General features: G+C 45.4%; 50 protein-coding genes, 1 pseudogene and 1 riboswitch (1 of these 52 only partly in view). Of the genes and pseudogenes, 20 read left to right on the top strand and 31 right to left on the bottom strand.

Features of this window, described 5'->3' with window-relative positions; genetic code table 11:
* The 7 genes from FLM48_RS16580 to FLM48_RS16550 all read right to left on the bottom strand — a co-directional run.
* A protein-coding gene (locus tag FLM48_RS16580) for a PepSY domain-containing protein (protein WP_179025396.1) crosses the window boundary here: on the bottom strand, positions 1–965 show its 5' portion. 115 nt of this gene lie to the left of the window's left edge; the window shows 965 of its 1,080 coding nt (coding positions 1–965); the start codon lies at positions 963–965; the stop codon falls past the left edge of the window.
* Positions 966–1,287: 322 nt separating this feature from the next.
* On the bottom strand, positions 1,288–2,652 hold the full coding sequence (locus tag FLM48_RS16575) for a hypothetical protein (protein ID WP_179025395.1): 1,365 nt from the start codon (positions 2,650–2,652) through the stop codon (positions 1,288–1,290).
* A gap of 360 nt (positions 2,653–3,012) precedes the next feature.
* The gene (locus tag FLM48_RS16570) at positions 3,013–4,500 is read right to left on the bottom strand and encodes a Ppx/GppA phosphatase family protein (RefSeq protein WP_256870957.1); all 1,488 of its coding nucleotides are present in this window, start codon (positions 4,498–4,500) and stop codon (positions 3,013–3,015) included.
* A 6-nt stretch (positions 4,501–4,506) separates the two neighbouring features.
* Entirely contained in the window at positions 4,507–6,642 is a 2,136-nt protein-coding gene (gene ppk1 / locus FLM48_RS16565) for a polyphosphate kinase 1 (RefSeq protein WP_256870956.1), read from the bottom strand.
* Between the two features lie 279 nt (positions 6,643–6,921).
* Entirely contained in the window at positions 6,922–7,161 is a 240-nt protein-coding gene (locus FLM48_RS16560; RefSeq protein ID WP_179025394.1) for a YdcH family protein, read from the bottom strand.
* 132 nt (positions 7,162–7,293) lie between these two features.
* Positions 7,294–8,109: an SDR family NAD(P)-dependent oxidoreductase gene (locus FLM48_RS16555; protein ID WP_179025393.1), complete on the bottom strand. Its 816-nt coding sequence runs from the start codon at positions 8,107–8,109 to the stop codon at positions 7,294–7,296.
* A gap of 193 nt (positions 8,110–8,302) precedes the next feature.
* Positions 8,303–9,241, bottom strand: coding sequence for a LysR family transcriptional regulator (locus FLM48_RS16550; RefSeq protein ID WP_179025392.1), 939 nt, complete (start codon positions 9,239–9,241; stop codon positions 8,303–8,305).
* Positions 9,242–9,412: 171 nt separating this feature from the next.
* On the opposite strand from FLM48_RS16550, the gene FLM48_RS16545 reads away from it, so the two are divergent.
* Positions 9,413–9,703, top strand: coding sequence for a putative quinol monooxygenase (locus tag FLM48_RS16545; RefSeq protein WP_179025391.1), 291 nt, complete (start codon positions 9,413–9,415; stop codon positions 9,701–9,703).
* Positions 9,704–9,765: 62 nt separating this feature from the next.
* On the opposite strand, the gene FLM48_RS16540 is transcribed toward FLM48_RS16545, so the two are convergent.
* The gene (locus FLM48_RS16540; protein WP_179025390.1) at positions 9,766–10,278 is read right to left on the bottom strand and encodes a MerR family transcriptional regulator; all 513 of its coding nucleotides are present in this window, start codon (positions 10,276–10,278) and stop codon (positions 9,766–9,768) included.
* A 255-nt stretch (positions 10,279–10,533) separates the two neighbouring features.
* Between FLM48_RS16540 and FLM48_RS16535 the strand changes: the two genes are divergently transcribed.
* Positions 10,534–11,211 carry an energy-coupling factor ABC transporter permease gene (locus FLM48_RS16535; RefSeq protein WP_372847067.1) on the top strand — a complete coding sequence of 226 codons (678 nt, stop codon included), beginning with the start codon at positions 10,534–10,536 and terminating at the stop codon, positions 11,209–11,211.
* Positions 11,212–11,218: 7 nt separating this feature from the next.
* Here FLM48_RS16535 and FLM48_RS16530 read toward each other — a convergent pair whose 3' ends face one another.
* A complete protein-coding gene (locus tag FLM48_RS16530; RefSeq protein ID WP_179025389.1) occupies positions 11,219–11,434 on the bottom strand; it encodes a TIGR02450 family Trp-rich protein in 216 nt (71 codons plus the stop codon).
* A gap of 419 nt (positions 11,435–11,853) precedes the next feature.
* Here FLM48_RS16530 and FLM48_RS16525 point away from each other — a divergent pair, with 419 nt between their 5' ends.
* A complete protein-coding gene (locus FLM48_RS16525; protein ID WP_028771383.1) occupies positions 11,854–13,323 on the top strand; it encodes a carbon starvation protein A in 1,470 nt (489 codons plus the stop codon).
* Between the two features lie 114 nt (positions 13,324–13,437).
* Here the strand turns inward: FLM48_RS16525 and FLM48_RS16520 are convergent, their stop codons facing one another.
* Both FLM48_RS16520 and pepA read right to left on the bottom strand, forming a co-directional pair.
* The gene (locus FLM48_RS16520; RefSeq protein WP_179025388.1) at positions 13,438–13,656 is read right to left on the bottom strand and encodes a hypothetical protein; all 219 of its coding nucleotides are present in this window, start codon (positions 13,654–13,656) and stop codon (positions 13,438–13,440) included.
* 285 nt (positions 13,657–13,941) lie between these two features.
* Positions 13,942–15,450, bottom strand: coding sequence for a leucyl aminopeptidase (gene pepA / locus FLM48_RS16515; RefSeq protein ID WP_179025387.1), 1,509 nt, complete (start codon positions 15,448–15,450; stop codon positions 13,942–13,944).
* A gap of 224 nt (positions 15,451–15,674) precedes the next feature.
* Here pepA and lptF point away from each other — a divergent pair, with 224 nt between their 5' ends.
* Complete coding sequence (gene lptF / locus FLM48_RS16510) at positions 15,675–16,787, top strand: LPS export ABC transporter permease LptF (RefSeq protein ID WP_028771380.1); 1,113 nt, start codon at positions 15,675–15,677, stop codon at positions 16,785–16,787.
* Positions 16,784–17,842 (top strand): LPS export ABC transporter permease LptG, encoded by a 1,059-nt coding sequence (gene lptG, locus FLM48_RS16505; protein WP_028771379.1) that lies wholly within the window; start codon positions 16,784–16,786, stop codon positions 17,840–17,842. Before lptF ends, lptG begins: the two co-directional genes overlap by 4 nt.
* A 60-nt stretch (positions 17,843–17,902) precedes the next feature.
* On the opposite strand, the gene azu is transcribed toward lptG, so the two are convergent.
* From azu to FLM48_RS16490, 3 genes are all read right to left on the bottom strand, one after another.
* The gene (azu, locus tag FLM48_RS16500) at positions 17,903–18,388 is read right to left on the bottom strand and encodes an azurin (RefSeq protein WP_028771378.1); all 486 of its coding nucleotides are present in this window, start codon (positions 18,386–18,388) and stop codon (positions 17,903–17,905) included.
* Positions 18,389–18,771: 383 nt separating this feature from the next.
* On the bottom strand, positions 18,772–19,983 hold the full coding sequence (locus FLM48_RS16495; protein ID WP_179025386.1) for a TonB family protein: 1,212 nt from the start codon (positions 19,981–19,983) through the stop codon (positions 18,772–18,774).
* Positions 19,983–20,354 carry a BlaI/MecI/CopY family transcriptional regulator gene (locus FLM48_RS16490; RefSeq protein WP_179025385.1) on the bottom strand — a complete coding sequence of 124 codons (372 nt, stop codon included), beginning with the start codon at positions 20,352–20,354 and terminating at the stop codon, positions 19,983–19,985. The genes FLM48_RS16495 and FLM48_RS16490 overlap by 1 nt, the downstream gene beginning before the upstream one ends.
* A 253-nt stretch (positions 20,355–20,607) precedes the next feature.
* Here FLM48_RS16490 and FLM48_RS16485 point away from each other — a divergent pair, with 253 nt between their 5' ends.
* The 4 genes from FLM48_RS16485 to FLM48_RS16470 all read left to right on the top strand — a co-directional run bounded on the left by FLM48_RS16485 (position 20,608) and on the right by FLM48_RS16470 (position 25,311).
* The gene (locus tag FLM48_RS16485) at positions 20,608–21,243 is read left to right on the top strand and encodes a hypothetical protein (RefSeq protein WP_179025384.1); all 636 of its coding nucleotides are present in this window, start codon (positions 20,608–20,610) and stop codon (positions 21,241–21,243) included.
* A gap of 127 nt (positions 21,244–21,370) precedes the next feature.
* Positions 21,371–21,536: riboswitch (cobalamin riboswitch) on the top strand.
* Between the two features lie 113 nt (positions 21,537–21,649).
* Positions 21,650–23,617, top strand: coding sequence for a TonB-dependent receptor (locus FLM48_RS16480; RefSeq protein WP_179025383.1), 1,968 nt, complete (start codon positions 21,650–21,652; stop codon positions 23,615–23,617).
* Between the two features lie 96 nt (positions 23,618–23,713).
* A complete protein-coding gene (locus FLM48_RS16475) occupies positions 23,714–24,334 on the top strand; it encodes a GDSL-type esterase/lipase family protein (protein ID WP_179025382.1) in 621 nt (206 codons plus the stop codon).
* A gap of 245 nt (positions 24,335–24,579) precedes the next feature.
* A complete protein-coding gene (locus FLM48_RS16470; protein ID WP_179025381.1) occupies positions 24,580–25,311 on the top strand; it encodes an HDOD domain-containing protein in 732 nt (243 codons plus the stop codon).
* A gap of 136 nt (positions 25,312–25,447) precedes the next feature.
* Here FLM48_RS16470 and FLM48_RS16465 read toward each other — a convergent pair whose 3' ends face one another.
* From FLM48_RS16465 to FLM48_RS16455, 3 genes are all read right to left on the bottom strand, one after another.
* Entirely contained in the window at positions 25,448–25,627 is a 180-nt protein-coding gene (locus FLM48_RS16465; protein ID WP_179025380.1) for a hypothetical protein, read from the bottom strand.
* A 300-nt stretch (positions 25,628–25,927) separates the two neighbouring features.
* Positions 25,928–26,182, bottom strand: coding sequence for a hypothetical protein (locus FLM48_RS16460; protein ID WP_179025379.1), 255 nt, complete (start codon positions 26,180–26,182; stop codon positions 25,928–25,930).
* A 213-nt stretch (positions 26,183–26,395) separates the two neighbouring features.
* The gene (locus FLM48_RS16455; protein WP_028771372.1) at positions 26,396–27,301 is read right to left on the bottom strand and encodes a LysR substrate-binding domain-containing protein; all 906 of its coding nucleotides are present in this window, start codon (positions 27,299–27,301) and stop codon (positions 26,396–26,398) included.
* 483 nt (positions 27,302–27,784) lie between these two features.
* Here FLM48_RS16455 and FLM48_RS16450 point away from each other — a divergent pair, with 483 nt between their 5' ends.
* The 4 genes from FLM48_RS16450 to FLM48_RS16435 all read left to right on the top strand — a co-directional run bounded on the left by FLM48_RS16450 (position 27,785) and on the right by FLM48_RS16435 (position 31,873).
* Complete coding sequence (locus FLM48_RS16450; protein WP_179025378.1) at positions 27,785–28,192, top strand: hypothetical protein; 408 nt, start codon at positions 27,785–27,787, stop codon at positions 28,190–28,192.
* 102 nt (positions 28,193–28,294) lie between these two features.
* Positions 28,295–30,364, top strand: coding sequence for a protein-disulfide reductase DsbD (locus FLM48_RS16445; RefSeq protein WP_179025377.1), 2,070 nt, complete (start codon positions 28,295–28,297; stop codon positions 30,362–30,364).
* A gap of 142 nt (positions 30,365–30,506) precedes the next feature.
* The gene (locus tag FLM48_RS16440; RefSeq protein WP_179025376.1) at positions 30,507–31,343 is read left to right on the top strand and encodes a DsbA family protein; all 837 of its coding nucleotides are present in this window, start codon (positions 30,507–30,509) and stop codon (positions 31,341–31,343) included.
* Complete coding sequence (locus tag FLM48_RS16435) at positions 31,343–31,873, top strand: protein disulfide oxidoreductase (protein WP_179025375.1); 531 nt, start codon at positions 31,343–31,345, stop codon at positions 31,871–31,873. Before FLM48_RS16440 ends, FLM48_RS16435 begins: the two co-directional genes overlap by 1 nt.
* A gap of 94 nt (positions 31,874–31,967) precedes the next feature.
* On the opposite strand, the gene FLM48_RS16430 is transcribed toward FLM48_RS16435, so the two are convergent.
* The 6 genes from FLM48_RS16430 to FLM48_RS16405 all read right to left on the bottom strand — a co-directional run bounded on the left by FLM48_RS16430 (position 31,968) and on the right by FLM48_RS16405 (position 38,834).
* Entirely contained in the window at positions 31,968–32,345 is a 378-nt protein-coding gene (locus tag FLM48_RS16430) for a hypothetical protein (RefSeq protein ID WP_179025374.1), read from the bottom strand.
* Positions 32,346–32,394: 49 nt separating this feature from the next.
* On the bottom strand, positions 32,395–33,675 hold the full coding sequence (locus FLM48_RS16425) for a HAMP domain-containing sensor histidine kinase (protein ID WP_179025373.1): 1,281 nt from the start codon (positions 33,673–33,675) through the stop codon (positions 32,395–32,397).
* Complete coding sequence (locus FLM48_RS16420) at positions 33,668–34,366, bottom strand: response regulator transcription factor (protein WP_179025372.1); 699 nt, start codon at positions 34,364–34,366, stop codon at positions 33,668–33,670. Before FLM48_RS16420 ends, FLM48_RS16425 begins: the two co-directional genes overlap by 8 nt.
* Before the next feature lie 106 nt (positions 34,367–34,472).
* The gene (locus tag FLM48_RS16415) at positions 34,473–35,591 is read right to left on the bottom strand and encodes a type 1 glutamine amidotransferase domain-containing protein (protein ID WP_179025371.1); all 1,119 of its coding nucleotides are present in this window, start codon (positions 35,589–35,591) and stop codon (positions 34,473–34,475) included.
* Positions 35,592–35,670: 79 nt separating this feature from the next.
* Positions 35,671–38,157, bottom strand: coding sequence for an ABC transporter permease (locus tag FLM48_RS16410; RefSeq protein ID WP_179025370.1), 2,487 nt, complete (start codon positions 38,155–38,157; stop codon positions 35,671–35,673).
* Positions 38,158–38,168: 11 nt separating this feature from the next.
* Positions 38,169–38,834 (bottom strand): ABC transporter ATP-binding protein, encoded by a 666-nt coding sequence (locus FLM48_RS16405; RefSeq protein WP_179025369.1) that lies wholly within the window; start codon positions 38,832–38,834, stop codon positions 38,169–38,171.
* Between the two features lie 264 nt (positions 38,835–39,098).
* Between FLM48_RS16405 and FLM48_RS16400 the strand changes: the two genes are divergently transcribed.
* On the top strand, positions 39,099–39,626 hold the full coding sequence (locus FLM48_RS16400) for a DUF4231 domain-containing protein (RefSeq protein WP_179025368.1): 528 nt from the start codon (positions 39,099–39,101) through the stop codon (positions 39,624–39,626).
* 86 nt (positions 39,627–39,712) lie between these two features.
* Here the strand turns inward: FLM48_RS16400 and FLM48_RS16395 are convergent, their stop codons facing one another.
* The 3 genes from FLM48_RS16395 to FLM48_RS16385 form a co-directional block, all read right to left on the bottom strand.
* Entirely contained in the window at positions 39,713–41,680 is a 1,968-nt protein-coding gene (locus FLM48_RS16395) for an alkyl/aryl-sulfatase (RefSeq protein WP_179025367.1), read from the bottom strand.
* Between the two features lie 241 nt (positions 41,681–41,921).
* Positions 41,922–42,581 (bottom strand): 3-oxoacid CoA-transferase subunit B, encoded by a 660-nt coding sequence (locus FLM48_RS16390; protein WP_179025366.1) that lies wholly within the window; start codon positions 42,579–42,581, stop codon positions 41,922–41,924.
* Positions 42,582–42,583: 2 nt separating this feature from the next.
* The gene (locus FLM48_RS16385; protein WP_179025365.1) at positions 42,584–43,303 is read right to left on the bottom strand and encodes a CoA transferase subunit A; all 720 of its coding nucleotides are present in this window, start codon (positions 43,301–43,303) and stop codon (positions 42,584–42,586) included.
* A gap of 255 nt (positions 43,304–43,558) precedes the next feature.
* On the opposite strand from FLM48_RS16385, the gene FLM48_RS16380 reads away from it, so the two are divergent.
* From FLM48_RS16380 to FLM48_RS16370, 3 genes are read left to right on the top strand one after another with little or no spacing between them, the layout of a single operon-like run.
* Positions 43,559–44,341, top strand: a complete 783-nt coding sequence (locus tag FLM48_RS16380; protein ID WP_028771357.1) for a 3-hydroxybutyrate dehydrogenase — start codon at positions 43,559–43,561, stop codon at positions 44,339–44,341.
* A gap of 38 nt (positions 44,342–44,379) precedes the next feature.
* The gene (locus FLM48_RS16375) at positions 44,380–45,555 is read left to right on the top strand and encodes a thiolase family protein (RefSeq protein WP_179025364.1); all 1,176 of its coding nucleotides are present in this window, start codon (positions 44,380–44,382) and stop codon (positions 45,553–45,555) included.
* A 28-nt stretch (positions 45,556–45,583) separates the two neighbouring features.
* The gene (locus tag FLM48_RS16370) at positions 45,584–45,952 is read left to right on the top strand and encodes a carboxymuconolactone decarboxylase family protein (protein WP_179025363.1); all 369 of its coding nucleotides are present in this window, start codon (positions 45,584–45,586) and stop codon (positions 45,950–45,952) included.
* 50 nt (positions 45,953–46,002) lie between these two features.
* On the opposite strand, the gene FLM48_RS16365 is transcribed toward FLM48_RS16370, so the two are convergent.
* A complete protein-coding gene (locus tag FLM48_RS16365) occupies positions 46,003–47,550 on the bottom strand; it encodes a leucyl aminopeptidase (RefSeq protein WP_179025362.1) in 1,548 nt (515 codons plus the stop codon).
* Positions 47,551–47,853: 303 nt separating this feature from the next.
* Between FLM48_RS16365 and FLM48_RS16360 the strand changes: the two genes are divergently transcribed.
* Positions 47,854–50,034 carry a PHB depolymerase family esterase gene (locus FLM48_RS16360; RefSeq protein ID WP_179025361.1) on the top strand — a complete coding sequence of 727 codons (2,181 nt, stop codon included), beginning with the start codon at positions 47,854–47,856 and terminating at the stop codon, positions 50,032–50,034.
* Between the two features lie 394 nt (positions 50,035–50,428).
* Here the strand turns inward: FLM48_RS16360 and FLM48_RS16355 are convergent, their stop codons facing one another.
* Genes FLM48_RS16355 through FLM48_RS16340 form a run of 4 tightly spaced genes read right to left on the bottom strand, consistent with a single transcriptional unit; the run spans position 50,429 to position 54,953 of the window.
* Positions 50,429–51,328: a hypothetical protein gene (locus FLM48_RS16355; RefSeq protein ID WP_179025360.1), complete on the bottom strand. Its 900-nt coding sequence runs from the start codon at positions 51,326–51,328 to the stop codon at positions 50,429–50,431.
* Position 51,329: 1 nt separating this feature from the next.
* Positions 51,330–52,766 (bottom strand): hypothetical protein, encoded by a 1,437-nt coding sequence (locus tag FLM48_RS16350; protein ID WP_179025359.1) that lies wholly within the window; start codon positions 52,764–52,766, stop codon positions 51,330–51,332.
* 7 nt (positions 52,767–52,773) lie between these two features.
* Positions 52,774–53,577 carry a hypothetical protein gene (locus FLM48_RS16345; RefSeq protein ID WP_179025358.1) on the bottom strand — a complete coding sequence of 268 codons (804 nt, stop codon included), beginning with the start codon at positions 53,575–53,577 and terminating at the stop codon, positions 52,774–52,776.
* Positions 53,574–54,953 (bottom strand): hypothetical protein, encoded by a 1,380-nt coding sequence (locus FLM48_RS16340; protein ID WP_179025357.1) that lies wholly within the window; start codon positions 54,951–54,953, stop codon positions 53,574–53,576. The genes FLM48_RS16345 and FLM48_RS16340 overlap by 4 nt, the downstream gene beginning before the upstream one ends.
* A gap of 558 nt (positions 54,954–55,511) precedes the next feature.
* Between FLM48_RS16340 and FLM48_RS22780 the strand changes: the two are divergent.
* Both FLM48_RS22780 and FLM48_RS16330 read left to right on the top strand, forming a co-directional pair.
* Positions 55,512–55,730, top strand: a pseudogene (locus FLM48_RS22780) (transposase); the annotation flags it as partial.
* 263 nt (positions 55,731–55,993) lie between these two features.
* Positions 55,994–56,878, top strand: coding sequence for a hypothetical protein (locus tag FLM48_RS16330; protein WP_179025355.1), 885 nt, complete (start codon positions 55,994–55,996; stop codon positions 56,876–56,878).
* Positions 56,879–57,671 lie beyond the last annotated feature (793 nt).

Below are 57,671 nucleotides of genomic sequence, written 5' to 3'. Positions count from 1 at the left end.
AGCACGTAGCTAAAAGGCATATTCAATGCATCATGCAACGGCCTAACAAAGCTTGCTATCTTACCCGATAAAGGTCTGTCGCTATGCTTAAGTGCTGAGAGCATGGTTCCGGTTTCATAACGAATGGTAATGCTGTCAGCTTGACGTAACCACACACCACTATGTTCATCAAATCGAACACTATAGTCTAACGTTTCAGCTGGTTTAGCACCGCGACGTTGTCTAGGTTTATTCACTGCGACTATTTCTGAGTCGGGCCACAGTGCTTGTGCGCTGGCGAGTTGAGCATGCCAGTTATTCGGCTGACTTTGTGGCAGTTGAACTTGCGGGTCCGGTGTATGTTGTAAGGCACCTGTCCATAAGCCTTTGTAGGTGATTAAAAAGCCTGAAAGGCACAAGATAAACAAAGGCACCGAGATAAAAAGCCCAAGTTGAATATGGCTTTTTAGTAGGCTACTCGATTTAGTGTTGCTGGGAATACTCTGTTTTAATCTAAAGCCCTTGCGTACTCGCCACCACAAATAAATACCGACCAAGGTCACCGCTGCGCCGAGCAGTGAGGCCCATGCATTAAGGTATTTGCCAAAATCGGCCATTAGGAAGTTACGATGTAGCCAGAAAATCGTGCTGTACATCGGTATTTCAGAAACTAGTCGGGTGTCGATCTCATTGAGTTGATGATCGAAAGCGATGGTTTTGCCACGAGCGCTTGCATGAATATAGGGAGTATACTCCGTTGGAAAACGCACAGAACTCATGTCTGGATATTGCTCAAAGATAGCTGCGGTGATCTCTGCCTTGCGCTCAGTTGACAATGCTACATATTGCTGGCCTTTGTTGTCTGCTCGTTTAAGCATATCCATAGCGCCCAAATAGACACCGGTACTTAGTACGATAAGCATGGTTATGCTGATGACAAACCCAATCCAATTATGGAACCACTTTAAGCTTGGAACTAGTTTCATACTACCATTCTCACTGTTGCTAACTTTCAACTACAAGCACAGTGCTGTATTGATTATTTAGCTTGTTGTTTTAGTGTGCTGGCTCGGTAACAATTGATCAATTGTCTATTGCGAGTTGCAGCGATTGCGAATGGTAATTAATCTCAGTTCTACCTTCAATTGCAGCAAAGGGAAAAACCTATAATTTATATGGTTTTGCTATCAAGGTCACAATAGTCAGGCCGAAAAGCCCTCGGGAAAGGGGGGATTTGGTATGAGTTTGCTGGGTTACATTGAGGCTGCCAAACTCAAAGGCAAGCCTCGAAGAGGGAGTCTATTTTTGTTACTCCATGAACTTAAATTGTGCTTGATATAACATCGCTTGGTCATCACTAGAATCAAACTTAGCAGTGAGTTGATAAATCCCCGTGTTGATTTCTACTGTATCGAAATAATCTTCCGCATCTTGATTGCTGTTTATTAAACTGTCTTTTTGAGCCGCTAAGCCCATTTTTGCCAAGAAACTGTGTACATCGTCAATAGTACTGTGTGTGGCGAGATCAGATGAAAATGTAATTGCGGTTAAGTCTTGGCCCTTAAAGTGAAGCTCGGTGAAATGACCGGTAATATAGATACGTCGGTCATTAGACTGGTAAATCGTTGCATTTTCAGGAAATTTAGCTCTAGCTTCAGCATAAGTTAAAGGGCCAGCTGATTCGATGATGTTGAGTAGTTCATTAATGTTCTGTGTAGACAAGGTAGTAATTTTCGCGGCCGATATACCGTTATTGGCAGCGGCTAAAGAGAAATGTTTTAGCTTGTAAACATCTTGCTCTTTGCTGACTGGATGGAAGGCGTCAAAACTTAAGGTTAAGTTACTGGTATTGGCACTTAATTCAATTTGATTGTTGTTCACCCTTTTAGCGTTGGGTAGTGCTTGCAGTGCCGCTGCAAGTTCAGTATCGCTAGTTACACGATTGTTGACCGTCCAAACTAGGTCATCAAAATGTGCTCTGTACTCAATCAAGTTTGTTGTATAAACAGAAAAATAAGGGGCTTTCGAGGTGACCTCAATCACGCTGCCTTGTTTGAAAGCTATCCATAAATTTCGCCCATAGCTCCACCAAACAGTTGGGCTATCAGCTGGGGTTGATAGATTCGGCGTGCCTAAAATGGTATTAACCTGTTGTTGACTCATGCCTAGCTCGATACCGAACGCCTGTTGATTAGAAACAATCGGAACCACCTCTTTTTCTGGCTCGGAGGTCGGGGTTGGCAGGGTATAAGCGAAGGTTTGCTCGACCATTCGGTAACCGTCGGAGGCAAATCTTAGCCTAGCATCTGAGAAAGATTTATCATCTTCACACAGCTTAACTGGTTGACTTACAAGCTTAATGTTTAATTTTGTGGTTTGTTTTTTAACGCGGTTAATATGGGTAATATTTTTCTCTACATCTTCAAGTATCAGATACTCTGCCTGTTTCGGTACGGGGAGTTGCTTAAGTAACTCAAGAGTCTGGCTAAACTCGCTTGTCTCTAATACGGGGTCAGCAAAGCCGAAAGGCATGATGAACTCTTTGCTGACTTCAACCGCTGCATACTTTTGTGCAATACAGTTGGGTTTATAATCTAGTATTTCCAGTGCAAGGCTGGGAGATGAAACCGATAGGAGGGCTAATATCACAAAGCTGCGTTGTTTGATGTGCATTGACTTGTCCTTGTCCAGTTGCTTTTTAAGGTGACGATTCAGATATCGCTCTAAAACACCCTTTACAGCAACTTGCCATGAACATAATCCTAAGTCAATGTTGTATAGGCTTTTTTAGTCAAGGTAACAATGCTTACCTGAACTGATTCAGCAATAAGCTACCCATGTAAGAATTATAGCTGGCTATAACCCACTATGACGATAAGCAGTAGAGAAAATGCAAAAACCAACAGGGTATTAATCATCATGGCAGCCATAAATTCACCTCAACATCATCAATTAAATTCAGCTTACTCTTGGGACGATTTAACTGTAACAAATCTGTCTTAATACTGGCTGAATCCTAATCAATTTTTGTGGCTAGAACTGCAAAATTATGCCGATTTTCTCGAGTTTTTTTTGTTCGCTACTCAGATCTTTATGAAGTAACTGATTTGGGTCGTCAAACCCTGAGGGTAAGGCCAAAATTAGCTTATTATCCACCACTTTTAAGGTGATAGCTTTAGTCGCGGTTTGAATACGCCCTAGGTTCAACACCACGGCTAAACGAAAGATAACCAGTAATCGAGTTAGTCGCAGCTGCTCATCACTGTCTAGCTGCTGCAGTTGATTGAGGTTAACCCGTTTACGGTGGTTCGCAACCAACATAGCCAATGCCGTTTGTTGTTGCTGACTAAATCCTGGCAGGTCGCTATTGTCGATGATGTAACCACCATGTTTATGATGGGAGCGCGAGTTAATATGGATGCCAATTTCATGCAGTTGTGCGGCGGCTTGTAATAACCAGCGACAATCAGTGAGCTGCCAATCTTTGGCAACTTGGACAAATAGTTGCTCTGCCGATAGCTGTACACTATCGGCCTGTTGAGGATCGGCATGGTATAGCTGTGCCAAGCTCATTACAGTGCGTTGCTTTAAGCCTTTGGCTGGGTCGATGTCCGACAGCTCATACAATACACCTTCTCGTAAAGCACCTTGGGCGACTTGCATCTCTTCAATCGCTAAGCGTTTAAAAAAGCTAATTAATATGGCTAATCCAGCGGCAAGGAGAGGAATACGTTTGGGGTCTAAGTTTGGGAGGTCAATGTGGTCGACATGACCAAGTTCGATCAGGTACTGGCGCAGTTTTTTTAAGCCTGACATGGTGATGGGTTGTGGTGTGTCACTATCACCATTAAGTGCTTCATTGACGGCTTTAGCACTCCCCGAGCTGCCCAGTACCAAGGGCCAGCTGCCTTTAAAATAGGCGTTTGGCAGCAACGAAAACTGTTTATCAGCCGCGGCTTGCGCAGCTTTGAATGCAGCTTTATCTAGCACTCCATCGGCAAAGTAGCGTTGATTGTAACTCACGCAACCGCACTTTAAACTGGCTAAGTTGGTGGCTTTGGTGCGCTTGCCAATCACCACTTCAGTAGAGCCGCCACCAATATCTATGACTAAGTTACGCTCAGTTAGAGTTTGGCTGTTGACGATGCCGCTATAAATCAGTCGAGCTTCTTCGTGACCTGAGACTATTTCGATGGGGTAACCGATCACCTTGCGCGCGGCATGCAAGAATTGCTGGGCATTCTTTGCGACACGCAGGGTGTGTGTGGCGACAATTCGTACCCGAGTTTGTTCTAGTTGGCTAAAGCGTTGGCTAAATTCTGTTAAGCAATTGATGCCACGGGTGATGGCCGCTTCATCCAATATGCCATCAGCATTCAGCCCCTTAGCCAATTGGACTTGGCGTTTCTCTTTGTGTAGCACTTGAATGCTACCATCTTGTTCTCGGGCAATGACTAAATGAAAGCTATTGGACCCCATATCTATCGCGACAAAATGTACCGAATTGTCTTGCTGTGACACTATGACTTAAGCCTTTTGTTGTAATGATTCAATATGCCAACCTTCGCTGTGGGTGACGTTATTGGCAAATCGTTGTGCTTGCTTAATTTCATATTGTGTCAAATATTGATGAATAGCAATTTGACTGCGTACTTTTTTCTTATTACCACGAGACTTATACGGGTTAGATTGTGCTTGATTGACGATACGAGACTTAGTGTTATCACTAAATTGGATTTGCATGAGATTCATAATCATCTTTTTCAGTGCCGCACTATAGATAGGGGTACAAACTTCAACTCGTTCGTCCAAATTGCGTGTCATCCAGTCTGAAGAGCCCATAAACAACTTGTTTTGTCCGGCAGCGCTGAACAGCATGATGCGTGAATGCTCTAAGAAGCGATCAACAATACTGTAGACTTCAATGTTGTCGCTGATACCGGCAATTTGCGGCACTAAGGTACACATTCCCCGGATCATCAGCTTTATCTTTACGCCCGCTTGTGAGGCCTGATAAAGCTTGTTGACCATAATGTCATCAACTAAGTTGTTTAGTTTTAAGGTGATGCCAGACTTCTCGCCACGGCTGGCTGCGTCGATTTCATCATCTATGAGTTGCAACCATTGCTGCCTTGAGTTGAAAGGCGACACAATAAGGTGGTTAAACTGATCACGTTGGTAGGGGCGTTTTAATAACTCAAATACATGTTGCACTTCTGCAGCGATGGCTTGATCGGCAGTAAACAGCGATAAGTCAGTATAAAAACGGGCGGTGCCCTCATTGAAGTTGCCGGTACCAATGTGGGCATATAGCTGAGTTGAACCTTGTTCTTCACGAGCGATCAGGCACAGTTTAGAGTGAACTTTAAGGCTTGGGATACCATGATGCACTTTAACCCCAGCTTCGGCTAAACGCTTGGTCCAATCGATATTAGATTGTTCATCGAAACGAGCGCGCAGTTCAATTACCGCGGTCACTCGCTTGCCATTTTTCACCGCGTCAATCAGTGACTGCATAATGTGACTGTTTTTGGCCACTCGATACAGGTTGATCTTAATGCTGGTGACGGCTGGATCGTAGGCGGCCTGACGCACAAGCTCTGTAAAGTGAGAGAACTTATGATAGGGGTAGTTTAATACAATATCGCCGTGCTTTATGGCATCAAAGCTATTGTTAAAAGCGCTGAATTGTTCGCTGTTAAGTGCAGGCAGTTTTTCATTAACCAGTTTTTTTCGGCCAGCCGTTGGAAAATCCATGAAGTCGCGGAAGCTGTGGTAGCGCCCACCTGGTATTAAACACTCTGTTGAGCTGATATGCAGGTTTTTCTTAAGCATTTTCAGCATATGATTAGGCATGTTTCGATCAAAAACCAACCTAACAGGCTGTGCTTGTAAACGCTTGCGGATAGCATTGGTCATTTGTTCTAGCTGCGTTTTTTCAAGCTCATCGGTAATGTCGAAGTCTGCATCTCGGGTCATTTTCATCGAGTAGACTTCACTGCGATCATAGTCGAAGAAGGGTTCAAACAGTTCATCGAGACAATGCCGAATGATATTGTCCACCAGAATAAAGTGCCTCACTTTACTGGCTTTTTCATGGGGGAGCTCAATGAACCTTGGGATGCCTGCATCGGGGATTTTGACAAACGCGTAGCGAATTTTTTCACCAGAGTACAAAGCTGCACAAAGGTAAGTTGAGTCATCATTAATATGATTCACTAGCTCGCTTTGTTTAGTCAAAATCAGTGGTGCGATATGACGAACAAGACGGTCTTTAAAATACTTCTTAAGCCAAGCGTGATGGAACTCGCTCAATTGGGTTTCATTAATGAGATAAATATTGGCGCGAACCAGATCTTTCATTAACGCATGGTAGGTTGCATCGAATCGCTCTTGTAGTGCCAGCACTTTGTCTTGGATACTATGCATTAAAGCCTGACTGCGACTTGGTGTATCGGCATAAGCGGTTAGTAGTATCTCCCGTCTGACAGCGGCTACGCGCACCTTGAAAAACTCATCCATATTACTGGAGAAAATCCCAAGAAACCTGACACGCTCAATCAGTGGCACATTGGTATCGCAAGCTTCTTGCAATACGCGTTCGTTAAATGAAAGCCATGACAACTCTTTATCGATGAGCAGATCGGAATTAATCGCAGACACAGGAAATCCTAGTTCTAATTACAAATATTGTTAGGTAGTCGGGGGTCAGCCTCATTGCGAGAAAACTGCTGACGATGCCGAGGTCTACAACTAGTTTATTGAATTTATATGACAGTTTTATTTAACTTGAGCGGAGAGACTAAATTATGAGAGCAATGTCAGATAAGCCAAATGGAAGAGAGTCACTGATTTCCCTGCTGCTAGAAAGGGGTTCTTGGCTCTACTAGGCAGAGCGTAGTTAATCAGATGACCCTCAAGGCATAGCCGACGGGATTTTGGTTAGCTCATTTGTAGACGCTGGTACAGTGAGTCTTTCAACACGGCTCGATCGTGTTTGAGTTTATGCATGGCTTCATCATCAATTGGATTACTATTTAGCTCCAATTCGCGGATCTCTTTATCCAATGCGTTGTATTGTTTGGTATCAGAGGCAAAGCCGCTGTCTGTGTTGATCTTTGTGGCAATCTTATCTGAAAACTCAGGAAATTCATGAAGCAATGAATGATCTTCTCCAAGCATAGTGACTCCTTTTACTCAATTAGGGTAGTGGTTAACGTAGCTGTGTAGTATTTAAGCTAGATCATAGCCGTTATGGCGTCAAATTGCCCCTAATACTGGAAATCAATCTGTGGCAATTATAGCCACAGCGAGTTAATTAATTGCTGCAAGATTTTGCAGTGCATTTTCGATGGTTTCGACCACATGTTTGGTTTTGTGAGTATCATTCACATCAGCGTGTGGTTGGCGAAACTGCCCAGCATCATTGTCAAAGTATTTACCACTGGCATCGGCGAACTCTGCTGATAAGGCTGCTCTGACTAAAATATCTGCCCCAATACTGAGATCGCCACCGCTTACGCCATAAGCCTGTTTGACCATTTTACTGCCAAGCATAGAAGCTGGATTTACAGCGATGATAGCAGGCGCATTAGTGCCTAATGTCTGTGCTAATTGCCGTGACCACATGGTGATAGCCAGTTTGCTGTGAGCGTAGGCGGCGCTGTCTGATAGCGGACTTGGCGAGGTTAAGCTGTCGATGTCAAAACTGGCTTGGGCCGCGGAAGATAAGTTAACCACTCGGCCATCGCTTGGCATGATAGGGAGTAGTAACTTGGTGAGTAAATAGGGAGCAAGTGTATTGACCGCAAAGCGAATATCGAAGCCGTCTATTGATACCGTGTTTTGCGTGACGTAAATACCAGCGTTATTGATCACCACATCTATATGTTCATGGGCTGAGCAAACCGATTCTGCCAAGGCTTTCACATCTGCCATCTGCGATAGATCAGCAACATATGTTTCTAACTGCAAGTCGCTATTAATGCTCGCGAGCTGGGCGGCCACCTTGGCTAGTTTGTCACTACTACGCCCATGTAAAAGTACGTTATGGCCCAGAGCTAATAAAGCTTTTGCCGTTTCTAAGCCAATGCCGTCGGTGGCGCCGGTAAGCAATATAGTTTTGTGCATAAAGCAGATTTCCTTGTTCACTGAGTGGGGTTATCAATAAGGCTAAACTGAGTTTTAGTTCATGTATTGAGTTTAGCACTGCAATCGCAACGGTATAACAAATCAATCACTACAATCAGTTTATTGATTATGTTGATAATCTTAAGATTCGTATTGGCATTATTAAGATCTCAGACTGCAATTGCCGACCGCACTAGTCAGTTATGTTTTGTTTGGCAATCGCCCCCGCCTGAGCGATGGCGGTTAATTGCTCATGGGTTTTAGCGCGCAGTAAGTCGCGCAATAGGCGCATAGCCGGTGTGATAGATTGTTTACTAGGGCAAACTAGCCACAGTTCGGTAGGGGTTGCGGGGTAATCATTCATCAAGGTCACCACCTTGCCGCTAAGAATATCGTCCGCCATATCTAAACTGGATTTCAACGCTATGCCTTTACTGGCAAGACACCAGCGCCTGACCAGATCGCCATCATTTGAGGCCCGATCGGCAGGCATTTTTATCAAAAACTTCTGCTCGCCCTGGGTAAACTGCCACTCGTTATAGAGCACATCATACAATTGATAAAGTAGCCCATTGTGGTTAAGTAATTCATCTGGGTGATGGGGCGTGCCGTAATCTGTTAAATACTGCGGCGTCGCGCATAAAACCCGCGGCACATTAGCTATCTTAAAACCATACAAGCTTGCATCGTTTGGCGAGCCATAGCGCAGCGCCATATCAACAGCATCACGGTAAAAATCAATATTACTGTCGCTTATGCTGCAGCGCAGATTCAAATCTGGGTATTGTGTCATAAACTCATCAAGCCAGAGCCTCGCGCTGTTTCGGCCCAAGTCTGAAGGCATGGCGATGCGTAGGTCACCATCAATCACTGCCATATCGGCTTTCATATTTTGTTTGGCCTGGTCGAGCATGATGATGGCTTGTTGGCACTGAGGGAGATAGCGCTCACCTGCAGCTGAGAGCTTGAGTTGTCTGGTGGTGCGGATGAACAGCTCGGCACCAAGGCTTTTTTCTACGCGCTTGACAGCGGCACTGGCTGTGGCTGTGCGCATATCCAAATGGGTCGCTGCAGCGGTAATACTGCGAAACTCAGCAACTTTGACGATAATATACAGATCTTGCAGTAACATAATGAGCTCGGTGCAAAGTGATTAACTTGTGTTTATAGCCGTCACGAACAAGATTATCAATTAACATTGTCAAAAATTATTTGATAATGTTTCATAATTTATGCTGTTTATCACCAACTTCTGCTTGTCTACTATTAAGGGGTCACTCACCGATATGTTTAAGGAAACCTCATGAGCCAACTGACTATTGTGGCCAATATTATTGCTAAAGAAGCGCACATCGAACTGGTTAAAGCTGAACTGCTCAAATTGATTGATACCACGCGCAAAGAGCCCGGCTGCATTAATTATGACTTACACCAAGATAACCAGAGTCCAGCACATTTTGTGTTTTACGAGAACTGGCAAAGTCGTGAGTTGTGGCAAACTCATATGGGCAACACGCACCTACAACAATATATGGCCGCGACCGAAGGCGCAGTAGCCAGTTTTGTATTGAATGAAATGACCGTTATCGGATAAAGCATTGCTAACTTTGCTGATAAAATTGCGCCTATTCACATAGGCGCTGTCGTTACTTTGACTTAAAGACCTCTAATTAGCGCTATCTCTTCCGCTTCAATGCCGAGTGTTTCGAGAAATCTTTGGTGTTCTGTTGGCTCCATTAGTTCAAACTTTTGGTGCCAACGTGTCATCGCGGCTTCATCAAACCCTGCTTCAATCATAATTTCTACCCAACGTTGTTTCGATATCATATCGCTGTCCAATAATTCAGGGGCTTTAAGCAATACAATGATTGCTCTTTGCTGTTGTTTTAATTTGTCAATTTCAGCTTCAAGTTGATTAAAGTGTTGCTTCAATAATTGAGGTTGAGACTGACCATTGCTATCGTCAAGCAACTGGGCGATATGGGTCACTGGTAAGCCATAAGCACGATAAGAGACTATCATTTGCAGTCGTTGTCGTTCAGGTTCGCCGTACCAGCGATAGCCATTATCACCGCGCATAGCGGGCTTTAATAACCTTTGGCGTTCATAATAGAGCACCGACGTTCTTGATATATTGCACTGCTTGGCGAGCTGGCTAACGGTATACATAACACCCTCTGTTGCGGTAACGAGCCACTGAGTATCAAGCCTATGCTTGTAGACGGGTCAACATAAAAGTGAAATCGCCTTATTGATAGGGGGAGACTGAATGACGGGTTCAAAACTTTGCCCGGTTAGTTTCAGTTTAGGATCGCAGGCCTAAGTTGTATACATGTGGGTTAGCAATAACTTAAGCCACAGCATCGCCCGGCGGCGGGATTATTCGATAGCGGCAACACAGATTGGTGAAAGGAGAGTGCGACTGTGATGATTTTTCTACAGCAGCGCTGGCAAAGTATTGATTGGAGCCAGAGTGCGAGTCAGTGGCTTGGACTACTGCTGTTGGCTATCTGGCTTTGGCTGGCATGGCCAAAAGAAGAGTTGTTACAGCTCAAGCGTGATAAAGCCCTGCAAAGCCGCCTGTTTCTCAGCACCTTGGCAATTAACGGTTTATGGTTACTTAATGCCAGTATCACAGCCGGTATTCATGTGCATTTTCTTGGCATTGTCACCTTTATGCTGATGTTCGGTTGGCGGTTGGCTACACTCGCGATTTTGCTGCCGGTGCTGTTCTTTTGCCTGTTCGTCATGCAAACCCCGTTTACTTTGGGTTGGTATGGGTTGCTGGGTTATGCACTACCGATTTTTGTCGCTTATCTTATCTACTGCAAAGTTTACCAGGCACTGCCGCATCATGTTTTTGTCTATATTTTTGGTGCGTTCATTAATGCGGGCTTATCGATCGTGATACATATCTTGATGTGGTCTAGTTGGTTGTGGCTTAGCGGAGCTTATAGTTGGCAATACCTTATCGATAACTATCTGCTATTAATGCCCTTGCTGGGCTTTCCCGAAGCATTGCTTAGCGGCATGGCGATTACCTTTATGGTGGTCTATCGACCCCATTGGCTGTTCGATTATTCAGACAAACAGTATTTCTAATACCAAGCTATTGCCAACCGACACGCCAAACTTGCGGATCAGTTAAGTCACGCCAGTGAATGTCATATTGGTTTTGATTGTATACCGCTTCAATGAGGCACTGGATCACATTGCCTTGCTCGTCAAATTCAACCTCTACAATGCAGAAGTGCTTTTCTTTATTCACCGGCTTCACAGCGGTCCACTTACTGTGTAGCAGTTTTTTAGGAGATATTTTGTTCATGGTAATGTTACGTATTGAAATGAATTTGCGATCAATGTGATCTGTAATGGATATTTTTACTGCCAAGGTGTGCGCAATGCCCATTTTACAGGATTTGAATGTGGCCGAGTTCAAGTTTTAGTGATAGCTTGAGGCGTCGGTAACGATTGTTGCCGAAACAAAACAATAGTGTTGTTACTCTATATTTAACGACCAATGATTGCAGCGGTGAACTGAAGCTAGCGTGGTCTGCCAGCGAACGGTTATTGCAAATGGTTGGTGGTTTATCTGGGAAGCTGGCAAAGTATTAGTCATTTATAGCGGTTTAGGCGAAATAATTCGCGCCAAGTGATATAACATTTTGTTACTTGACCTGCATAGGTAACTCAAAGACACTCAATCGTTACCTCGTTCGCTAAAACGTATGGATGATCATAAAAATGCTTATTTTCTTTATCTGTCTTGGATTATTGATCCTAGCTTATAAGTTCTACAGCCCATTTGTAGAGCGTCAAGCTGGTATTGATCCCAACGCGAAAACCCCACAAAAACGATTTGATGATGGCGTCGATTATGTCGAAGTTCATCCTGTCAAAGCTTATCTAATTCAATTTCTTAACGTCGCTGGTGTTGGCCCTATCTTTGGCCCAATCCTCGGGGCGCTGTATGGTCCAATTGCGCTAGTTTGGATTGTACTGGGTAATATCATTGGTGGTGCAGTGCACGACTACTTCTCAGGTGTATTAAGCATCAAAGAAGACGGTAAGAGCCTGCCAGAAATTGCCGGTCACTACTTTAATATTTACTTTAAAGGTGTGATGCTGATTTTTACTGCCATGCTATTGTTCTTCGTTGGTGTGGTGTTCATTATGAGCCCGGCTGGACTGCTAAGTAACCTAGATTATTTTGAGAACACCATCTTTGCCAATAATGTTTTCTGGGTGCTGGTCATTTTAGGCTATTACTTCTTAGCGACTTTATTGCCAATTGATAAAATCATTACCAAGTTATACCCACTATTTGGCCTGTTGATGATTGTGATGACAACATCAATTGCAGTGGCATTATTGATTAGCGCGCCACAACTGCCGGAAATGGGCGACATTTTTGCCTATTTTGACCACAGTCATTATAACAGTGATCTATTAGCGCCTAACCCGGATGGATTACCTGTGTGGCCGCTGCTATTTATTACCATTACCTGTGGTGCGATTAGTGGTTTCCATTCAACGCAAGCGCCCATCATGGCGCGCTGTTTAACCAACGAGAAATATGTTCGTCCGGTTTACTATGGCGCGATGATGTCTGAAGGTATTGTGGCATGTGTATGGGCTACAGCGGGTATTGCTGCATTCCCTGGCGGTTACGCAGAGCTCAAGAGTATTCTTGATGCAGGTGGTCCGGGTCTGGTTGTTAATCAGGTTGCGACTACTTACCTTGGGGTTGCTGGTGGTATTATGGCGATTATTGCCGTGGCTATTTTCCCTATTACCTCAGGTGATACGGCTTTCCGTTCGCTGCGTCTAACCATTATTGATGCGTTCAAAATCCCACAAAGCGTTCGCAACCGTTTGTTAGTGGCTGCGCCAATTCTAGTGATTGCGTACTTCATGACTAAGATTGATTTCTCATTAATCTGGCGCTATTTCGCTTTCTCAAACATGTTGTTATCGACAAGCGTACTTTGGTTAGCGACTAAGTATTTATTTGACAGAGGCACCTTCCACTGGATTGTGAGCTTACCTGCGATAGTTGGTACCTGTGTGACGGTCTCTTACATTATGACCGCGGGCATTGGTTTAGGCTTACCGCAATCTATGAGTCAGCCTGTCGGCATTGCAACCGGTGTTGTGTGTCTAGTCGGACTGATTATCGCCCATAACAAGCGTAAGGTTGCTCAACAAGCATAGGTTTGTTGTATTTGATAAAAAGGACATCCATTGATGTCCTTTTTTTATGCCTCATCGCGGTGATTTTTAACCGCTTTTGACGGCATTTAAACTCCACGCTGGCAAAGGCTAAAGCTAACGGCTGATATAGCGTAGAAAGCTATACAATAGGGCTGCAGCCATTGCTGCTAATGCCAAATGGGCAATAACGGTTTGATAGGCCAGTGTGTACCAGCTGTTATTGAGCGGGCTGAAAAACCGGTAGATGAAACTGGTAAAATGGTGCAATAGCGAAAACACCAGAAGATTACTGGCAAAAAAAGCCGCTACGGCAATCAGTTTAAATGAATTCATATCCGCGCCCTCATGTTGAAATTGAGGCTATTATGCGGATAAATACCGAATACACTTAGTTAGTATCTATTCGATATTAATATGGTTAATTTAAGGTTTAGCAGTCGATATCGTGATTGAGCACAACCTCGCGCCGCTCGCCTTAGCCGGTAAAGTTGTAGGCTTCTCCAGGTTTTCATCTTCTTTGTCGCTAAGGGCTGCGCTGGGCTGATGGTTATGGCGATAGAAATCGTAGCCAAAAAAATGAAGCCATAGGGCTTCATTTTTTCATCACATGGCAGAGGGTTACTCGCCTTGTTCTACACCTGCTCGATTAATCAAGAACTGTGTCAGTAGCGGCACAGGACGGCCTGTTGACCCTTTCTTCGCGCCGCTGTTCCAAGCCGTACCAGCCACATCGAGATGTGCCCAGTTGTACTTTTTAGCGAATCGTGAAAGGAAACATGCAGCAGTAATTGATCCCGCTGGACGACCACCTAAGTTAGTCATGTCAGCAAATGGGCTTTCAAGATGCTCTTGATACTCATCCCACAAAGGCATACGCCATGCGCGGTCACCACTTTGCTCACCAGCGTTTAATAACTCGTGTGCTAATGGGTTGTGAGAAGAGAACAAGCCTGAAGCATGTTTACCTAGTGCAATCACACAAGCACCGGTCAGTGTTGCAGTATCAACTACAAGTTCAGGATCAAATCGCTCAACATAAGTTAGCGCATCACATAGTACTAAACGGCCTTCAGCATCAGTATTCAGTACTTCAACAGTTTGACCTGACATTGTGGTAAGAATATCACCTGGACGGTAAGCATTGCTTGAAGGCATGTTCTCACAGCCAGCTAGCACGCCCACAACATTGATAGGCAGCTTCATTTCGCACAAGGCTTTCATGGTACCAATTACACCAGCAGCACCACCCATGTCATACTTCATCTCATCCATGCCTTCGCCGGGTTTCAATGAAATACCACCTGAATCAAACGTCAGACCTTTACCAACTAAAACAATGGGTTTCTCAGTACTGTCAACTGCGCCTTTATATTCCATAATAGTCATAATAGATTCATTATCACTACCACGGCCTACGGCAAGGTATGAGTTCATACCAAGTTTAGCCATCTGCTCTTCACCCACCGTTGAAACGGTCAGTTCATCACTGGTTTCTGCAATTTGACGCGCTTGAGAAGCAAGATAAGCTGGATTACAGATATTGGGTGGCATGTTGGCAACATCGCGGCATAAATGCATGCCCGCTGAAACAGCGTTACCATGCTCAATCGCGCGTTCGCCAACAGTAAGTTCGCGGCGTGTTGGCACGTTAAAGACCAACTTGCGTAGTGGTCGACGTGTTTCGCCTTTATGGGTTTTTAAGGCATCAAAGCTATACAAACTGCTTTGAGTTGTTTCTACTGCTTCACGTACTTTCCAGTATGTGTCACGACCTTTAACATGTAACTCAGTTAAGAAGCACACCGCTTCCATAGAACCGGTTTCATTTAAGGTGTTAATGGTCTTGGTAATAATCTGCTTGTATTGACGTTCGTCGAGCTCGCGCTCTTTACCACAGCCAACAAGAAGAACGCGCTCACTGAGGACGTTAGGTACATGATGCAACAATAGCATCTGTCCAGGTTTACCCTCTAAATCCCCGCGGCGTAGTAAGTTGCTGATATAGCCTTCACTGATCTTATCCAGCTGCTCAGCAATACCAGAGAGGCGTCTAGGTTCATAGACACCAACGACAATACAGGCCGAACGTTGCTTTTCCGGGCTGCCGCTCTTTACGCTAAACTCCATGAGCTCTCCTAGATTCTTAAAGACAAATTTTATTATTTATTAGATAATGTCTGCTTGTGCCCAAAAAGGGGCCTAAATTTGGTACACCATAGTGTAATTTTTTCAGGTGTTTTTTTGCCATTTTTAGTTATAGGCTGGTTACAAAACTACCAAAAGTAGACAGTCTACATGAAAGTTGGGCTGATACCAGCATAAATGTAAGTTTTAGATACCGGATCCAACCTGTGATTGTATTTAGATACCTGATTCGAGAAGTTTTTAAGGCACAAATAGCCGTGCTTTTAGTCTTGTTAGCTATTTTTATTAGCCAACATTTTGTGCGAGTACTCGCAGACGCCTCTGACGGCGAGTTTCCAGCTTCATTGGTGATGACCCTTCTGGGGTTAAATTTGCCTTACCTTGCGGTACTCGTCGTACCTTTAAGCCTATTTCTAGGCATTTTGATGGCCCATGGTCGCATGTATGCCGAAAGTGAAATGGTGGTATTTCATGGTGTCGGGGTGAGCGAGTGGTACATCACCCGAGTGACATTACTGTTGGCCATCGTCAATATGCTGTTTACCGGCTACTTATCGCTGTTTGTGGCACCTTGGGCGGAAGAAAAGCAGAACCAAGTACTCGAACATGCCCAATCGGAAGCCGGTCTTGCAGCGCTGACTCAAGGGCGATTCCAAACCAGTCCTAATGGCCGAGCCGTATTATTTGTTGAACGTATTGGCCGTGATAATCACCTTGATAAAGTGTTTGTCGCGCAACTGCCAGATCCTGAAGATGAATCTGGCGAAGTGAATATTGTCATGTCAAAGGGCGGCAGTGTCGTCGAAGATGACACTGGCGGTCAGCGCTTAAAGTTGACCGACGGCACCCAGTATCAAGGCAAGCCACAGCAATTAGATTTTCAAATCGTCGAGTTTGGTGGCTACCAAATGCAGATTAAAGATCAGCAGGTCGACGAGCGCAGCCGTAAAATGTCAGCACTGCCCTTAAGCCAGCTGATGGCAACAGAAGGGCCTGAAGCGACGGCTGAGTTTCATTGGCGCCTGGCGATTCCGCTGGCGATTCCGTTTATGACCTTAATAGCCGTGCCAATGGCGCGGGTCAACGTGCGTCAGGGCAAGTTTGCCAAAATGTTCCCGGCTATACTGCTTTATCTTGGCTATTTTGGTTTAATGGTTGCAGGGCGTAAGGCACTAGAAGATGAAGTGATTCCGGCCTATTTAGGTATGTGGTGGATCCATGCTTCGGCACTATTTCTTGGTGTTTTGTTGTTGGGTAAAGAACGCCCAACCGGGGCTAAGTTAACCGGGCTGTTTAAGCGTAAGAAGGCCTGCGCATGAGAATATTAGACTTCTATATTGCCCGAACCCTGATTAGCACCTCTGCGCTGTGTTTGCTGATCCTCACCGGCCTATCGGGCATTATTAAATGGGTTGATCAATTGCGGGTAGTGGGCCGTGGTACCTATTCATTGATGGATGCCGGCATTTACGTACTTTTCCTTATTCCGCGTGATATTGAAATGTTCTTTCCCATGGCGGTGCTATTAGGCGCATTGATTGGCATGGGGATGTTGGCATCGAATTCAGAGTTGGTGGTAATGCAATCGGCTGGATTGTCTCGACTACAAATTACTATGTCGGCGATGAAAACGGCTATTCCGTTAATGTTGATGGTGATGTTGCTGGGTGAGTATGGTGCCCCAGTGGCTGAAAGACACGCAAATGAACTGCGGGCGGTAAAAACTTCCGGTGGTAGCTTGTTTAAGTCTAACCGTGGTATTTGGGCACGCGATGGCGATCTGTTTGTGCATATTACCGAAGTGGAGAATATTAATACCCTGCACCAAGTTACCCTGTATGAATTTGATGACAACCTAAGCTTAGTCAGCACTGTCCATGCAGAGCGCGGGGTGTATGCCAACGATCACTGGCGTCTGCTGAATGTACGCCATACCCAGCTGGTCAACGACCGTATCTCGCTTACTGAGCAGACCATTTATCGTTGGGAGTCAACTTTAACACCGGATAAACTCAGTGTTGTGTCAGTGAAGCCCGAAGCTTTATCGATACAAGGTTTGTTAGGTTATTTGGACTATTTGGCCTTGAACAACCAAGATGCAGGGCGCTACGAATTGGCGCTTTGGCGCAAGATTATGCAGCCTGTGACAGTCGCTGTGATGATGTTAGTGGCATTGTCATTTGTATTCGGTCCACTGCGAACGGTGACCATGGGGGCTAGGGTGCTACTGGGCGTGGTGGCAGGCTTTAGCTTTTATATCTGTAATGAAATCTTTGGGCCGATGACCTTAGTTTATGGTTTGCCACCAATGGTGGGGGCGATGATGCCGCCGATGATTTTCAGTGCTGCAGCCATCTATTATATTCGGCGCTGATGTCGCCATGATTAAGGTACAATTGATAAAGTGATGGCGGGCATAAGCCCGCCATTTTTATTATTCCGTTATGCTAAAGTCACCTTGCATAATGGCCCAATGGCCAGGGAAGGAGCAGAAAAACTTATAGCTGCTACCAGCTGTCATACCTTGGGTACTAAAGCTGATGCTAGTGCTGCCACCACCACCGATAATTTCTGTATGTGCAATCACTCGGCTATCGTCAGGTTTGACGTAATGGTTAGCGGCGCCGGCAGCCATCCCATCGTTTGCCACTGCTTGCATATCAGCCGCTTGAGTCAGCACCCAATTATGGCCCATCGCGGTTTTGGGTAACTTACCGTCATGGATCAATGTTAGTGTGACATCGGTACAGCTGGCCGGCACACTGAGGGTTTTGGCGCTAAATTGCATAGCATCATTTGCTGTTAAGCTAATGTCGCATTCATTGGCGTAGGCGTGGCCACTGTAAAGTAGACTCACTAGGCTTAAGTTGATGATGCGTTTAATCCACTGCGATAGTTTGTTGTTGAGTTTTGATGACATTTTCTGCCCCTTATTGTTGTTGCTGGCGTGTAAGCCAAGATCACAGGCAGCATAGGGGAAACCTTATTAAATGAAAATCATTCTCAATTGTAAATGTTGGGAATTTACAATTGCAGAGGGAGCGTTAACGATGAATTCTGTCGTCGTTCCAGCTGATAATATTAGGGGGTAGGCCGTATAAGCTGGCTTAGTTGCGGCTATAGTGGCAGCCGTCGTGCCTTTCACTGTTTCTAGCATGTTCTAGCATGGCCTCTATTATTAATTTAATGGCTCCTAGTGGCGGCTTTATCAAGCCGATGACTGGCCAAGCATTGCGCTAGGTTTATCAGGTTTAGGTGATCAAGCTAAACCCAATGAGTGAATCAATGCTCAGTGAACGGCGACTAATGACTAGTGACTTTGATTCGCTCCACATTGGCGGCAGGCTCATGCATAACAAAGTCGAGCTGTACTTTACTCGCTTTGGCACCATTAGCTGACTTTTCATAGACCCACTGCTCAAGTGCATCGATGGCTGATTGGTCAAACACGCCTTGAGGAGACGATTTAATCACGGCGACATTATCGACTTTACCTTGGGCACTAATATCGAACTGAAGTTGCACATAACCGTTGAGGTTGCTATTGACCGCTTCAACCGGGTACTTAGGCTCGATACGCACGACAGGGTAAATGACATCTTGTTTAGTGGCCTGCTTGTCGCCTAGATTGCCCGCTAAAGCTTGTTGATTAATAGCAATACTGCTAAGCCCCATCAGTACGGTTAGGCTAAGTATCGCAAGTGGGTTTTTCCCATGTACTTTTTTCATCTGTAATATCCTCTCTTTTAAGATGTTTTTATCTCCATAGTGGGTGTGTAACATGCTAGATGGCGCATGTTGCGAGTAGGCCAATAACGCGCGGCTATAGGCAATCTTTTGGCTATGATCCATATCATCGGTTATGTAGGCATCACAGGCTAATTCTTGATCATGGCGAAAACGTTGGTGAGCTAACCACATCAAAGGATTGAACCAAAATATGGCACTAATGATAAAGGCAATCGGGTTAGCAATGTGGTCGCCACGACGATAGTGATAAATCTCGTGTGCCAGTATCGCTTGTTGCTGTTCATGGCTCAGGGTTAGGAAGTCGACTGGGACAAGAATACGTGGCTTGAAAATACCCACTAACATCGGCGAGTGAATACCGCTAACTTGTGCCACATCGATAGGCGAGCTGGGAATATCCAATCGTTGGGCATAAAGCGATAGTGATAGGGCTTGGTGGTGCTGGTAAACCATTTTCGCCAATAAATAGCCGACTCCCAATAGGTACAGGTAGGGCAAGTAAAGGTGAGACCATAAACTGCTTGATAGCGCGAGGGTTTCACTGGCAAATACTCGGTAGTACTGCATGGTAAGTGGTTGCTCAGCTAGGCCTATATTGGGTAGGTAGCTTTGCAGCCCTGAACATAACAGCAGCATGGGAATGATAGCCCATAAAAAATAGGTGTAGTGCGCGCCCAATCGAGCGAGTAATGGTTTGTGACACAGTAAAAGTATCAGCGCCGCCAAGGTGGTAATAACAGTCTGTTCCATCAGCCAGTTAGCCATTACTTTTGCTCCTTTTCCCATTGCTCGATAACCGATTTTAGCTCGGCGATATCTCTTTCATTGAGCTCATTATGTTTGGCAAAACCAGCAATTAGCGGCGATAAATTGCCGCCAAACACGCGCTCAATAAAAGTTTTACTCTGCTTAATTTGGTATTCATTTTGATTAATGAGTGGCTGGTATAAGTAGGCACGCCCCTGCTTTTCGAAACCTATAGCCTGCTTTTTGACTAAACGATTGAGTAGCGTTTTAACCGTTTTTTCATGCATTTGTTGCGCAGCAAGTGCGCTGACAATTTCACTGGCATTGAGCGGCGAGTGGTGCCAAAGCACATTTAGCACAGCCAATTCACTATTACTTATTTCTTGCATTTTCAGCCTTAGATTACAGTTGTAATTTGAATATAAGATTACATTTGTAATTTTTAAATGCAACTGGTTTGTTGAAAATTATTTAACAACTTGTGCGCACGGCTTGGCGGATATGTAGTAAACTAGCCAGCAACCCCCTCGTAGTAACCGATTAATGGATCTAAACAACAGGGCGCTCGTTTTTAGTACAAATGGCGGAGCTATTTGTTAGTGAGTAAGTTTAAAAACTTGTGTACAAACAAGGAAGAAAGATATGAACTTGGGTGTTAAGTCCTTAGTTAACCTAGCCGTTTTATTTGCCCTTTCAAACGCGGCAGCAATCTCAATTGCGCAAGCGGAACCCGCCACAACAGCACAAGATAGTCCCCGTGTACATGAGCTTGCGGTCTTTGAGCATCCGCTGAGTTTTCATTTTCCACACAATTGGCGATTAGCTTATAGTGAGCATCGCGGTGACATGTTTTCCGCTGAATTTGTGCCTAACGATGAATTCTTAAATAAGTGGTCGTCGCTATATTGTGTGCAGAGCTTTAAAAATAAAGCCAATTCAATCAATGCTGAAGCTTTTCTAGATACCTTTGCCGACAATTATCGACACAGCTGCCAAGGAGAAGTGAACTACAACAAAATAGGCAGCCAAGTTATTAACGGCCAGCCCGCATTTAGCGCCTTACTTTCCTGTAGCAAAATGCCGTTAAATCACAGTACAGATGGTAGCTTTGGTCAGCAGAGCCTCAGTGAAATAGGCCACTTTACTGTCGTTCAAGGGCAACAACATCTCTATTTGATGCACCATAGTGCCAGAGGGGTCGGTAGCGTGTCGGTCGATATTGCTAAGGCGATTCAAGCGCCCGATAAAGCGATTACTGGCGGCACTGTGTTTAAGTAATTGTTATATGTAAGTTGAATGAGCAATAGACTTTTATACGTATAGACATCTATAATTGCGCCCGCAATTAGTGCCTAGCAACAAGCATGCAATCATTAGGCAGACTAATTGAGCAACAAGTTAATGATTTAAGTCAATCTTTTGTGGTGCTTTCGCTTCAGACATTTGCAGCAAAGATAATCGGGAAGCCAGTGAGAATCTGGCACTGCCCCCGCAACGGTAAAGTAACCCTTAGTTGTTTTTACTAAGGTGTCACCTAAGTCCGGAGACCGGCCCTAAAGATGATTTTGAGATTTCGGCGGGCAGATCTCAGAATGCGATGTTAAGTAGCAAGAGTAAGGCGATCTGTTAGCACTTGATTCGTGACAATTTTTGCCCCGTTTTCCTTTCAGGAGTTAAAGGTAAAATGGGTACTAAACCAACTAAAATAGCCGTGTTGTTAACCGGCATCTTGGCATCTTCTGCCAGTATTTCAATGTCTACGTTTGCGGCTGAGGCCGAGTCTGCCACTATTGATGAGACGATTACCGTCATTGGTCGTAGTGAAAATAGCCCGATGAATATCGCCGCCAACGTGAATGTTATTGACGCTGCAGCCATTGAAATGAGCGGTGCGACCTCCTTGACTGAAGTATTACGTGGTCAAAGTGGCATTCAAATCTCAGATTCAAATTCAGGTGCAGTATTTTCTATGCGTGGCTTCAGTGCTAGCCAAGCTGCGAACAACACCTTGATTTTGGTTGATGGTCGTCGCTTGAATAATATTGATATTGCAGCGCCAAGCATTAATGCCATTCCGTTGCACCAGATAGAGCGCGTTGAACTGCTATCAGGCAGTGCGGGCGTACTTTACGGTGACCAAGCTGTTGGTGGTGTGATTAACATTATCACCAAAACCCCAAATGCGACCGGGGGCACACTGCAACTGTCTGGCGGTAGTTTTAATACTTATGAAGCCAAAGCTGACGTTGCAGGTGCGATTAATGACACTTGGCGATACTACGCCGCTGCCAGTTACAACCAAGGTGACAATTACCGCGAACATAATGCCAATGAGACTTCATCGATTTTAGGCCGTTTGCAGTATCAAGGCGATAACGATGATTTCTTTGTTGAAACCAGTTACTACGATAACGATCGTGAATTAGCGGGTTCATTGACATTAGATCAAATTGAAGATGATCCTCGTCAGGCTAATCCATTTAACAAAGACGATTATCAACATGAAATGACCACCGCCATTCGCTCTGGTTATCATTACCAGATCAGCGATGCGTGGAAGCTTGGCTTGGACGCCAATTACACAGACACCAAAGTGACGTCAGTTAGCTGGGGTAGCCCAGGTAAAAACAATCGCTCTATGTTAGAAGTATTGCCCAAAGCCGTGGCGACTTACGAAACGGCAAAAGGCGATCTGAATATTGTGACTGGTATTGATCTAAGCCGTGGTGAATCAGAGTTCAGCTGGGGACGCAGTAATGTGCAGAAAGTTGCCAGCGCCTATGCGCAAGCGACTGTGCCATTAACCACCAGTGTTAGTTATGTTGTCGGTGGTCGTTACGCGGAAGTGAGCGATGAGCTTGTTGATGGTGCGGTCTACCCTCAGGGAGTCGATTTAGACCAAGACGCCCATGCATTTGAGCTTGGCTTGAACTATCGTCCGAATAGCAATCACCGTCTGTATATTCGTGCCGATGACAACTTCCGTTTTGCCAAAGTGGATGAGCAGGCTTACACACCTAAAGATGTAGTTGGATTGAAGCCGCAAACGGGTCGCTCGTACGAAGCGGGTTGGGACTGGGCTCCTGAGCAACATAGCGTGCGTATCAGCGCTTATCAGCTCGACTTAGAAGATGAAATTGTGTTTGACCCAAATGCGGAAACCCCTCCTGGTGGCAGCTTTCCTGGAGCTAACGTTAATGCTGATGCTTCATCTCGTTTAGGTGCTAGCATCGATTGGGATTGGCAGCTTGCTAGCCAGATTTTGTTAGGCATTGAATACAACTATATTGATGCTGAATTTACCGAAGGTGTGAATAAAGGCAATAAATTGTCTTGGGTTGCTGAGCATTCTGGTCGTGGTTTCTTTAGCATAGATGCAAATGAAAACTGGCAGGTATTTACTGAACTTGTTTACACCGGCGAGCGTTTTATTGAAGGGGATAACGGCAATGTTGCTCCTAAGCTAGATGCTTATTACTTGACCAATATTGCCATTAACTACACCAACAATGATTGGTTAGCGAGCTTACGTGTAGATAATCTGTTTGATGAGCAATATGTCAGTGCAGGTTACTACAGCAGTTGGGGCGCGCACGGTTATTACCCCGGCACAGGCCGCGCGTTGCGTCTATCGGCGAGCTACCGTTTCTAAGTTAAGCAAAAGCGAGTCAAACATATGAAGCCAGGCCTTGTGCCTGGCTTTTTTTGCGTCATGGTGAGCGCAAGCGTAAATAAATGAGATCGCATCATGGGATTAGCTCTGCACCATTGGGTTAAATTGGCTGTAGCCAGTTTATTGATATTGCTGTTGTCTGGCTGCTCTGGGCCCAAGTTGACCCCATTAGCACCAAATAGCGTGATATTAGCTTTTGGTGACAGCCTAACCTTTGGCAAAGGCGCTGCAGATGGGCAGGACTACCCAAGTCAGTTGGCCTTATTGACTGGCCGTAAGGTAATCAATGCCGGCATTTCAGGGGAAACAACCGCTGAGGGCTTAGCCCGTTTTGAGTCAGTGTTAAATCAAAGTGCGCCTGAATTGATTATTTTGCTAGAAGGGGGCAACGATATCTTGCGTAATCATGATTTGGCGGCCACGGAAAATAATCTACAATCTATGATTACCATAGCGCAAAATCGCGCAATTGATGTGGTGTTGGTGGCAGTGCCCAGTAAGCAATTATTTTTAAGCCCTGCTTCATTTTACCGCCAACTTGCCGATATTAATAACTTAGTACTGCTAGAAGATACCTTGTCTGATTTGCTAAAGAATCCAGCAATGAAGTCTGACACTGTCCATCTAAATGCCGCAGGTTATCGAGTGTTAGCTGAGCAAGTTTATCAGCAGCTACAGCTAGCGGGAGCGTTGTAGTATATATGGTGAAGAACTGGACGCTATTTTAAAGCAAATCAACGGCTAAGAATAATTGAAACATCGTTGGCTAAAAGCGGTAAAGTGTGACCTAAATACATCACGCTTGTGTATTGAGGTAGATAATTCGTATTAATCTACCTATTTGACAGAATTCAGCTTGACCCTGATAGGGTTTTTGTGGGTAAATTCGCTGATAACAAATGGTTTCAACCATATAGAATAAAGCAGGTTTAGAACTTCTCATGACAGATCTTGAGCATCAGGTTTTCACTCAAGTACGTGCAATTATCAGTAATGAAGAGCAAGTTATTGGTCGTCGCGGCATTTTAGTGCCATTGAAAAAAGCCATTATTGCCGATGGCGATATTCGTAACGTAATTGATATTGTTTCGTCTGACCCCGCCTTAGCAGCGCATATGCTGTGGCGTAGTAACTCTGCGGCAAACGCCTCGAGTGTAAACAGAACCAAAAATCGATCTTTAAAAGATGCCTTGGTGCGTTTGGGCCAAGTGAACATCTATCGCTATGCATTCACTTTCTACCTTAAAGAGCGCCTGGATGAGCTACCACAGCCATACAAGAAGCTGATTCAAGGTTATTGGGCACTTACCGAAGCGATCGCTGTCGACGCTGTAGATAGCTTACACTCGATGGATGGAGTCGATATCAACCCAGATGAAGTGCAAACTTTGGCGTTGTTTAGTGTCTTTGGTGAAATCATTGCACTGACGGCTTTTGCTTACCTTAACGCTGAAGCGGAAGAGTCATTCCCATTGAGCATCATCAAGTCGATTATCGATAACCAAAAGCAAACGCTAACATTAGAAGCGTTTGAATCGCTAGGCTTAGATGATGAGCTGCGTGATGAGTTTATGGTGGCCCATAATCTTCGTCAGACACGCAACCCTAATTCACCGGGTTTAGTGTTGCGTCGTGTCTTATCGATGCGCAAGCAGCTGCTTAATCCGCTATAAAGTGTAAAACTCAAGCCCAGCAAAAAGCCTGCAGCAATGCAGGCTTTTTTGTGACTCGCTGGTTTCATTTTCTCAGCCCAGTGTGATGCGCTTGAGTTAAGCGCTCATGTACAGGGCTAAGCTCCACCTTGTTGGTCTAATCAAATTCGCATTGAATCTGAATCGTTTTAATGTCAGTGGATTGCAACTTGGTGGATAGGGCTTGGCCTTGCTGTTCACATTCGGCCATAGAAGCAAACTGCTTATTAACTTCTGTTTCTGCGATAGTTTGGCTGCCGCCAAGCATTAGCCCTAAAATGATGGTGAGTTCGTACATCGTGCTTCCTCATAATGATTTAGTGTTGCGCCTTTGCAAGCGGTCTTATTGACTAACTTGTCGGCCACATAGTGGGTGTTAGTGGTCGCTATTGTAGGCAGGAATAGCGGTGAGATTTACCATATTGCGCCAAGTTGCATTGCAGGGCCGCAGTGCTAAAACCTTCGCCACGTCTGCGCTACTTTTGTTTCAATGCTTGGTGTTTCGATATTAGAGGTTTTGATACTAGATGTTTCGATACTAGATGTTTCGATATTAGGAGTTTGATACCGGGTGTAATGATTGATAGCAGGCGCGCTTCTAGGCTTCGTTATCGACGTGATTAGCGTTAAATATCCAGCGTAGAAAGTAGCCTAAGCCTATTTCTGTGCGAATGTATTCGGCCCAAAACCCACCAAAGCCGAGACCGATGACTGCGCCAATGGTGGTGGCAAATAATGAGAACTGACTAATTTCAATACTAAGGAAGGCACCTGTGAGGGCGCAAACTATGGTGGGGGATAGGATCAGCAGTAACCAAAATGCGCTTTGGATACACCCTGTGATAAACGACATTTAGCCATCCTTGAGAAGCAAGCTGTTCGAAATTTATTCTATATTTAGCTTTGGTTTAAGTAAATAAAACAAAGTGATAACCACGGATATATCGTTTACCTACCAACTTGTAGTGTAGTCAGCTAAATTGGCTTTCAATTAGAGTGAATTGGTCGGGCATAGTCATCAGCAAAAAGTAGATTGCCTGCTAATGACCTAAGCCTGACCTAGGTATCAATTGAGTTTATGCTGCTTAGCGATGCCCTCTTTGGCGACTAAGCTGAGCCATTGCATAGCAAGCTTTGCGTGATGGCTATTACTGCGATAGGCACCAAATAGCGGACGCTTGAGCCCATCAGGGCCTAACTTAACCGCCTTAAGTGATAAGCCGTGCGCTTCGTTGCTGGACCAGCTTGGCAGAGCAGCTATGCCATCGTTGCAGGCAATACGCTGCAATAGCATTAAGGTTAACTCGCAGGTGATCTGCTTACCGAGCTGTTGACCGGCTGGCTCCATAAAGTGGCGCTGAATATCAAGTCGAGATAGAGGCATGGGGTAGCTTAATATTGTTTCACCTTGCAGTTGCTGCGGCGTGACATATTCCAAGCTAGCAAAGGGGTGATCGGCTGCGACAATTAACTTAACTTCAAAATCGAATAAGTGCTGATAGGCCAGTTCGCTGCCTGGTACCGGATCAGATGTCAGCACCACATCAAGGGTGCCTTGCTCTAGTGCATTGAGCGAGTCGAACAAATGTCGGCTAGACAAATCTAAATTGACATGGGGGTTCAGCTGCCTGAAAGACTCCATTACCGGCATCAACCAACGAAAACAGCTATGGCATTCTATGCCAATTGCCAGATTATTAAGCTCATCTTCCAGGCCATTGCGCAGATCGCTTTCAGTCTCAATGACTTTTGGCAGTATCTCTTCGGCCAAATTGAGTAGGCGTGCGCCCTCTTGGGTAAAAGACAGTGGTTTGCTTTTGCGCACAAAGATACTGGAATTAATACGGGTTTCCAGTTCTTTGATCTGGTGGGACAGGGCAGACTGAGTCACGAAGCGTTTTTTTGCAGCGCCAGCGAGACTGCCACTTTCTTTGAGGGCAACTAATGTTCTTAGGTGTCGAAGCTCAATCATAATTTATATTTCCATCTCTACATGAATATCATTCACGTTGGCGTTGAAATCCATTCCGATGCGAGGCTGTGGCCTTGCACAATCCACCTGTAGGCGCGAAAATGCCAATGGTAGTAGCAGAAAGGGCTAACGCTTGCTATGTCGTTTACACTGAATTCTGCTCATATTAAAACAAAGTTGTATACAATATGCAAATTGTTTGATTGCTCATGGCTTCGATTGGCTGATATTGGTTGTCAGCACCAGCTGGGTTGTCCCGAATCTGCTGCTTAGGTTTGGGTCTATCTGGGCTATAGTTTTTCTGAGCAGTAGCTTCTCTGAGCAGTAGCTTCTCTGAGCAGTGGTTTCTCTGAGCTATGGATTATTGCGATAGCTCACATTTTGATGGTTTGTTTAGTTTGGGGTGAACTAAATCATCAATCTTCCGGTCTTATGGGGTAACGTGTAAATTATTTATGCTGCGCCGCTTTGCAGCACTCGCTATTGAGAACGCATAACGCCTTGATTAAACCCTTGTCAGCCCATAAGCCCAACTCTGTTACCGCCAGTTTATTTGTGCTGCTCACGCTATTGTGTTTGATGCAAAATAGCGGCATTAATCTTTTGGTTAAAGCTGCGCAGCAAAGTGTCTTGCTGGCAGCAGTCTATGTACCGGTATCTGACACCTTGTTGTCTGATCCTACGCTTAGCAGTGATGTTAGCAGTTGTGAGTTGTCTGAAAAATCTGTGCGGGTTTGCAGTGAAAATGCCAGTGTGGTGGCGATCCTTTGGGTGCTGTTGCTGCTGCCCTTATTGCGTTTAACTCGTAATAGCTATTCGCAAATCATATCAAATGTGGTGCGAGCTCCGCCCAGGCGCGTGCACTTGACCTTATGCCGTTTTCAAGAATAGATCATCACTGTGTTGTGATTCAAAAACCTAAGTTGTACCACAAATCGTAGGCAGTATTGGTTGTTAGCTGCCAGTTATCCTGAGTCGTACTCGGAGACAGTAATGAGATATTTTATTGCACTATGGATGATGGTTGTTGCCATTTTACCCCAAAGTGTTTTGGCCCAGTCTACAGGCTGGTTGACCAACCCTAATCACCCGCCAGTGACAGCGAGACTAATGTTAACTGGCGAGATTGATCGCCAGAATAACCGTGTTCCAGCCGTGCTTGAAGTCGAGCTAGCAGACGACTGGAAAACCTATTGGCGTAGCCCCGGTGAAGGCGGGATCGCGCCTAAAATTAGCTGGTCAGATTCCACTAATATTACCGATACAGACTGGCAGTGGCCGGTACCAGAAGCATTTTCATTGTTAGGTTTAGAGACCTTTGGCTATCGCGGCCAAGTGGCATTTCCACTGATGCTGAGTCTCGATGATATTAATGCCAATACCCACCTTGATGCCAAGCTCACCTTATCTTCGTGCACCACTGTATGTGTGCTGACCGACTATGATATCGACATGGACTTTGTTGCTGAGCAACTCAATGCCGATGCCGAGGCGATGTATAGCTTTAACAAGGCGCAAGTCAGCGTGCCGCAAGTTCAGGCTGACGGCAGCGATGCAACCAGCCTTATATGGGATGGTGCCCAGCAAATACTGCAGGTGCGCACCCAAGACAATGGCTGGCGTAATCCGACGGTGATTGTCGATGGCGAACCTGATACAACCTTTAAGTTACGCAATATCTCACAATTTGTCGATGAACAAGGGCAGGGTTGGCTGCAAGCTCAGTTTGATGCTAGCAACTGGCTAGGGGAAGTTAACCTTAGCGACATCAAGCTTAATGTCACTGTATTTGATCAGCAGCAAGCGCTTGAATACCAAGTCAGTACGCAATCTGGTGTCGTGCAACAAAGCAGCGCAAGCCATGGGCTATTGACCATGTTGTTCTTTGCCCTAATCGGCGGACTGATATTAAATGTGATGCCATGTGTGTTGCCGGTTCTGGGGATGAAACTCAGTAGTGTAATTAGTGCACCATCATTAGAGCAGGGGCAGATCAGGCGTCAGTTTGTGGCTTCAGCGCTAGGTATATTAGTGTCATTTTGGCTGCTAGCAGGGTTCATTATGATCCTTAAAGTCAGTGGTCAGGCGATTGGTTGGGGCGTGCAGTTCCAAAACCCCTATTTTATAGGCTTCATGATTGCCGTCACTGCCGTGTTTGCCTTTAACATGTTGGGGGTATTTGAGATTAATTTACCCTCCAGTGTGCAAACAAAATTAGCCAGCACCGGTGGCAACGATACCCAAGGTCATTTCCTGCAGGGCATGTTTGCCACCCTACTGGCAACCCCATGCAGCGCGCCGTTTCTAGGCACGGCTGTGGCGTTTGCTTTTGGCGCCGATATGCTGACGTTATGGCTGATTTTTACCGCTTTAGCCTTAGGGATGGCACTTCCTTGGTTGGTGATTGCCGCTTTGCCACAATTGGCAGGCTATTTCCCGAAACCAGGTGCATGGATGAACCGAGTTAAGTTGGCTTTTTCAGGCATGCTACTGCTAACCAGTTTGTGGCTTATCAGTCTGCTCGCCAGTTTTGTTCCCGCACTGTATTTGTGGATTGCAGCCCTGCTATTGGCCTTGATGTTTGTGGTTATGGTAGGCAGAAAACTGGGCTTGCCGGCCGCGGTCGCTAGCGTCAGCATCGCACTTGCTATGGTGAGTATCGCCGCCTTTATGACCAGTGATCGCTGGGCGCAAACCTTGCCGACCGATCTTGATTGGGTCGCGCTCGATGAGCAAGTGATTGCTGAGCAAGTCGCACAAGGGAATACCGTGTTTGTGGATGTGACGGCCGATTGGTGTATTACCTGTAAAGCTAATAAGGTGGGAGTGATTTTACAAGACCCAGTTTACAGCCAGCTCAAGCAAGAGAATATCATCACTATGGTGGGCGATTGGACTCGGCCGTCTGAGCATATTACCGGTTACTTACAGAGCCATAATCGGTTCGGGGTACCGTTTAATATTGTCTATGGTCCGGCTGCACCGCAAGGGATCCCACTGCCAGTCATCTTGTCTAGCGATCAAGTTTTGGCTGCGATAGCACAAGCTTCAGCAGCGCAATAAACCAGTACATTTCACACATGGCATGTTGCGCATGCCATGTTGTCAATTTTTTTGGCAACCTGAATGTCTGGTCAATTGTCATCAACTCAAAGACTTTGGGTTGCCCTGTCGCGCGTGTTATACGCGCAGATAAGGTATTTTTATGAACAACAACTCAATCGTTAGCCAATACATCGCCAAAACCTATGCTTTTCTCGCCACCGCTTGGCGGTCAAAAAGCTTGTTGGGCGGCGTATTGTTAGTGGGCGTCAGTGGCAGTGCTTTGCTGTTACAGGGCCTCACGGCGTCAGCAGCAAAGGCTGAAGACCAAGCGCTAACCCAGGCGCAGCAGCAATCGGTGCAGGCTATTGTTAAGCGGATGCTGATAGAAGATCCTGATTTACTAAAACAAGCGATAATAGCCTTGCAACAACGTGAAAGCCAAACGGCACAAGCCGTGCAGCAGCAGGCCTTAGCGGCGAAAACTCAGGCACTGTTTGAGTCTGAATTAGACCCGTGGAAAGGCGCGCAAAATCCAAGCGTGACGATTGCTTACTTTACCGACTTTAATTGTCCTTACTGTAAAAAGTTGGAACCAGAGTTAGATCGGTTAATGGCGACTTACCCTGAACTAAAAGTGGTGGTCAAAATGGTGCCATTGCAAGGCGAGGGCTCAGAACAAGCAGTGGATTTAGCGCAGTCCGTTTGGCTAAATGAACCAAGCAAGTATTTGGCAGTGAAAGATACCTTGATGGCGAGCCCACGACGTCTTGATAGTGACTCTATTGCCAAGGTCGCAAACTTGACAAAAACCACGCCTTGGCTCAATCACACCGACCCTAAAGTGGATGATATTGTCGATGCAAACCTTAACTTGATGCGTGAACTTGGCATTGGCGGCACACCGGCAATTATTATGGGTAATAAAATCATTCCCGGACTGGTCAGTTATGATGTGCTAAAACAGCATTTAGATGATTATATTGAGGCCAGCAGTTAATGACATCGACAAGCAAAGCTAAACAAACATGGCTACAACGCATTGCAGCTTGGGTACGGCAGCTATTGGTGTTTTTGTTTTTGGCGCTAATCATCACGACGACGATGGATTGGTGGCGCGGCAAAGATATTGCGCGCACCAATTTACCGCCAATAAGTGCCACGAGTATTCAGGGGCAGCATATCGACGTTAATGCCCTTAGTTTCCAGCAGCCCGTTTTGGTGTATTTTTGGGGAACATGGTGCCCTGTTTGCAGCTTTGTCAGCCCCGCAGTCAATGTGATGGCAGATAATTATGCCGTGGTGTCTGTGGCGATGGCTTCGGGAGAAGATGCCAAACTCAATGCCTACTTGCAGCACCATGGGTATGAGTTTGCCACCATTAACGACAGTCAGAACCAGATTGCCCGCCAATGGTCAGTGCAACTGACCCCCACGGTGATGGTGATAAAGGAGGGTGAGATAAAGCATTTTACCAGTGGCTTTACCAGTTTACCGGGCATGTGGTGGCGTATGTTAGTCAGTAGATAGGTTATCAATCAGTCGGTATAAGCTATTATGCCGACTGATTAGTTTGCTTGACTGTAACGTGATTGCCTTGCTTGGCGTAGACTCAATTTGCGGGTTAATGCTCTGCAATATTACTGGTAAGGGTAATGCGATATTCAGGGTCAATAGTCAGGGTTAACTTGCTGCCTAACTGGCCAAAGGCGTCATCGACATTATGATACGAGAGTTGTCCTTGGGCGACTTTATCGCCATTTTCAGCCACCAATTCGTAGGTAATGGTGCCCGCACTCTGCTGGGGTTTAACGTAGATAGTCTGGCGACTATTGGCATGCACTGGCGAGAAGGTCAGGCTATTACTCGGCAGGGTAAAGTTTATCTGTTGATAGTTGCGATTGGATAAATTGTTCACTAACACTTGTGGCGCCATAAAGTGATAACCAACTCCGGCTATCATCAAGATGACACAAAACCATAAACCTAATTTCTTTTTCATAAATCCAAACAGTTAACTAACCTACAGGATTCGACTCGCCAATCAGCGTTTAGTTCCGCGAAGGTAAAAAGCAAACCGATACAGCGGTGCCTTGCTGACTCTGTACTGATAGCTGCCAGTTTTGGTGTTCACATAAGCGCTTAACGATAGATAATCCAAAACCGTAGCCAGTACTTTGGCTGCCCTTGACTGCCGGCTCGGTCACCTTTGCCGATATGTCATTGGCAATGCCCGGTCCCGTATCGGCAATGGTTAAGGTGTTGGCATTAAAGCTCACCGATACTTGGCCACGCTCGGTATATTGAAACGCATTGCTAAGTAAGTTATCTAGCAACACTTTTATCATCCCCGGCTGACTTATAATACTGACGTCACAGTGGTCATCCACCTCGATTTCAATGTGCTTATCTGTGAGTAAATATTGGTGGTCGATAATGGCTTGCTCGATTAGTGGCAGCAGTTTTACAGCTTGTTTATCTGCGAGGGAATGTTCGTGACGTGCCAACACCAGTAGGGTTGTAACTGTCTGTTCCATTTGATTTGCCGCTTCACCAATGCGTTTAATAATTGCCTCACTGTTATCGGTATTGGGCGATTGCTGGTGCAACTCAACGGCATTTTTTATTATCGCAACCGGTGTACGTAGCTCATGGCTAACATCACGGGTAAAGCACTTCTCCCTTTCCATCGCCAGGTTTATTTGTGACATTGTTTGCTCTAAGGTTCGCGCCAGAATGCCAATCTCATTGCGGGGATATTGATGGGCAAACTTTTGTGGTAACTGCTCTGGCGCCACGCCATCGACTAAATTAGCTAGTTGTTTTAACGGCTTGGCTGTCTTGCGCCCAAGCAACCATGCGATAAGGCAGGCAATAAGGGTCAGTAGTGCGCCGCCCCAAGCAAGAAACTGGATTACCCCTTCGCGCACTGGCCTCACCAGTAAGCTATCACTCACTTCTGATAACAAGTACACATTGTCATAGTCGTTAAAGTGGTATAGATGATAATGCCGTCCTTGCTGTCCATAGAACTCGCGCCTATTGGGCTCATCGATAGATTGTTGGCGCATATCGGTTGGGAAACTGTGCCTGTCGAAATGCAGTGTCATATTCGCTGACTGAGGTGCTGGCCATTGTGCGGTTTGCAGATAACCTTGGCGCAAATAGTCTGCCTCTTGCTGCACCTCGCGTTCGATAAATCTATCTTCTAAGGTGTATAACAATGTGAAGCTCATCAAGCCGTATATCACCGCCATAAACAGACTGAACAAGCAAAATTGCGCCATAATGCGCCGGCTTAAACTGTGAAACTTTGGCTGCTTATTACTCATGGTTGATATCCAAAGTGAAGCCAACACCGTGTACGGTTTTGAGCAGCGGCTGGTCGAAAGGTTTATCGAGCACACTGCGAAGTTGGTATATATGGGAGCGCATCGCATCAGATTCTGTGGGTTCATCGCCCCACAGTTTCTGTGACAGTGCCGAGCGGCTGACAACCTGCGGGTAAGCTTGAGCAAGCTCCAGTAAAATACGAAAACCCATGGCATGCAGGGCTAAGGGTTTACCGTCTCGGCTGGCAACTTGTGCTTTTCTATCGACAGTCAGAGGCCCAATGGTTAAGCAATCTTGAGTTTGCAGCAGGTGACGACGGGACAGTGCTAAACAACGGACTTCGAGCTCTTTCAGCGAAAAGGGTTTAGTGAGGTAGTCGTCGGCACCGGCGCTAAAACCGCTAACTTTATCGTCGATACTGTCGCGGGCGGTCAGCATCAATACCGGTATGTGGCGGCTCGATTGCTGTCGTAATTGGCTGCATACTGCCAGTCCATCCATTACCGGTAAATTCAAGTCGAGAATGATCAGGTCATAGTATTGCGATAGCGCCAGCTCAAGTCCATGTTGTCCTTGTGCAGCGTAATCAAATATGTGGCCTTTTTGTTCCATATACTCGCCAATGTTGCGGGCAACACTGGACTGATCTTCCACCAACAGAATCTTAAGTGATGTGACTTGGCTTACCATAGCAGTATGTTTAATCCTTAATATATTTAGCCCTTAGCCAGTTTACTTGGGGGCAATACGGGCTAACAACCAAGCTCCACCAGTGTGGCAGAGCTAATGGCGCAACCTAGTAGTTAGTTTTTAACATATCTAACGCCGGTTGGTAATCGGGTTTGGCACTCAATAATTGAGTGAGAGTGGCTTTAGCCTCTTGCTCAAAGCCCAGTTTATGTTGAGTCTTCGCTATTTGCATATCAAGCACTGGATTGTTTAGGGCTTGCTGCGCAGTGCGCATTAGCGCCAGTGCATGCTGCTGTTGCTGGGGTTGTTCAGCGACTTTGTTGTAGTAAAAGCCATACATGCCCACTAAAGGAAGTTGCTCAGGCATTGCTGCCACTTGGGCTAGTGCTTCATCGTTACCAGCAAGGAATTGGGCAATCAATGTCATGGTGACATCTTCATCGTATTGCTCAGACTCGACTGGCGTCAAACCTAATTGCTTCACCAGTTCAGTGGCGACAGCGACGGTCGATGTGGGGTTTTGTCCAGTGATTAGCTGACCATCAACCGCGACATGACTTAACATCAGTGGGCTGGACTGAAACTTTCCGCCCCGTTGTTGCAGTTTATCTTGTAGCATGAACTCAAAATCATTGACCCACTTTTTACCAAATAGGCGCTCTTCTTGGTTAGTAAAACCGTTAATGGCTTTGTCAGCCACTAAATAGCGACCATTATCGAGCTTAACATTCACTAATGCTGCAGGCCCATGGCATACCGCGGCTACGCCACCTTGGTGCTGATATATCTCTTTAATCAATTGTTGCAGTGCGACATCTTTTGGCAAATCGAACATGGCGCCTTTGCCACCGACAATGAAAATCCCCTGATAGTCTTTAGCGTTCACATCGCCGGTTGCTAGGGTATTGTCCAGTTTGGCCATCGCGCCTTTGTCGGCCAATACTGTGGCATTGTAGGGTTTTTGTGGGTCAAACTCATCGGCAACCACCTTGCCGCCCTGTGGACTGGCGATATCGATACTGATGTGATTATCGCTAAAGATCTGGTACGCCTTTGCAAATTCGTCAAATTCATAGCCTGGGGTAAGTTTGCCCTGCTCTTGACCATAACCACTGAGCACCATCAGTACTCGCTTGGTATCGCTGCCGGCATCCACTTGAGGTGCGAAGAACATCATCGCCAGTAATATACTGACCAGTTTAATTATCTGCTGTAGTTGGTTCATAACCTTCTCCTTGTAAGTTGTATCCAGTGTGCCGCTATCAATGTGAAACAGATGTGAAACGCGGCGTTGATGTGATGTTTTATTGCGCTTGTTGATACAAGCTGCGGACATCACGGCGCAAACTATGACGACTGGCGATCAATCCTAAGGCGGTGACGCTAACGGCAATCACCGTTACCGTGGATAACAGCCAAACCCAATCGGGTTGATAGCTAAGAGAAAACTGCGACTGGTAGATGAGTTGTCCAGCGATGCTAGTGCCCGCAATCGCCCCAAAGGCGGCAATGGATGCGGTGACCAACCACTCAATCACGTTAAGTTGCTGGCAGGTGGCGCGACTGAAGCCAAAACTGATTATTAGACTGTTTTTAACCCCTTCTTTGCCCTGCAAAGCACTGATTGAGGCCAGAATGACGATGATTGCTAATAGGATAATCATCGCAGTAAAACCGCTAATGACTTTAGTTATCATCACCAGTGTGGTGTCAAAACGCTGGGTCATCTCCTGCAGGGATACCATTCTTAAACTTGGGTGTTGTTGCCACAGTTGCGGCAGTTGTGACCAGTGTTGAGGCTGTAGCTCCAAGCTCGCCATAGCGTAGTGGCGAACTTGCACTTGGTCTATCAGTTCAGGCGGCGCTTGCAGCCAAAAGGTGATAGAACCATGGCCTGGACGAAACACATGGCTGGCAGTAATAGTAAAATCAATGGATCGGTTATTGATGATTAAGCTCAGGCTATCGCCTATGGCCAATCCTAAGTCTGTCATCACCTCTTGTTCCACCGATAGCTGCTGCCATTGCTTAGTATCGGCTTGCCACCATTGGCCGGCGACAATGCGGTTATTGCTTGGCACTTGCTGCTGCCAATGTAAACGGATAGGCCGAGATAAAGTGGCTAGGCTGTCGCTAGGTTGAATATCGAGATTGGCCAAAGCGGTTTGATTAACCGCAACCACATTGGCATAAAGATAAGGCTTATGTTGGCGCACCGTGATTTGCTGCTCATCGGCCCATTGCTGCAGGGCTTGCATCTGCACTTGGGTGGCCTGTGACACCATTAAGTTGCCGTCATGCTGCCTTTGATATACCTGCATTGTCGCGCCAATATCACGCAGCAACATTAAGGTAAACAGCAGTAAAAACGCGCATAGGCCAACGCCAATAATCTGCGTGCTTTTGCTGACAATCCGCTGTTTCATCATGAACAAAGCAAAAGGAAGCAGGCCAGACAAACGCGCAGTTAACCGCTCTCCTATGCTAAGTAGGCTCCAACTCATGGCAATCATCAACACAATGGCGCTCAGTATCGCCGTGACCATCATGGTGGTTAATAAGGCGTTGTCAGAATAGATTAAGGCAATTAAGCTAAGCACGGCTACGGCGCTTAACTTACTTAGCCAGTGATTGGCACCACCCTCTTGGCGATTAAATAACAGGGCTACCGAATTGCGATAGAGCATCAGCCAAACCGGTATCTGGAAAATGGCAAAAATCGCCCAAACGGCCAGCACCGATTGCAGTAGTGGTTGCCAGTGTATTTGCCAGTTTAGGCCAACAAATGTGTGGCTGAGTTGCCCCATTATCCAGTAGTGCAGTAGTGCGCTAAGAATGAGCACCAAGGGCAGTATGCTAAGTAGACCCAGTAGCCATTTACAACATGACACCGCGATTCCCATTTGCCTAGATGCCCCTAAGCTCATGCAGACCGCCGAGAAGTATTGCTCTTGTTTAACATGTACTTGGCTAAGTAAGTCTATTGCAATAGCGGCCATAAAGAACAAAATGATCGAGGCGAGACCCAGCACGTTTTCGGTGCGTTTCCAGAACAATGCCAGTGGATGATTACCCCGCTTGTGATGCAATTGCGCTGCAGGCAGGTGTTGGCGTTGCCAATGGATTAATTGCTGTGTTTGTTGTGAGTTGGCTTTAATGAGGTAGCGGTAGTGGATCAGATCGTCACTTTGGCTAAGTAAAGGTAAGTCCGCACGATTGATTAACGCGCGCATATCCACATTATGGCCTTCCATCAAGCGATCGGGCTCATGGGTAACAATACGACTGACTAGCAGTTTGGCATCACCTATATCAATCGTTTGCCCAAGGCTAACGCCAAGGCTTGCGACAAGTCGTGACTCAAGCCAAATCTCTCCTGAGTTAGGGCCGCTAGCTGTTGGCTTTGCCGGGCCGCCAACGCTATGGCTTGTGAGCAATTGCCCTTGTAATGGGTAGTTTGCGTTAACGGCTTTGAGTCTGACACGTTGCCAATGTTGCTGGTGGGTCAGTGTAGAATTGAGCTGTTGGGTTAGCAGTATCTCGTCGCTCATTGCAGTGACTTTGGCGAGCTGAGCAGCTGAGAGTGGCTGTGATTGGCTGATCACCACATCGGCACCGAGCAAGCTTTGCAGGTTTTTGCTCAAGTAGCTTTGAATGTTATTGGCGGTAAGACTCAAGGTGATAATGAAAACCATCAGTACCACTTGGGTGTAACGGTAAAGCCGCTGCGCAGGTTGTTGGCGCTGTTGCCAGTAAAATTGTGCCGCCAGCTGAATATATTGTCCGAACATGGCTGACCTCACTAAAGCGTTGGGCTAAGTTGCAATTGACCGTGGCAAAGGGAGTAACAATGCTGAGTTTGCGCAGCTAATGCCTCACTGTGGGTGACGATGACCAACGCGGCATTATGGGCTTGGCAACAATGAAATAACAGGTTGCTTATCCGTTGAGCATTGTCGTTATCTAGGTTGCCGGTGGGTTCATCAGCAAAAATAAACTTGGGCTCAAATACCAAAGCCCGAGCGATGGCGACCCGCTGTTGCTCGCCGCCACTGAGTGCGCTGGGTTTATGGTCTGCGCGGTGACCGAGGCCGACTTTGTCTAGCCAATGACGGGCTTTTTGCTGGGCGTGTTTATCGCCGCGCAGCTTGAGTGGTAGGGCAATATTGTTGAGAGCGGTGAGTTCAGGAAGTAAATGAAATTGCTGGAAAATAAATCCTACATCCATTTTTAGCTCACTGAGCGGCAGTGTGTGTTGCCCCTTGATGTATTGCCCTTGGCCAGTAGTCGGTTGCGCCAGCCCCGCAATAAGCATGAGTAGGCTGGTTTTACCGGCCCCCGATGGCCCGGTGATGGCATAGGTCTCGCCCTGATTAATGCTTAGGCTGAGTTGTTCAAACAAAGTGACACACGTGCCATTAGCGTTAAAGGTTTGGCTGACATGGTCCAAGTTTATACGGCAAGACATAGCAAAAGCTCAAGTAGATAAGTGATAGCTCAAATTAGCGATGTCGATGTGAAATGGATGTGAAATGGCTGTGGGGGGGTAAGAAGCGGCTGTGTGGGGTTATGAAGTGGCGATGCCAATTAGCAAACGTGGATAATATTCAGTCTGTTTTACCAAGTCATTATTAATATCTATTGCTATAAATCATCAATAGGGTGTATGTGATTATTTAAAACTTGCACTTAAATATAGATATCACAATATGATATTAATAAGGCTATAAATATGGATGCAGATGTAAAGGATTACCTCACTCGAATTAAACAACAGTCTTTTTTTGGTTGCGCCAAAATTGATGGTAGTTTAAAAAACTGTATTGATTGGTATAGAAGCCGAGCTAAATTATCTCACTACTGTTTTCGAATAGTCGGTTTTACTACTGTGGTACTGAGTGTGTCGCTGCCGTTTTCCTCGCAACTAGAAGCCATGATGGGAGAGGCGAACAATGCGAGTCAGGCGATGACAACAACAATGATAATGTCTTGGTTAATCGCGCTGGCTGGTGGTGCTAATGGCTTTTTTCAGTGGGGAAGGTCTTGGCAGTCTCGCACAGAGGCTTATATGCGATTGGAGCGGTTAACCATGGAGTGGGAAATTACGGTTCATACCCCAGCGGTGCAACTTCAAGATGTGATTTTAGCAACTAAAAAATATGTCAACGACTCACGAGAAACAATTAAAAGTGAAACAGGGACCTTTTTTGAAGAAGTGCAATTTCCTGAGGTTGAGTCGGATAAAAAAGAGAACGGTTAGCGGTTAAATATTATATAAAAATCACCTAGCGTTTAATTCGCTTAATGTAGGCGGTGTTACCTACATTAAGCGAAAGTCATTCATGACTATGGTGTCACCACATTAAACCAGAAATTAAACTCATCGAGCATACTCATTAACTGAGTAAATTTACTTTTATCTCCACTGATTTTTATTTCACCTGATTTAAAGGCCTCATCAAAAGTTAATTCCTTTAATTGGATTTTGTTCATGGTCTCCATGGTCATCACTAAACTGGCATCGGCATCCTTAACTTGATGTTGGCTGTGGTGTAACACGGCGTTCTCAAGGGTTAAGGTGTATTGGCTGTTTAAGTCAGTAAAGTCGATATTGATATCAATTTGCTGACCGGCGGCTTTAGTGGCATCTAAACGCACCGCTAAGTAATCAAACAGCATATCGGGAGTCATAGCTCGAATCGTATCAGGGGTGGCAGTTTGGGTGCCGCCAGCACTGGGCACACCGTTACGTAGCTCATAAGCGCCCTGTAAATAGACCGAGCGCCATGGGCCCGATTCCGCTTGATAACCCAGTTGCTCAAACGCATCGGCTAATAGCTCTTTGGCGGCATGGCTATTGGGGTTAGCAAACACTGCGTGTTTCATCACCTCAGCAACCCAGCGATATTCGCCTTTATCAAACGAGTCTTGGGCTTTTTTCAATACCTGCTTCTCGCCGCCCATAAACTGCATGTATTTCTTAGCCACTTGTTCAGGTGGTAGGTTATTAAGGTTTGCTGGGTTGCCGTTATACCAGCCCATATAGCGTTGATATACTGCACGGCTATTGTGACGCAAAGTGCCGTAGTAACCGCGGGTTGCCCAGTTTTGTTCGAGTTCCGGCGGCAAAGACAACATCTCTGAAATCTCTTCACCGGTATAACCTTGGTTCATCAAACGCACTGATTGGTCGTGGGTAAACTTGTATATGTCACGCTGCTTTTTAAAGTAAGGGACGATGTTTTCTTTGCCCCAAAGCGGCCAATGATGGCTTTGAAATTTAACTTCGGCTTTATCGCCCCATGTATCAATGGTTTCGTCGAGAAAGCTGGCCCATATTAATGCGTCACGCACTTGCGCGCCGCGCAGGGTTAAGATGTTGTGCATGGTGTTGGTGCTGTTTTCCGCCATCCACAGGGCGTTAAAGTCAGGAAACCATGTATTCATCTCTGCTGGTGCCTCACTGCCTGGGGTGAGCTGGAACTGCATGTTAACTCCGTCAATGGACAGGGTTTCACCGGTCTTAGTGATTTCATGGTTTGGCACAATTAAGCCGGCTAAACCGGTGGATACGGTCATACCTAAGCCACCATTCACGCCACCTTTGGCGTTACGGGGTAATAGTGCGCCATACATATAAACGGCGCGGCGGCCCATGGCGTTACCGGCGATAACATTTTCTGAGACCGCATGCTCAGTAAAGTGCTCTGGAGCGATAACTTGCACTTTTCCTTCTGCAACGGCTTTGGCGCTGGTGATCCCCGTGGCGCCGCCATAATGGTCGATATGGCTATGGCTATAGACAATCGCCACCACTGGGCGCTCGCCGAGTTGGGCGTTGATGAAATCAAGTGCGGTCTTGGCGGTTTCAGGTGAAATGAGTGGATCAAATACAATCCAGCCCGTTTTACCTTCAATGAAGGTGATATTGGTTAAGTCGAAACCTCGGATCTGATAAATATTATCAGTCACTTTGAATAAACCGTTCTGCATACCTAATTGCGCGTTACGCCATAAGCTGGGGTTAACGGTATCCGGAGCGGGGTTATCTAAGCTGATATAGGTTTTATATTGCTCTAAGTCCCACACCACATTGCCGTTAGCATCTTTTATGGTCACGGTATCGGGCTTGGCGATAAAGCCACGCTTTGCATCATCAAAGTCCTGTTTGTTGTTGAAGGGCAGCGCTTGCAATACATCGGCATTACGCTGCTTAGTGAATGATGTTGCAGGTTTTGATTGTGTGGTGCTTGATGCGATTAAAGGCACAGTTAAACTGACCACTGCGAAAAGACTCAGTGCGATTTTTATCATGATTAATTCCCTTTACTGATTAGCGTTTCCAGCTGACTTGGCAGTAATAACTAGTTAAATATTCTGCCTGCATGTCCTTGAACTTAGGCCAATATGGTTAAATTTACAACAGCTGTGAGGCAACAAAGCCGAGTTGGTTAGTAGGATTTACATTGCCAGCGCAGGTGAAAAAGGGGCGGGAAGTATTGCATCGCTTGGACGAGCAAGCGATGCAGTGTTGTATTGCCAAAGCTAGTGTCAGTTATTCAAAGCACATTTCTGGCACATGTTCAGGCACCACTAGCTCACCAGCGGTAAGCTTAATGATGGTTTCTATGCTAACGCCTGGTGCTCGTTCAAGCAGGTGAAACTGGCCATTTTTGATTTCGATGAAAGCCAGATCGGTCAATACCCGCTTAATGCAACCTTTGCCTGTGAGCGGCAGCTGGCATTGGCTAAGTAGCTTAGACTCACCGGATTTAGACGCATGGGTCATGGTGACAATAATGTTGTCGGCGCCGGCGACCAAATCCATGGCGCCGCCCATGCCTTTGATGAGTTTTCCGGGGATCATATACGAGGCAATATTGCCTTGGCAGTCAACTTCAAACGCGCCAAGTACAGTTAAATCAACGTGCCCACCACGGATCATCGCAAACGATTCTGCCGAGTCAAATATGGCCGCCCCCGTTGCCATAGTCACGGTTTGCTTACCGGCGTTAATCAAGTCGGCATCAATTTGCTCTTCGCAGGGAAACTGCCCCATACCCAATAAGCCATTTTCAGATTGCAGTAACACTTGCATACCCGCTGGAATGTAGTTGGCCACCAATGTTGGGATACCTATCCCCAGATTAACGTAGTAGCCATCTTGTAGCTCTTGGGCGACACGCTGTGCGATTTGTTGACGTGATAATGCCATGGCTAAGCTCCTTGTTTATCTGATTGGCTGCGTACCGTACGCTGCTCTATGTGTTTTTCAAAGGTGCCTTGGATGACGCGATCGACATAGATACCTGGCGTATGAATATGGTCTGGATCTAGTTCGCCAGCGGCGACAATCTCCTCCACCTCCGCGACCGTGATCTTACCCGCAGTCGCCGCCAGTGGATTGAAATTACGCGCGGTCTTGCGGTAGATAAGATTGCCAAAAGTATCGGCTTTCCAGGCTTTAACAATGGCAAAGTCGCCTTTAATGGCTTGCTCTAGAATATATTCTCTGTCGTCAAAGTGGCGTACCGGCTTACCTTTTGCCACGTCGGTGCCCACGCCAGTTGCGGTATAAAACGCGGGAATTCCCGCGCCAGCAGCCCGCATTTTTTCTGCCAGCGTCCCTTGTGGCGTGAGCTCCACTTCTAGCTCACCAGACAACATTTGCGCTTCAAAATGGGCATTTTCACCGACATAGGATGCGATCATCTTGCTGATCTGTTTACTGGGCAGTAAGACGCCAAGGCCATGCTCGGTGGTGCCGCAATTGTTCGATACTACGGTTAAGTTGCGGCTGCCTTTGTGTTTGATTTCGTTGATGAGATTTTCAGGGATACCACACAAACCAAAGCCGCCTGCGATGATGGTCATGCCATCTTCGAGCCCTGCCATGGCATCTTGGTAATTGTTAACCACCTTGTTTAATCCGGACATGAGTTGCTCTCCTGTTGTATCGCATGCGCACAGCGTTCACTTAGTGCATGGTATTGACCAACGCCATTGTTGGCTCTTTTTCACTATTACCTAATTTGGCGTTGCCTCCTATGGTACTAAGGTGCCAAATAAATCTGCCTCAAGTTGCAGTAGTCTGAAACCATGATCAAAGGGCGGTTGCCGAGTGCTCGGCTTATCAAATAACGAGGGCAATGCCGCTTTGATCATTTCTTTAGTGGTCAGAGAGGAGCAGACATGTTGCAAGGAAAAGTGGCGTTAATTACCGGGTCAACCAGTGGTATAGGTTTAGCAACCGCTCATGTGCTCGCAGAGCAGGGCATCCATTTGGTTATTCATGGCTTGTTGGGCCAAGAGCAAGGTGAAGCTTTGGCAAAAGAGTTTGCAGACAACTACCAAATCAACACCCTATTTAGCAACGCCGATCTGCGCGATAGTGACCAGATTAGTGCCTTTATGCAACAGGCCGTGGCGAGCTTAGGCGGCATAGATATCTTAGTCAATAATGCCGGCATTCAATACACAGATTCGGTGGCCAGCTTTCCGGTAAACAAATGGAATGACATTATTGCTATCAACCTTTCTGCGGCGTTTCATACCTGCCAGCAGGCGCTGCCGCATATGCAAGACAAACAATGGGGGCGGATTATTAACATTGCCTCAGTGCATGGGCTCGTGGCGTCGTTGAATAAATCCGCTTATGTGGCGGCAAAGCATGGCATTGTCGGCTTAACCAAGGTGATTGCCTTAGAGAACGCCGAGCTAGACATTACCGCCAATACTATCTGTCCTGGCTGGGTTGATACCCCATTAATTAATCAACAAATCACCGACATTGCTGAGCAGCAAACGCTGTCGTTTGAGCAAGCCAAATATCAGCTAGTTACCGCTAAACAGCCCTCGCCAGAGATGTTAGTGCCGCGGCAAATAGGCGAGTTTGTGTTGTTTCTATGCAGCGCCGCGGCCAGCGGGATCACGGGGGCATCCTTGCCAATGGATGGCGGCTGGACCGCGCAATAATCATAACTGGACAAAATAGCGACGCATTGGAGCTTTAGATGAACCGACAAGAGGAGGTGGTGATTGTTGCCGCCAAACGCACACCACTGGGTAGCTTTTTAGGCACACTGAAAGCGGCCAGCGCCGTTGATTTGGGGGCCTGCGCCGTTCAAGCGCTGATGCAATCTCAGCCACTGCAGCCAGATGAAATCATTATGGGCTGCGTGCTCAGTGCCGGTTTAGGCCAAGCGCCTGCTCGCCAAGTTGCTTTGGCTGCTGGCTTAGACAGTCGCGTGGCGGCAACCACAGTCAACAAAGTGTGCGGCTCAGGCATTAAAGCCATGATGATGGCCCATGACAGTATTATGGCTGGCAGCATCGATACCGCAGTAGCAGGCGGCATGGAGAGCATGTCTAATGCGCCCTACATGTTAGACAATGCGCGCGGTGGCTGCAAAATGGGCCACCAGACCTTAGTGGATCACATGATGCGCGATGGCTTAGAAGATGCTTATCAACAGTTAGCCATGGGCACGTTGGCACAAGCCACAGCAGATAAATACCAGCTAACTCGTCAGCAGATGGACGAGTTTGCCGCCCAGTCTATTGTGCGAGCACAGCAAGGACAGGCTCAAGGGCATTTTGTCGACGAAATTGCCGCGGTCAATATTAAGCAGTGGCGGCAATCGCTCACTATTAACAGCGATGAAGGGCCGTCGCAATGCAGTGCTGACAGCTTAGCGAAGCTGCGGCCAGTGTTTAGTCAGCAAGGCACCATTACCGCCGCTAATGCCTCATCCATTGCCGATGGCGCCGCCGCGGTGTTGCTGACTCGGGCATCTGTGGCCAAGCAACTTGATGCCGACCCCCTGTGCCGCATCGTTGCGCAAGCCACCCATGCACAGGATCCTGCCGATTTTACCTTAGCGCCAGTGGGGGCCATGGAAACCTTGCTGCATCGATGCCAGTGGCAACCCCAGGACGTCGATCTTTGGGAGATAAATGAAGCCTTTGCCATGGTGCCTATGTTGGCGATTAACCAACTGGGGCTTGATAGCAGTAAGGTGAATGTCAATGGCGGCGCTTGCGTGCTCGGCCATCCGCTGGCTGCCAGTGGCACGCGGATTGTTGTGAGTTTAATCCACGCTTTGCGCCAACGTGGCCTCAAAAAAGGGGTGGCCAGCTTGTGTATTGGTGGTGGCGAAGCGGTGGCGATTGCGATTGAAATGGTGTGATGAATCGTAGCTGCGATAAGGAGAGCATATGCATAAAGGAGAGCGAATTCGCCGTCAGGTAATGGGGAATGAATTTGTCGACCGCGCCTTAGATGCTGAGTCAGACTTTGCCATGCCACTGCAAAGCTATATTAATCAGCATTGTTGGGGCGCCACCTGGCAGCGTCCAGAATTAGATTTAAAAACCCGCAGCTTAGTGACATTAGCCATGTTGGCGGCATTGAAAGCCCCGCAAGAACTAAAAGGCCATGTGCGCGGTGCCATTAGAAACGGTGCGACTGTGGTAGAGATTCAAGAAGTGTTGCTGCACAGCGCACTGTATTGTGGTGCGCCCGCCAGTCGACAAGCTTTTACCGCAGCTGTAGAGGTGTTAACTGAGATGGGAAAGTTAGATTAAACATCATATAAAAGGCCTTGATGCATGCGCAGCAAGGCCTGATTTATGGGCTACTTATCGATGTGGTGAGTCATCAACCAATGGCTGAGTAAACGCACACCGTGTCCGGTACCACCGGCGGGGGTGACGCCTTTATCTTTAGCGGCTAAAGCACTACCTGCAATATCTAAATGGGCCCATTTAGTCTCACCGGTAAATTGCTGTAAAAAGGTTGCTGCAGTGGTGGCACCTGGGCCGCCATAGCCAGCATTTTTTAAGTCGGCAATTGGGCTTTTTAGCAAGTCTTCATAAGCTAAAGGCAGTTGCCAAAGCTTCTCATCAACTTGTTCACCTGACGCGCTTAACTGACTAACCAAATCTTCATGGTCACTAAATATTGCGGTATAACGACGACCCAAGGCGCGAACCTTAGAGCCAGTTAACGTGGCAACATCGACCATGACTTGCGGCTGATAAAATTCCCGCGCATACCATAGGCCGTCGGCTAAAATTAATCGACCTTCAGCATCGGTATTAAGCACTTCAACGCTGAGCCCTTCGGCGGTCATCACTACATCACCAGGTGCAAAAGCAGTATGAGACACCATGTTGGCCGCCATAGGCATAATCGCCACAACGTTGACCTCGGCTTTTTGCATCGCCATAGCTTTAATGGTGCCCAGCACTGCTGCTGCGCCGGCCATATCTGATTTCATCCGCGAGATTGAATCGCCCGTGGCCTTGATATTGTAGCCACCCGAGTCAAAGGTGATGCCTTTGCCAACCAATGCGATAGGGGCATCTTTACTGCCCTGCCAATGGGCGACGACTAAGCGTGCGCCTTCTTCTGAGCCGCGACCCACTGCATGCAGGGCGCCCATGCCTAGCTGATTAATCTTCTTTGGATTTAACACCGAGACTTTAACGCCAAGCTGTTTTAACTCCTGCGCCGCAGCGGCAAAGTCAACTGGCGTCATCTCAGTGGGCACTTCTGAGGTTAAATCACGGGCCAAGAATACCCCGGCTTCAACCGCTGCCAGCTGCTGATAGTGCTGCTCGGCTTGCTTAGCGCCGTTTGCTTGAATATTAAAGTGTTTTTCGGCGGGCTTTTTCTCGCTGAGGTATTTATCAAATTGATAAGCGCGCAAGTTAATACCGTGGGCTAACTGAGCCGCAAAATCGGCATTGCTGCCTGCGGCATCAATACCAGCGGTAATGATATCAACTTGGCTTGCCTCAGCGGTTTTGTCTTGGCGTAGGGTGGCTGTGAGCTCAGCCCCCAGTTTATTGATGCTGCCTGCATTTAAGCTGTCAGTATCACCAACGCCAATCACCAATAAGCGGCTGGCATCTAGGCCGTTGGGTAGCAAGATATCCACCACTTGGTCGCGCTCACCGGTAAATTGTTTAAGTTGGAGTGCGCGGCTTAACTGCTGATCCGTTTGTTTGTCTAACTGTTGTAAGGCGCTAGAGAGCGTTTCTCCAGCTTGATAGATCACTAAGGTATCGGCAGCTTGTTTATGTTGGCTGACAAATGAAAAAGTTTCGCCATGGCTGGCGCTACTACATAGTAGGCTCAGGCCAATAGCCGTTTTAAGCAGGTTGTTTTTAGTTAGCATAATTTCCCCAAGAAAACGTGCCTATCTCTGCGCGGTACCAAGCCGGTAGGCGAGTGATAGCATAAGACGTAAGGTGACATTTTATGTCAAAAGCGCGACATCATACTAAAGTATGCAAAGCAGATGCAAGTCACTAACAATTACTTAATGTTTGCTCGCGGCTTGTCACGCCATTAACGAGTTTATAAAACCGGCATTAGTTGAAACTGAACTACTGCTAAAGACCCATATTAAATTTGCTTTTATTTCCCTAGGTTGGTCGAACTGTTGGTTTTTTATACTAAACGGAAAAGGGAATAAATTATGACATTGTTCACCCTGAGTCGCCGTATTCAGTGGCGAGATCTTCTGCTGTTAATCAGTTTTATTGCGCCATTTAGCTATGCCGGTAGTTGGCAGCAAAATGTGTCGATTGGCGGTTTTAACCAAGTACATATCTATACCCCAGACTCACACTCTAGCATTGGCCAAGGTAAAGCCTTGATGTTGGTGCTGCATGGTTGTGTGCAGCCGATTAACAACTACCTGACGGCTAATTTAGAGCAGGCTGCAGAAGCGCACGGTATGGTGATTGCGGTACCTGATGCCATGAATAAAGCAGGCTACAGCTGTTGGTCATACTGGCAAGGCAGTATTAGTCGTACAGCGGGCGATTATAAAAACTTGATAAACTTAGCCAATACCTTGGTGGCAGACAGTAGCCGCAATATTGATGCTGACCAAGTTTATATTGCGGGTCTGTCATCCGGTGCAGCAATGGCCGCCCAAACTGCCTGTGTCGCCCCAGATGTTTTTGCTGGCGTAGCACCCAGTGCAGGGCCAACCATTGGTACCAGCTCCAATGGAGCTATTAGCGTGTGTGAGTCTGTAGCGCCTAGCACCTTTAAGTCGCGCTGTGAGAGTTATGCCGGCAGTTTTCAAGCGCATTTAGCGACTCAGATTGCGGTTGTGGGCCACGGCGATGCAGATACTACAGTGAATACCTGTTACAACCAGCAAAATGCCAATGGCTATGCGGCGGTGTATGGTGTCGCCGCGTTAAGTGGCACCACGACGATCAGTGATGGTGTGGGTCATACGGCCACAGAGTCATTGTGGTCTGATGGCAGAGTAGCAATGCTTTGGCTGCAAAACCTGGATCATTCCTGGTCGGGCGGCGCCGGTGCTAGCGGGGATTATGTGGCCGATGACAGCATCAATTTTGCAGACTATTTAGGCCAATTTTTTGCAGCCAATAACCAACGTGTTAATCGCAATGCCGGCCCTGAGTTATCGCAACTGAGCGCCGCTGCGCAAAATCAGCAGATAAGTGTGAGTGGCATTGCTCTCGATGCCGAAGGCAGTGTCAGTCATGTGAGTATATCCATTTACGCTATAGGTTCGGGGGCGCAGCAAATCGTTGAAACACTCAGTGTTAGTGTCGATAGTAGTCATCAATTCAGCGCACTATCATCAGCACTGACCGATGGGTTATATGAGGTGGAGCTGGTCGCCACAGACAATGAAGGTCAGTTGGGAGATAGCGCTAAAGTCAGCGTTCGTATTGGCCCAGAGCCTGCGCCAAGTGCGCCGCTATTAAGCCAGCTTGAGGCTACAGTGGCTGGGCAGTGCGTTACTTTAAGTGGGATGGTCAGTGATATTAACCTTAATGTCAGCAACGTCACAGTGAGCATAGATAGTGGCAGTGCACTGGTTGCCAATATCAGTGGTACGGGTGCGACGCAGGCATTTAGCCGTGAAGTGTGTCAATTGTCTGGTGGCGCCCATAATGCTGAGGTGCAAGCCATAGATGATAGCGGGTTAAGCACCAGTGAAAATATCGGTTTTAACATCGACGCAGGGGTAAGTGGTGACTATAACTTGCACATTAGTGAGGGCCATATCACCTGGGGCGTAGGTTATTCTGGGTGTTACTTAGCATTTGGTAGCAATAGTTTCACCATGCGAGAGTATCCAAGTGGTAACGATCAATGCCAGTGGGTGGCTGATGGTGACAGTAGTTGTGCTGGCCCACTACAAGCTTGCTCTGCGGGCCAACCGGTGAATGATAGCGATGGTGACGGTATCAATGACGATATTGATAACTGCGTGGATATTGCTAATAGCGATCAGGCAGACAATGATGCAGATGGTATCGGCAACCTGTGTGACAGCACACCGGACGGCGGTCTGGTTGATAGCGATAATGACGGCATTGCCGATGTTAACGACAACTGCCCAGCCATTGCTAATAGCGACCAAGCCGACAACGATGCCGATGGGATTGGCAATGTGTGTGACAGTACCCCAGACGGCGACAGTTTCAGTTGTACTGACACTACGGCTTCAAATTATGCCCATGTGCTTGCTGGCCGCGCGACCACCAATGGTATCTATGCTTTTGCACTAGGTTCGAACGCTAATATGGGGCTGTACAATATCTTTTATAGCACCACACTGGCGCAAACCGCCGATGGTTATTATCAAATAGGCACTTGCCCATAGGGACATTGCTACCCCGCTATTTTGATCTGTTGTTAATTTGCACAGACATCATGTGGGCCAATAGTGATATTAACCAGTATTTCATCCACAGCAGATAAAAAGCCTTGTACAGTTAACGTGTACAGGGCTTTTTTTTGAATTTAAAACGGCTAGCATTTTTGATTTGAATCTCATTTAGTCTTTACGGCACAATATTTTTCATGCTAATTTGAGTTTTTTCAGAGTTAACATGCCGGTGAGCCACTAGTCTCCAAATAGGTTTCTAAAAAAAGCTGATATTTTTTGACTACTACTGGATGAAGACTTTCTTTTTTTTAGCTCATTTACAAACTTCTTTAATTCTTCAGACTCACTAAGAAATACCTTTCTTTTGTCTTCATCTTCGGTTTTTACATTACTCATATGTAGAACTACTCAGGAACTTATAGAAGTGATTTTCAATGCCTGATAAGTATAACTTAAAGGCTCTTTTTGACTCAGAGTGATCGTAAACACGCACGAAATGTCTACATTTCCGAAGTTTTGACTCTTCAAACAACCCTTCTGTAGCATTCCATAAAGAGCCATTAGAATTATACACTCCTAGAGACTTAGTAATATTGATATTAGTTAATGCTTGTTCTTTCCGAGAATCAGGCCATCCTTTATGGACTACTACGCTACTTTCATTAATAACTATATCAAAAACATACTCTATAGAACCAGTTGTTTGATTAGCCCAGCAAGGAGGGTGATCAAGACCATTTCCGAGAGCTTCAAGCTTATTTCTCAAGTTAGCATTCTGGCCCGTCATATCGTTTACATTGTTTTGAAGTTGCTTAACTTGCTCAACAATGTCGCCATTTTCTGTATTAATTGAATTCTCCAGGATTTCTTTTACTTTTTCATACTCAAGAATTTTATCTGCAACTTTTTGAATATCTAGCTTGGTTTGGTCACCTATTAATGCTGAGTATTTTTCAACTTCATCCTCTAATTTTTTCTGTTTTTCTTGTGCTTTTTCTAACTTTCTTGAGGCTTCTTTCCCTCGACTGAGTTCAATAAAAAGTTCTTCTGGGTCAAATTCATCTCCCAAGGCCGCAAACTTGCTTGCTTCCGAAAGGCTTTCAGTTAAAACAGAAACCTGCTCATTTAGCTCCATACTTATTTCTTCTTGTTTATGTAAAGCATCCGCTGTATCGCTTATCTTCCAAGATGCAAATATTGCCAAAATAAAAAAAAAGGTAAAAGCTAGCTCAGTAAGTGACGTCTCTAGTACCGAATGTGAACGAGCCTCACTATTAGATAATGGCATTTTATTCGTCTCTCAGCTCTTTAATTTGAACAGCAAGTTCACCGTATACATTATTAATATCTGCTAACATCTTGTCGGACTTATCACGAGCAGAGTTTGCTGATACAAGTAATGCATCACTAGAAAGCTTATTTAGTTCAACTGAACTAGCTAATTGACTATTGAAAGTTGATACCGATACATTAAGAGAACCTATCGAATCATGCATTTCGACAAGCGCCTGATTGTTCTTGTCGACCGCTTCAAATGAGGAGTTAATTAGATTAGAAGATTCACTAAGTTTATCAACGTTAATTGTGAATTTGTTTAAACCATCATTAATAGAGGCGATCGAGTTACAAATAGGTTTTCTAACACTATCAATTTCCTGACTAATCCCTCTCAAAGTTGAACTAAGTAATACAGCTTGCTCCTGAACTTGCTCTTCAGCTTCAATCTTTATGTCAGTAAACGTACCTAAACTTGACAATATTGCTGTGCTAATTTGATTTACTGAGTTTTCATAAGAAACCAATTGAACCTGCAGGGAGCTTTCTAGCCCACTATTAAGGTTTTCCATATGTGCTTGAATAAAACTTCCTGACTTAGCAAGTTGTGTAGATAATGATTTATTAGTTTTCACTACGTCTTTAGTTATTGTTTTATAAGTTTCATTCTGCACATTTAAGCTATTGATCAGTTGACTAAGTGCCTCTTCAATAGGGCTAGATATAACATCAGGTTGAACATCTATAGCTGAGATTCTTTTCGAAAGCTCCGACATCGAAGTAGAGATCATTTTTTGGTCTTTGAGCATTGATTCTTTGAAGGTTGTGGCTAACTCATCCTGAACTTTCCTATAACCATCAGCGGAATCTAATAAAACCTTCTGAGTTTCAGTATGAACTTTCGTTAAACTTACAGAAACTTCTGATGTGAGTGTTTCTAATTGAGCAGAAAATGCCAAAAGAGAACGTTCTATTTCTGACTCTAAGTTTTTCCGTTTTTCCTTCGTCTGTATTGAAAATGAAGTTGTAGCAAGCCTTAAAAGTAATCCAACAATTGTAGTTAATAGCGCAGCACCAAAACTCCCCACAATTGAATTAATATTGACACCATCATTATTTGACAAAGACAACAATGAGATAACTAAAGAGAACATGGTAAAGATGAAGCCCATGTAGTAATAGCTATCACCAATTACCGATGAAGGCATTCCGGTGTTCATTTTTCGAACTACTCCCCAGTATCCTATCATGAGTAATACTGGGCATAGTAAAGCAAGAAATTTCGAGCTAAATGTAACTCCTAGTAAAATAAATATACCGCCGAAAACACATGCGGTAGTGAAAATGGCGCCAATAGGTAGTTGTTGTATCTTTACCTTTTGCCTTCCACTAATGAAGCCTTTTTTGACTTTACTTTCACTGCTTTTAGTACTTTCAACACTTTCTAACATATTCAACTCAATTTATTGATTTTACAGTAATAACCTGCCCACCTGCATTACTAACAAAGGCTTCCCAAAAGCCTATATGGCCTCGATTCTGCAGTTTTCGATCCTTAGCTCTGACAACATAAAGAATTTCAACATCTACACTTCTTAAATGAGGCCTAACTTCTAATGAATATGAAGAAGCTTCAAATGAATTGAAACTCGTATTCTGACGATATTGAGAGTATTTAGATGTGTGGTGTAGCATGTCAGATACTAAAATAATGCGCTTATTTTCAGCCTTACTGTCATACATAGTATTTACAGAGACAAATTTAATCATTTCAAATATTGGAGATTCTTTTGCAGAATGTTGACCAACTAAATTTTCGACTGCAACGACAAATCTATTATAAAAATTTTCATTCCACTGTTTTTTTAGCCTTCGTTTATTTGAAGTCAGCTCATTTGCTTCACTACCATCTCCGGCATTACAGCCTTCAACTATACTGGAATTTTTACCCACGGACTCATTTAATACATAGAGCGTGAATTTTTCATCAATAAGTGCTTCTGAAAGAGTTTTTTGTATTTCTTTCGTAACCAACATTGCTTGTGTTTCGGAAAAGCTATCTGTTGCATCGATAACTATAGCAGTCTCTCTGGAAACATATCCATCAAGGCGACAAGATGAAACTGTTTCCCTTTTAATTACATTGGCATTAGCTTCGTAAAGAAAATACCCGGCGACTGTCAATATGCAAACACATACAGCAAGCAGTAACCACCCCTTTTGATCAGCTTGCTTTTTTTTTCTTCGTCTTACTGAACTCACAGTTTACATGCCTCATTAATTTTAGAGTGATATGTTTCTTTAATAGAAAACAGTTCAGACTTTATTCTAGGGACAGCTATAGCTAATTTTTCTTTTGTTTCTAACAAGTCATTTCTAGTATCAACAAATTCAACCATAAAATTTTGTTCAGAAGATATACTTAGTTGAGATGAGTTAAAGTAAGCAGGACTTGGGTCAGAACGCTCATTTGAGTTGATGTCTCTATATAGAGTAACTACATAATTCAAACAGTTTTGTAGGTGTACAATGTATGAGTTGTATGCTGACTGTTGGTTTTCAATGGAATTAACATAGCTATTTAAGCGTTTGCTAGTAAGGATTACGCTTTCATAAATATCATCTAACCTTGAATCGAGCTCTTCATGCAGTTCATCAAACTCATCATAGAATGATTCTTTTTCTCCAGTAATATCCTCTTTTAACTGCTCTCGATCCCTAACTATCTTTCCATATTTGGGGTATTCATCATCAATTTTATACCCCTTAAAAATTGCGAAACCAAAAAAAACCAAACCAATTGCGATCAGCAGCCAAGACTGAACATCGTAAATTGTTAGAATTCCTTCAGAAAATCTATCTACTGCGATCGATTTAGCATTATCAGGATCAATACCTAATGCCTCTCGATAATGCCCAACAAGGAGGTTAAAAACTGTCGAGAAAGTGATGGAAACAATAAGAGTAAAGTATGCAAAAATACTTTTCGCTCGAGAAATATGATTCTTGTACCTTAAGAAGAAACCAGTTATGAACCCAACAGAAATATTGAAAAACGAAATAACAAAAGCAATTGCGATTCCGCCAACTAGCCCACTATCGCTTCCTTCTGCAAAAAAGACACCGTTAAGCATTGATTCAGCAATAAGAGCTATAAATAGTAAAGAAAATGTTAAAACGTGGCTTGGTGGGTAACTAGCGCTTCGTCTCAAACCATTAGTCTTTTTGAAATGATTTATGTCGTCATTTATCTGCCGATAATCGTCTTCCATTGACTTCAATAAAGAAAGTTTACTATTGAGATTTGATACAATTTGAGATTCAAACTTGCTTGTCATTTGCTCAATTTCACTAGCTTCCTTAGTGATACTAGTATTAAGTATTGAGTCTCGAAGATCTGAGAGAGACTGCTTAACTCTGTTACCAGACTGAAATGCTCTTCTGGCTAAATCTTCCTGGAACTTAAGTTCATTAGCATCTGGAGATAAACTTCCCGAAATAGGCTTATCTTCTCTTGCGGCTTGCTTTGCAAGGTTTTCAACGTCTAATTCAAGAGCTAATTCATCTTGATCTATTACTCTAAATTCAACAGGTTTATGAACAGAAACAACAGTTTCCTTCTGTATCTTTCCAAACATAAAATCACCTCAAAAAATGTGGACTTATCGTAAGTCATATTTCTGACAAAAGCCAAAAAAATTTTGCAAGAATGAGTCATAAATTTAAAGTTATAACAATGTTTTTACTTACTTATTTTATATAATAGCTAGTATGAGGGAGAGTTATAGTACTTGATAGCGGGTTATGTTGATAAACTTCCCTACTTTTCAATGATCTATGGTGATCTGGAATGCTGCTTTGGAGCTCAATGGAAAAACATTCTGCAAATCGAGTTTTAGATGAGCAGCTCTGACCAAGGTTTTTAAATCACTTTCTCTGGTTTGCTCTAAGAGGCTTAGCATTGGGTGACTTGTAATAGGCCTCTTGATAGAGATAACTAAGCTGATTGTTATAAGTAGGCAACATCTCATCTGTGCAGGCATTTTTTCTGTCTTGCTTGTTGCACGTTTACAGTCGAAGCTTGGGGCCATTAAATGATAGGACAGTCATAGTTAATGCCGTAAATGACAAGCACCTATTATGATTGATTAGCACATAAAACAAGGAGGTTAAATGGCAAGACCTAATGGACCCACATTAGTCTCGAAGACACGCCTTACTATCACGCTTGCATTCGTGTTATACGACGTGCTTTCTTATGCTGTGATGATAAATACACTGGCAAAAACTATGACCATCGCCGTGGTTGGGTAGATGCTCAAATCTTGAAACTTACCGAAGTGTTTGCCATTGACGTAGCTGCATACGCAGTGATGAACAACCACCTTCATGTCGTGCTTCATATTGATGTTGTGTAAGTTAACGTCTGGTCTGATAGGGATGTAGTATTGCAAAGGCATAAACTGCCCCACAACGAAATCAAGCAAAAATCAGCAAGACGTCAGGTATTTTGAGTTCTACTCAAATACTTTGGCCTTGTGTCTCATTGAAGGCTGATCTTCAGTGAGCAATGCTCTGCAATCAAAGGAGCTGATTAGCAACGCCTAATTGCTGTATTTAGCGTCGCAGTCTCAAGAGTCACAGGTTTAAAGTATTAGTTGTTTAACAAGGATAAATTATGAAATGGACGGTTATATTTATTGCATTTTTGCTTATCACTAGTACAGCTTGTGCTGGTAGTGATAGCGATAAAAAGGGCAAGGAAGATGTCGAGGTTACATCTTATTTTGGTGAGCAGCCGCCGGGGTTAACGCCGAAGATTTTTGAGCCGGCAATGCTTTCTCCTGATGGATTGTTTGAGGGGGGAAGCTTCACACCAGATATGCAGCATTTCTACTTCACAAGGAAGAATGGCAAATATAAACAGCGCACGTTCTTTGTTATTCAACAGCAGAATGGGCGTTGGGGGCAGGAAACAGAAACTGATATAAAATGGTCACAGTTCTCGGCTGATGGCAAGGTGATGTACATTGGCAAAGGTTATCGCGAGCGGACTAAAACTGGCTGGTCGGCGCTTAAAAGCCCCGGCGATTTTATCAATAAAATGGCGCATGGAAGGTCAGTTTCTGCTAACGGGACTTATTATTACACTGTGTATGAAAAAGCAGACATAGGCGAGATGTATTTTGCGCGTCTAAAGGACGGAGAATATGCGTCTGCGGTGAAAATGAGCCATGACATTAATACCGGAGAGTTTATTGCCCACCCCTACATAGCGCCCGATGAATCTTATTTGATTTGGGATGTAAGACGCGAGGGGGGCTATGGACAAGCAGATCTGTATATCAGTTTTAGAAACCAGCAGGGGCAATGGTCACCTGCCATCAATATGGGTCCATCTATCAATACTGCAATGCAAGAAAGCGCGCCGCAGGTAACCCATGATGGTAAATACTTATTTTTCACCAGAGGCGAGTGGCTGACAAAACCAGACGGCAGCCAGAACTATGTCGGCAAACGATACTGGGTAGACGCAAAGGTGATTGAAAAGCTTAAACCATAAACACTGGTTTTGAGTTTCATTCTGAAAGGCTAAATCGAAGAGATACTTAATCTAGTGCAGATACGGCTGAGGGTATCGAAAACATGGATGTTTTCGCTAAGCGGTCATGGATGACGCAAAGCGTCCCGAAAAAGTATCTGCACATCCCCCGCTGGAGGCGAAGCTGTTTGGCTCACCATCAACAGAATGATGCCCCTCGCCCCGTTGGAGGCGATAACTCCCCATCAATCATGGGGATATGATTGCGAACTCCCCGCTGGAAGCGTAGTTTTCGGCTTATCATCAGCATGATGATTGTAAAATCTCGTTGGAGGCGATAACTCCCCATCAATCATGAGGAATATGATTGCAAGCTCCCCGTTGGAGGTAATAACTCCTCACCAATCATGGGAATATGATTGCAAGCTCCCCGTTGGAAGCGATAACTCCCCATCAATCATGGGAATATGATTGCAAACTCCCCCCTTACTTAGCGGTAACCCCCGCTGGATAACCAATGGTTGACCATGGTTTTTTGAGCTTAAATGTACTGAATTTTTCACATAGGAAGTGACGACTTGAACCATGAATTTGTATCAGCTCACAGTAAACTCAATGCTGAGGCTTACCTCTAAAAAATGACAAGCTATTTTTATGAAATATATTGGTTATGAGTAAAATAACTATGTGATTTATATCTGCTTTATACTGTAATTACATACTGAGCATGTAGTAATTTGTATATTTATGGGAGGGGTATCGTTTTACTTTTCTACTTTAGCCTATCTTAATTGTGTCAATTCTCAGCAAGCAA

The sequence above is a fragment of the Shewanella sp. Scap07 genome, assembly GCF_013394145.1.
Classification (GTDB): domain Bacteria; phylum Pseudomonadota; class Gammaproteobacteria; order Enterobacterales; family Shewanellaceae; genus Shewanella; species Shewanella waksmanii.
This window is presented reverse-complemented; position numbering and strand designations above follow the sequence as displayed.

Excerpts from the sequence above, each read along its gene's own strand:
- FLM48_RS16455 (WP_028771372.1), bottom strand. The coding sequence starts at position 27,301 with ATGATTGAGCTTCGACACCTAAGAACATTAGTTGCCCTCAAAGAAAGT.
- FLM48_RS16405 (WP_179025369.1), bottom strand. The coding sequence starts at position 38,834 with ATGTCTTGCCGTATAAACTTGGACCATGTCAGCCAAACCTTTAACGCT.
- azu (WP_028771378.1), bottom strand. The coding sequence starts at position 18,388 with ATGTCATCAAAACTCAACAACAAACTATCGCAGTGGATTAAACGCATC.
- FLM48_RS16380 (WP_028771357.1), top strand. The coding sequence starts at position 43,559 with ATGTTGCAAGGAAAAGTGGCGTTAATTACCGGGTCAACCAGTGGTATA.
- FLM48_RS16470 (WP_179025381.1), top strand. The coding sequence starts at position 24,580 with ATGACAGATCTTGAGCATCAGGTTTTCACTCAAGTACGTGCAATTATC.
- FLM48_RS16525 (WP_028771383.1), top strand. The coding sequence starts at position 11,854 with ATGCTTATTTTCTTTATCTGTCTTGGATTATTGATCCTAGCTTATAAG.
- pepA (WP_179025387.1), bottom strand. The coding sequence starts at position 15,450 with ATGGAGTTTAGCGTAAAGAGCGGCAGCCCGGAAAAGCAACGTTCGGCC.
- FLM48_RS16425 (WP_179025373.1), bottom strand. The coding sequence starts at position 33,675 with ATGAGTAATAAGCAGCCAAAGTTTCACAGTTTAAGCCGGCGCATTATG.
- FLM48_RS16545 (WP_179025391.1), top strand. The coding sequence starts at position 9,413 with ATGAGCCAACTGACTATTGTGGCCAATATTATTGCTAAAGAAGCGCAC.
- FLM48_RS16415 (WP_179025371.1), bottom strand. The coding sequence starts at position 35,591 with ATGAACCAACTACAGCAGATAATTAAACTGGTCAGTATATTACTGGCG.
- FLM48_RS16555 (WP_179025393.1), bottom strand. The coding sequence starts at position 8,109 with ATGCACAAAACTATATTGCTTACCGGCGCCACCGACGGCATTGGCTTA.
- FLM48_RS16410 (WP_179025370.1), bottom strand. The coding sequence starts at position 38,157 with ATGTTCGGACAATATATTCAGCTGGCGGCACAATTTTACTGGCAACAG.
- FLM48_RS16390 (WP_179025366.1), bottom strand. The coding sequence starts at position 42,581 with ATGGCATTATCACGTCAACAAATCGCACAGCGTGTCGCCCAAGAGCTA.
- FLM48_RS16465 (WP_179025380.1), bottom strand. The coding sequence starts at position 25,627 with ATGTACGAACTCACCATCATTTTAGGGCTAATGCTTGGCGGCAGCCAA.
- FLM48_RS16355 (WP_179025360.1), bottom strand. The coding sequence starts at position 51,328 with ATGCCATTATCTAATAGTGAGGCTCGTTCACATTCGGTACTAGAGACG.
- FLM48_RS16495 (WP_179025386.1), bottom strand. The coding sequence starts at position 19,983 with ATGGCTAACTGGCTGATGGAACAGACTGTTATTACCACCTTGGCGGCG.
- FLM48_RS16420 (WP_179025372.1), bottom strand. The coding sequence starts at position 34,366 with ATGGTAAGCCAAGTCACATCACTTAAGATTCTGTTGGTGGAAGATCAG.
- FLM48_RS16430 (WP_179025374.1), bottom strand. The coding sequence starts at position 32,345 with ATGAAAAAGAAATTAGGTTTATGGTTTTGTGTCATCTTGATGATAGCC.
- FLM48_RS16575 (WP_179025395.1), bottom strand. The coding sequence starts at position 2,652 with ATGCACATCAAACAACGCAGCTTTGTGATATTAGCCCTCCTATCGGTT.
- FLM48_RS16440 (WP_179025376.1), top strand. The coding sequence starts at position 30,507 with ATGAACAACAACTCAATCGTTAGCCAATACATCGCCAAAACCTATGCT.
- FLM48_RS16530 (WP_179025389.1), bottom strand. The coding sequence starts at position 11,434 with ATGAACAAAATATCTCCTAAAAAACTGCTACACAGTAAGTGGACCGCT.
- FLM48_RS16540 (WP_179025390.1), bottom strand. The coding sequence starts at position 10,278 with ATGTATACCGTTAGCCAGCTCGCCAAGCAGTGCAATATATCAAGAACG.
- FLM48_RS16490 (WP_179025385.1), bottom strand. The coding sequence starts at position 20,354 with ATGCAAGAAATAAGTAATAGTGAATTGGCTGTGCTAAATGTGCTTTGG.
- FLM48_RS16480 (WP_179025383.1), top strand. The coding sequence starts at position 21,650 with ATGGGTACTAAACCAACTAAAATAGCCGTGTTGTTAACCGGCATCTTG.
- FLM48_RS16435 (WP_179025375.1), top strand. The coding sequence starts at position 31,343 with ATGACATCGACAAGCAAAGCTAAACAAACATGGCTACAACGCATTGCA.
- FLM48_RS16460 (WP_179025379.1), bottom strand. The coding sequence starts at position 26,182 with ATGTCGTTTATCACAGGGTGTATCCAAAGCGCATTTTGGTTACTGCTG.
- FLM48_RS16400 (WP_179025368.1), top strand. The coding sequence starts at position 39,099 with ATGGATGCAGATGTAAAGGATTACCTCACTCGAATTAAACAACAGTCT.
- FLM48_RS16360 (WP_179025361.1), top strand. The coding sequence starts at position 47,854 with ATGACATTGTTCACCCTGAGTCGCCGTATTCAGTGGCGAGATCTTCTG.
- FLM48_RS16365 (WP_179025362.1), bottom strand. The coding sequence starts at position 47,550 with ATGCTAACTAAAAACAACCTGCTTAAAACGGCTATTGGCCTGAGCCTA.
- FLM48_RS16330 (WP_179025355.1), top strand. The coding sequence starts at position 55,994 with ATGAAATGGACGGTTATATTTATTGCATTTTTGCTTATCACTAGTACA.
- FLM48_RS16350 (WP_179025359.1), bottom strand. The coding sequence starts at position 52,766 with ATGTTAGAAAGTGTTGAAAGTACTAAAAGCAGTGAAAGTAAAGTCAAA.
- FLM48_RS16485 (WP_179025384.1), top strand. The coding sequence starts at position 20,608 with ATGAACTTGGGTGTTAAGTCCTTAGTTAACCTAGCCGTTTTATTTGCC.
- FLM48_RS16395 (WP_179025367.1), bottom strand. The coding sequence starts at position 41,680 with ATGATAAAAATCGCACTGAGTCTTTTCGCAGTGGTCAGTTTAACTGTG.
- FLM48_RS16375 (WP_179025364.1), top strand. The coding sequence starts at position 44,380 with ATGAACCGACAAGAGGAGGTGGTGATTGTTGCCGCCAAACGCACACCA.
- FLM48_RS16550 (WP_179025392.1), bottom strand. The coding sequence starts at position 9,241 with ATGTTACTGCAAGATCTGTATATTATCGTCAAAGTTGCTGAGTTTCGC.
- FLM48_RS16475 (WP_179025382.1), top strand. The coding sequence starts at position 23,714 with ATGGGATTAGCTCTGCACCATTGGGTTAAATTGGCTGTAGCCAGTTTA.
- FLM48_RS16340 (WP_179025357.1), bottom strand. The coding sequence starts at position 54,953 with ATGTTTGGAAAGATACAGAAGGAAACTGTTGTTTCTGTTCATAAACCT.
- FLM48_RS16385 (WP_179025365.1), bottom strand. The coding sequence starts at position 43,303 with ATGTCCGGATTAAACAAGGTGGTTAACAATTACCAAGATGCCATGGCA.
- FLM48_RS16520 (WP_179025388.1), bottom strand. The coding sequence starts at position 13,656 with ATGAATTCATTTAAACTGATTGCCGTAGCGGCTTTTTTTGCCAGTAAT.
- FLM48_RS16560 (WP_179025394.1), bottom strand. The coding sequence starts at position 7,161 with ATGCTTGGAGAAGATCATTCATTGCTTCATGAATTTCCTGAGTTTTCA.
- FLM48_RS16445 (WP_179025377.1), top strand. The coding sequence starts at position 28,295 with ATGAGATATTTTATTGCACTATGGATGATGGTTGTTGCCATTTTACCC.
- FLM48_RS16370 (WP_179025363.1), top strand. The coding sequence starts at position 45,584 with ATGCATAAAGGAGAGCGAATTCGCCGTCAGGTAATGGGGAATGAATTT.
- lptG (WP_028771379.1), top strand. The coding sequence starts at position 16,784 with ATGAGAATATTAGACTTCTATATTGCCCGAACCCTGATTAGCACCTCT.